Annotated in this window: 55 protein-coding genes and 1 riboswitch (2 of these 56 cut by a window edge); of the genes, 6 read left to right on the top strand and 49 right to left on the bottom strand. The window is 31.8% G+C overall.

Annotation, left to right across the window (positions count from 1 at the left end; all coding sequences use genetic code 11):
- The 17 genes from BSD9I1_RS02130 to BSD9I1_RS02050 all read right to left on the bottom strand — a co-directional run.
- Positions 1-1,090 carry the 5' portion of a peptide chain release factor 3 gene (locus tag BSD9I1_RS02130; protein WP_035307361.1) on the bottom strand. It extends 503 nt beyond the left edge of the window, so the window shows 1,090 of its 1,593 coding nt (coding positions 1-1,090); its start codon is at positions 1,088-1,090; its stop codon lies off the left edge, out of view.
- A gap of 259 nt (positions 1,091-1,349) precedes the next feature.
- On the bottom strand, positions 1,350-1,877 hold the full coding sequence (locus tag BSD9I1_RS02125) for a ferritin-like domain-containing protein (protein ID WP_186428921.1): 528 nt from the start codon (positions 1,875-1,877) through the stop codon (positions 1,350-1,352).
- Positions 1,878-1,968: 91 nt separating this feature from the next.
- Positions 1,969-2,208, bottom strand: a complete 240-nt coding sequence (locus BSD9I1_RS02120) for a thioredoxin family protein (protein WP_186428920.1) — start codon at positions 2,206-2,208, stop codon at positions 1,969-1,971.
- 85 nt (positions 2,209-2,293) lie between these two features.
- A complete protein-coding gene (locus tag BSD9I1_RS02115; protein WP_186428919.1) occupies positions 2,294-3,472 on the bottom strand; it encodes an MFS transporter in 1,179 nt (392 codons plus the stop codon).
- An 88-nt stretch (positions 3,473-3,560) separates the two neighbouring features.
- Positions 3,561-3,788 carry a thioredoxin family protein gene (locus BSD9I1_RS02110; RefSeq protein ID WP_186428918.1) on the bottom strand — a complete coding sequence of 76 codons (228 nt, stop codon included), beginning with the start codon at positions 3,786-3,788 and terminating at the stop codon, positions 3,561-3,563.
- Between the two features lie 140 nt (positions 3,789-3,928).
- Positions 3,929-4,141: an ATP-binding protein gene (locus tag BSD9I1_RS02105; RefSeq protein ID WP_186428917.1), complete on the bottom strand. Its 213-nt coding sequence runs from the start codon at positions 4,139-4,141 to the stop codon at positions 3,929-3,931.
- Between the two features lie 80 nt (positions 4,142-4,221).
- Entirely contained in the window at positions 4,222-5,238 is a 1,017-nt protein-coding gene (locus BSD9I1_RS02100) for a permease (protein WP_186428916.1), read from the bottom strand.
- Positions 5,239-5,295: 57 nt separating this feature from the next.
- Complete coding sequence (locus BSD9I1_RS02095; protein WP_186428915.1) at positions 5,296-5,637, bottom strand: metalloregulator ArsR/SmtB family transcription factor; 342 nt, start codon at positions 5,635-5,637, stop codon at positions 5,296-5,298.
- Positions 5,638-5,682: 45 nt separating this feature from the next.
- On the bottom strand, positions 5,683-6,219 hold the full coding sequence (locus BSD9I1_RS02090; protein WP_186428914.1) for a permease: 537 nt from the start codon (positions 6,217-6,219) through the stop codon (positions 5,683-5,685).
- The gene (locus BSD9I1_RS02085; protein ID WP_186428913.1) at positions 6,216-6,701 is read right to left on the bottom strand and encodes a permease; all 486 of its coding nucleotides are present in this window, start codon (positions 6,699-6,701) and stop codon (positions 6,216-6,218) included. The genes BSD9I1_RS02090 and BSD9I1_RS02085 overlap by 4 nt, the downstream gene beginning before the upstream one ends.
- Positions 6,702-7,291: 590 nt before the next feature.
- On the bottom strand, positions 7,292-7,588 hold the full coding sequence (hgcB, locus tag BSD9I1_RS02080) for a mercury methylation ferredoxin HgcB (RefSeq protein WP_186428912.1): 297 nt from the start codon (positions 7,586-7,588) through the stop codon (positions 7,292-7,294).
- A 20-nt stretch (positions 7,589-7,608) separates the two neighbouring features.
- Positions 7,609-8,646: a mercury methylation corrinoid protein HgcA gene (gene hgcA, locus BSD9I1_RS02075; RefSeq protein ID WP_186428911.1), complete on the bottom strand. Its 1,038-nt coding sequence runs from the start codon at positions 8,644-8,646 to the stop codon at positions 7,609-7,611.
- Positions 8,647-8,818: 172 nt separating this feature from the next.
- On the bottom strand, positions 8,819-9,889 hold the full coding sequence (gene arsB, locus BSD9I1_RS02070) for an ACR3 family arsenite efflux transporter (RefSeq protein WP_186428910.1): 1,071 nt from the start codon (positions 9,887-9,889) through the stop codon (positions 8,819-8,821).
- 44 nt (positions 9,890-9,933) lie between these two features.
- On the bottom strand, positions 9,934-10,344 hold the full coding sequence (locus BSD9I1_RS02065) for an arsenate reductase ArsC (RefSeq protein ID WP_186428909.1): 411 nt from the start codon (positions 10,342-10,344) through the stop codon (positions 9,934-9,936).
- Positions 10,345-10,382: 38 nt separating this feature from the next.
- Positions 10,383-10,754 carry a helix-turn-helix transcriptional regulator gene (locus BSD9I1_RS02060; protein ID WP_186428908.1) on the bottom strand — a complete coding sequence of 124 codons (372 nt, stop codon included), beginning with the start codon at positions 10,752-10,754 and terminating at the stop codon, positions 10,383-10,385.
- 155 nt (positions 10,755-10,909) lie between these two features.
- Positions 10,910-11,920: a tryptophan--tRNA ligase gene (gene trpS, locus BSD9I1_RS02055; protein ID WP_186428907.1), complete on the bottom strand. Its 1,011-nt coding sequence runs from the start codon at positions 11,918-11,920 to the stop codon at positions 10,910-10,912.
- 162 nt (positions 11,921-12,082) lie between these two features.
- Positions 12,083-12,457 carry a desulfoferrodoxin gene (locus BSD9I1_RS02050; RefSeq protein ID WP_186428906.1) on the bottom strand — a complete coding sequence of 125 codons (375 nt, stop codon included), beginning with the start codon at positions 12,455-12,457 and terminating at the stop codon, positions 12,083-12,085.
- A gap of 273 nt (positions 12,458-12,730) precedes the next feature.
- Here BSD9I1_RS02050 and BSD9I1_RS02045 point away from each other — a divergent pair, with 273 nt between their 5' ends.
- Positions 12,731-12,937, top strand: coding sequence for a hypothetical protein (locus tag BSD9I1_RS02045; protein WP_035307338.1), 207 nt, complete (start codon positions 12,731-12,733; stop codon positions 12,935-12,937).
- A gap of 59 nt (positions 12,938-12,996) precedes the next feature.
- Here the strand turns inward: BSD9I1_RS02045 and lysA are convergent, their stop codons facing one another.
- Positions 12,997-14,292: a diaminopimelate decarboxylase gene (gene lysA / locus BSD9I1_RS02040; RefSeq protein WP_186428905.1), complete on the bottom strand. Its 1,296-nt coding sequence runs from the start codon at positions 14,290-14,292 to the stop codon at positions 12,997-12,999.
- 118 nt (positions 14,293-14,410) lie between these two features.
- Positions 14,411-14,578: riboswitch (Lysine riboswitch) on the bottom strand.
- 120 nt (positions 14,579-14,698) lie between these two features.
- Positions 14,699-16,000 (bottom strand): M18 family aminopeptidase, encoded by a 1,302-nt coding sequence (locus tag BSD9I1_RS02035; RefSeq protein WP_186428904.1) that lies wholly within the window; start codon positions 15,998-16,000, stop codon positions 14,699-14,701.
- A 175-nt stretch (positions 16,001-16,175) separates the two neighbouring features.
- Here BSD9I1_RS02035 and BSD9I1_RS02030 point away from each other — a divergent pair, with 175 nt between their 5' ends.
- On the top strand, positions 16,176-17,360 hold the full coding sequence (locus tag BSD9I1_RS02030) for a cation diffusion facilitator family transporter (protein ID WP_186428903.1): 1,185 nt from the start codon (positions 16,176-16,178) through the stop codon (positions 17,358-17,360).
- A gap of 159 nt (positions 17,361-17,519) precedes the next feature.
- Positions 17,520-18,602 carry an ATPase gene (locus BSD9I1_RS02025; RefSeq protein WP_186428902.1) on the top strand — a complete coding sequence of 361 codons (1,083 nt, stop codon included), beginning with the start codon at positions 17,520-17,522 and terminating at the stop codon, positions 18,600-18,602.
- Between the two features lie 42 nt (positions 18,603-18,644).
- Here the strand turns inward: BSD9I1_RS02025 and BSD9I1_RS02020 are convergent, their stop codons facing one another.
- A complete protein-coding gene (locus BSD9I1_RS02020; protein WP_186428901.1) occupies positions 18,645-20,789 on the bottom strand; it encodes a UvrD-helicase domain-containing protein in 2,145 nt (714 codons plus the stop codon).
- 61 nt (positions 20,790-20,850) lie between these two features.
- Entirely contained in the window at positions 20,851-22,773 is a 1,923-nt protein-coding gene (gene ftsH / locus BSD9I1_RS02015; RefSeq protein ID WP_186428900.1) for an ATP-dependent zinc metalloprotease FtsH, read from the bottom strand.
- Positions 22,774-23,212: 439 nt separating this feature from the next.
- Here ftsH and BSD9I1_RS02010 point away from each other — a divergent pair, with 439 nt between their 5' ends.
- The gene (locus tag BSD9I1_RS02010) at positions 23,213-23,950 is read left to right on the top strand and encodes a YoaK family protein (RefSeq protein ID WP_186428899.1); all 738 of its coding nucleotides are present in this window, start codon (positions 23,213-23,215) and stop codon (positions 23,948-23,950) included.
- 107 nt (positions 23,951-24,057) lie between these two features.
- Here the strand turns inward: BSD9I1_RS02010 and BSD9I1_RS02005 are convergent, their stop codons facing one another.
- The 9 genes from BSD9I1_RS02005 to BSD9I1_RS01965 all read right to left on the bottom strand — a co-directional run bounded on the left by BSD9I1_RS02005 (position 24,058) and on the right by BSD9I1_RS01965 (position 34,047).
- Positions 24,058-24,951: a glycine betaine ABC transporter substrate-binding protein gene (locus BSD9I1_RS02005; protein ID WP_242966382.1), complete on the bottom strand. Its 894-nt coding sequence runs from the start codon at positions 24,949-24,951 to the stop codon at positions 24,058-24,060.
- A gap of 225 nt (positions 24,952-25,176) precedes the next feature.
- Positions 25,177-26,067, bottom strand: a complete 891-nt coding sequence (locus BSD9I1_RS02000) for a glycine betaine ABC transporter substrate-binding protein (protein ID WP_186428898.1) — start codon at positions 26,065-26,067, stop codon at positions 25,177-25,179.
- A 301-nt stretch (positions 26,068-26,368) separates the two neighbouring features.
- Entirely contained in the window at positions 26,369-27,187 is an 819-nt protein-coding gene (locus BSD9I1_RS01995) for an ABC transporter permease (protein WP_373419332.1), read from the bottom strand.
- On the bottom strand, positions 27,187-28,374 hold the full coding sequence (locus BSD9I1_RS01990) for a glycine betaine/L-proline ABC transporter ATP-binding protein (RefSeq protein ID WP_186428897.1): 1,188 nt from the start codon (positions 28,372-28,374) through the stop codon (positions 27,187-27,189). Before BSD9I1_RS01990 ends, BSD9I1_RS01995 begins: the two co-directional genes overlap by 1 nt.
- Before the next feature lie 221 nt (positions 28,375-28,595).
- Positions 28,596-29,228 (bottom strand): TrkA C-terminal domain-containing protein, encoded by a 633-nt coding sequence (locus tag BSD9I1_RS01985; protein ID WP_035307306.1) that lies wholly within the window; start codon positions 29,226-29,228, stop codon positions 28,596-28,598.
- Between the two features lie 52 nt (positions 29,229-29,280).
- A complete protein-coding gene (locus BSD9I1_RS01980; protein ID WP_186428896.1) occupies positions 29,281-30,381 on the bottom strand; it encodes a Ger(x)C family spore germination protein in 1,101 nt (366 codons plus the stop codon).
- A complete protein-coding gene (locus BSD9I1_RS01975; protein ID WP_186428895.1) occupies positions 30,378-31,472 on the bottom strand; it encodes an endospore germination permease in 1,095 nt (364 codons plus the stop codon). Before BSD9I1_RS01975 ends, BSD9I1_RS01980 begins: the two co-directional genes overlap by 4 nt.
- A gap of 10 nt (positions 31,473-31,482) precedes the next feature.
- On the bottom strand, positions 31,483-32,946 hold the full coding sequence (locus BSD9I1_RS01970; RefSeq protein ID WP_186428894.1) for a spore germination protein: 1,464 nt from the start codon (positions 32,944-32,946) through the stop codon (positions 31,483-31,485).
- A 3-nt stretch (positions 32,947-32,949) separates the two neighbouring features.
- Positions 32,950-34,047, bottom strand: coding sequence for an endospore germination permease (locus BSD9I1_RS01965; RefSeq protein WP_186428893.1), 1,098 nt, complete (start codon positions 34,045-34,047; stop codon positions 32,950-32,952).
- A 195-nt stretch (positions 34,048-34,242) separates the two neighbouring features.
- On the opposite strand from BSD9I1_RS01965, the gene BSD9I1_RS01960 reads away from it, so the two are divergent.
- A complete protein-coding gene (locus tag BSD9I1_RS01960) occupies positions 34,243-35,124 on the top strand; it encodes an SDR family oxidoreductase (protein ID WP_186428892.1) in 882 nt (293 codons plus the stop codon).
- 78 nt (positions 35,125-35,202) lie between these two features.
- On the opposite strand, the gene BSD9I1_RS01955 is transcribed toward BSD9I1_RS01960, so the two are convergent.
- From BSD9I1_RS01955 to BSD9I1_RS01875, 17 genes are all read right to left on the bottom strand, one after another.
- Positions 35,203-36,504, bottom strand: a complete 1,302-nt coding sequence (locus tag BSD9I1_RS01955; RefSeq protein ID WP_186428891.1) for an acetyl-CoA hydrolase/transferase family protein — start codon at positions 36,502-36,504, stop codon at positions 35,203-35,205.
- 252 nt (positions 36,505-36,756) lie between these two features.
- The gene (locus tag BSD9I1_RS01950; protein WP_186428890.1) at positions 36,757-38,118 is read right to left on the bottom strand and encodes a hypothetical protein; all 1,362 of its coding nucleotides are present in this window, start codon (positions 38,116-38,118) and stop codon (positions 36,757-36,759) included.
- A 25-nt stretch (positions 38,119-38,143) separates the two neighbouring features.
- Positions 38,144-39,445, bottom strand: a complete 1,302-nt coding sequence (locus BSD9I1_RS01945) for an acetyl-CoA hydrolase/transferase family protein (RefSeq protein ID WP_186428889.1) — start codon at positions 39,443-39,445, stop codon at positions 38,144-38,146.
- The gene (locus BSD9I1_RS01940; protein WP_186428888.1) at positions 39,423-39,734 is read right to left on the bottom strand and encodes a hypothetical protein; all 312 of its coding nucleotides are present in this window, start codon (positions 39,732-39,734) and stop codon (positions 39,423-39,425) included. The genes BSD9I1_RS01945 and BSD9I1_RS01940 overlap by 23 nt, the downstream gene beginning before the upstream one ends.
- Positions 39,735-39,739: 5 nt before the next feature.
- Positions 39,740-40,012, bottom strand: coding sequence for a NifU family protein (locus BSD9I1_RS01935; protein ID WP_186428887.1), 273 nt, complete (start codon positions 40,010-40,012; stop codon positions 39,740-39,742).
- 27 nt (positions 40,013-40,039) lie between these two features.
- A complete protein-coding gene (locus BSD9I1_RS01930; protein ID WP_186428886.1) occupies positions 40,040-41,494 on the bottom strand; it encodes a 4-hydroxyphenylacetate 3-hydroxylase family protein in 1,455 nt (484 codons plus the stop codon).
- A 316-nt stretch (positions 41,495-41,810) separates the two neighbouring features.
- Positions 41,811-43,187, bottom strand: a complete 1,377-nt coding sequence (locus BSD9I1_RS01925) for a sigma-54-dependent Fis family transcriptional regulator (protein ID WP_242966381.1) — start codon at positions 43,185-43,187, stop codon at positions 41,811-41,813.
- Positions 43,188-43,484: 297 nt separating this feature from the next.
- Complete coding sequence (locus tag BSD9I1_RS01920; RefSeq protein ID WP_186428885.1) at positions 43,485-44,789, bottom strand: acyl-CoA reductase; 1,305 nt, start codon at positions 44,787-44,789, stop codon at positions 43,485-43,487.
- Positions 44,782-45,897: an acyl-protein synthetase gene (locus BSD9I1_RS01915; protein WP_186428884.1), complete on the bottom strand. Its 1,116-nt coding sequence runs from the start codon at positions 45,895-45,897 to the stop codon at positions 44,782-44,784. Before BSD9I1_RS01915 ends, BSD9I1_RS01920 begins: the two co-directional genes overlap by 8 nt.
- 76 nt (positions 45,898-45,973) lie before the next feature.
- Positions 45,974-47,443, bottom strand: a complete 1,470-nt coding sequence (locus BSD9I1_RS01910; protein WP_186428883.1) for an AMP-binding protein — start codon at positions 47,441-47,443, stop codon at positions 45,974-45,976.
- Positions 47,440-47,682: an acyl carrier protein gene (locus BSD9I1_RS01905; RefSeq protein ID WP_186428882.1), complete on the bottom strand. Its 243-nt coding sequence runs from the start codon at positions 47,680-47,682 to the stop codon at positions 47,440-47,442. The genes BSD9I1_RS01910 and BSD9I1_RS01905 overlap by 4 nt, the downstream gene beginning before the upstream one ends.
- A gap of 688 nt (positions 47,683-48,370) precedes the next feature.
- Positions 48,371-49,342, bottom strand: coding sequence for an acyl-CoA dehydratase activase (locus tag BSD9I1_RS01900; protein WP_186428881.1), 972 nt, complete (start codon positions 49,340-49,342; stop codon positions 48,371-48,373).
- A complete protein-coding gene (locus tag BSD9I1_RS01895; RefSeq protein WP_186428880.1) occupies positions 49,323-50,423 on the bottom strand; it encodes an acyl-CoA dehydratase activase-related protein in 1,101 nt (366 codons plus the stop codon). The genes BSD9I1_RS01900 and BSD9I1_RS01895 overlap by 20 nt, the downstream gene beginning before the upstream one ends.
- A complete protein-coding gene (locus BSD9I1_RS01890) occupies positions 50,420-51,322 on the bottom strand; it encodes an acyl-CoA dehydratase activase-related protein (protein ID WP_186428879.1) in 903 nt (300 codons plus the stop codon). The genes BSD9I1_RS01895 and BSD9I1_RS01890 overlap by 4 nt, the downstream gene beginning before the upstream one ends.
- Before the next feature lie 128 nt (positions 51,323-51,450).
- Positions 51,451-52,776: an NCS2 family permease gene (locus tag BSD9I1_RS01885; protein WP_186428878.1), complete on the bottom strand. Its 1,326-nt coding sequence runs from the start codon at positions 52,774-52,776 to the stop codon at positions 51,451-51,453.
- A gap of 236 nt (positions 52,777-53,012) precedes the next feature.
- A complete protein-coding gene (locus BSD9I1_RS01880; RefSeq protein ID WP_186428877.1) occupies positions 53,013-54,203 on the bottom strand; it encodes a serine/threonine-protein kinase in 1,191 nt (396 codons plus the stop codon).
- Between the two features lie 92 nt (positions 54,204-54,295).
- Complete coding sequence (locus tag BSD9I1_RS01875) at positions 54,296-55,366, bottom strand: FIST signal transduction protein (RefSeq protein WP_242966380.1); 1,071 nt, start codon at positions 55,364-55,366, stop codon at positions 54,296-54,298.
- Between the two features lie 203 nt (positions 55,367-55,569).
- On the opposite strand from BSD9I1_RS01875, the gene BSD9I1_RS01870 reads away from it, so the two are divergent.
- A complete protein-coding gene (locus tag BSD9I1_RS01870) occupies positions 55,570-56,298 on the top strand; it encodes an MBL fold metallo-hydrolase (protein ID WP_186428876.1) in 729 nt (242 codons plus the stop codon).
- 65 nt (positions 56,299-56,363) lie between these two features.
- On the opposite strand, the gene BSD9I1_RS01865 is transcribed toward BSD9I1_RS01870, so the two are convergent.
- Positions 56,364-57,416 carry a DNA polymerase IV gene (locus tag BSD9I1_RS01865; RefSeq protein WP_186428875.1) on the bottom strand — a complete coding sequence of 351 codons (1,053 nt, stop codon included), beginning with the start codon at positions 57,414-57,416 and terminating at the stop codon, positions 56,364-56,366.
- Between the two features lie 8 nt (positions 57,417-57,424).
- A protein-coding gene (locus BSD9I1_RS01860; protein ID WP_242966379.1) for a mechanosensitive ion channel family protein crosses the window boundary here: on the bottom strand, positions 57,425-57,671 show its 3' portion. Its footprint extends 620 nt past the window's final position; only the last 247 of its 867 coding nucleotides appear in the window; the start codon falls outside the window, past its right edge — the gene reads right to left on this strand; its stop codon occupies positions 57,425-57,427.

Genomic DNA, 57,671 nt, shown 5'->3' with positions numbered 1-57,671 from the left:
CTATGATATCTCCTGCATAAGCCTCTTCTACTATTTCTCTATCCTGTGCTAAGAATTGTTGTGGCTGTGCTAGCTTAATTTTATTTTTGCCTTGAATATGGAATACTTCCATTCCCTTTTTAAACTTACCGGAACATATTCTCATAAACGCAATTCTATCCCTGTGCGCAGGATTCATATTAGCCTGAATTTTAAATATGAAAGCTGAAAACTCCTCTTCGAAGGTATCAACTTCTCCTTGATCTGATTCTCTTGGAAGCGGTGATGTGGATAGATTCAAAAAGTCCTTCAAAAATGGCTCTACACCAAAGTTTGTAAGGGCACTTCCAAAAAATACAGGAGTAAGATCACCTTTTCTTACCTGCTCTATATCAAAATCGTCTCCAGCTATATCTAATAGTTCTATATCTTCTATAAGTTTATCATGAAGTGCACTTCCTAAAAGCTCTTTAAATACTGGGTCGTTTACTTCACCTTCTAAAGCTTCTACTTGAGTCTGTCCGTGATTACCACCATTAAATACTTCAATTACATTTCTGTTTCTATCATATACTCCTCTAAAATCTGCCCCAGATCCTATAGGCCAATTCATAGGATAGGAACGAATTCCAAGTACGCTCTCTATTTCTTCCATTAATTCAAAAGGATCTCTGCTTTCTCTATCCATTTTATTTACAAATGTAAATACAGGTATTCCTCTTAAACTACATACATGGAAAAGTTTTTTAGTTTGTTCCTCAACACCCTTTGCAGCATCTATAACCATTACAGCACTATCTGCCGCCATAAGTGTTCTATATGTATCCTCACTGAAATCTTGGTGACCTGGGGTATCCAAGATGTTTATGCAGTATCCATCATAGTTAAACTGCATAACAGAAGAAGTTACAGATATACCTCTCTGTTTTTCTATTTCCATCCAGTCAGATACTGCATGCTTATTAGCTTTTCTAGCTTTAACGGAACCTGCAAGTCTTATGGCACCTCCGTATAAAAGCAGTTTTTCAGTTATGGTAGTTTTACCAGCATCCGGGTGGGATATGATGGCAAAAGTTCTTCTTCTCTCTATTTCTTTAACTAAATCTTCCACGCAAAACTCTCCTCTTCTTAAACTTGTGAGTATTTCCTACAATATTATAACATTTATTATTTATTTTTAAACCTTAAATATATATTTTCTCATAGTTATATTGTTTCCTATATAATCAATTAGTATCACTCACTTTGAGTTAACTTCATAATCATATATTAAATTAAAGATTAAACACACTAAAAATCACTTCAATATTTGAATAAAAATATAGGATACATAGTAATACTTCACCATGTATCCCTCAAATTATAAATTATCATATATTACTATATTTTTTATACAACTGCTTGAAATATTTTAAGTGTAACTCTTCATCCACAAGTATTCTTTTTAAAAGTTCTCTTATATACTTATCTTTTATTATTGAAATATGATATTTATAATTTTTTATAGCCTCTGTTTCTGCTTTAATATCTTCTAAAAGCATTTCTTTTATATAAACTGTAAAATTAACATAGGTAGGGGTCCATAGTCTTCCTGGAGGGCACGCAGAGTCCATATAAATTGGCTTTATCCCTAATAACTTAATAGTTTCTCCTAAAAGCTCTAGGTGCTTCATTTCCGCCATGGATACTCCACCTATAAGTTCTGCATAGTCATGAAAATCTCCTTCACTTACAATGTGTTGATACACATAAAGGTTTATTGCAGTAAATTCACTTACAGCTCCTGCATAATCTTGAAGAAGAACATTTGCATACTCCACACTTTTTCTTTCCACCCTTGACTCTGGATAAGGTAAATCCACAATATACTTTGTATGCTTTGATATATCTCCTGGCATTATACTCCCCCATAAAATAATAATAACACTACTATTTTATTCAAGCTTTTGAGATTTATTTGCAGTTATTGTTGAATTAAAAGAAATTTTATTAGCAGTAATTTTTAATAACGTCTATAATCTCACCTACAGTTAAGACTCTACCGTAAGCTACAACCCTTTCATTTATCACTAAGGCAGGTGTTCTCATAACGCCATAGGACATTATATCTTTATACTCTTTTACTTTAATTATTTTTGCATCGACTCTTAATTCTTTTAGTGCTTTTTTAGCATTTTCCTCAAGTCTTTTACAATTTGAGCATCCACTACCAAGTATCTTTATAATCAATGTCTAGTACCTCCATAATAGCCTTTTATAATACTAATGTATTATAAAAATTTTATATTGGTTACAAAACTTCATTAATATATAACTACATTGTCAGTTGATTTGCACGAGAATTTATCCTTTTTACAACTGTTGACGAAATAAATGCTACTAATAGCATTGCTACTGATGCCATTAAGAAGATTACTCCTATACTTGAAGCCTCTATAATTCTACCATTTATACCAGTGCCAATCGCTCCCCCTACAAACATATTAAATGATGCAAGAGACATTGCTGTTCCTCTTAACTTTGGCATAGTCTCTTGAGCCGTTGAAACTAGTGTAGATTGAAGTGATACAAATGCTAATCCGAAACCAAATAGTGATATTCCTATTAAAACAGGACTACTTACATAAGATATCTCAAGTAATGAAATGCTTCCTAATAGTCCTGCAAATAATAAAAACTTATTTTTTAACTTTAATCTTAACTTTGGAGCAATTCTCCCACCTACCACTGTTGCTACCCCAAATAACGTTAATATAAGTCCAACATAAAAAACATTATATCCTGTTCTACCTTCTACTAACTTTCCTGAATAAGTAAAACTTCCAAATACACTATATCCCACCAACATTATAGTTCCCACTACGCTTACTAAATTTTTATTAGAAAGAGCTTCTTTATACACTCTGGTAAATTCCAATTTTTCTATAACTCCTGGACTTTTAGGCAATATCTTTATCATAACAATGGCAAGTATTAATTCTGCTAAACCATAAATGAAGTAAACCATTCTCCACGAACCAAAGTATGCTAATGCTCCTCCTATTGCAGTAGCAGATGCTCCGCCCAAGAACATCATGCCCATAACCTTACCTATAGCCTTTTGTCTATTATCTGCTTCAAAACTTTCCCCAACTAATGCCATCGTAACTGGAAATATACCTGCTCCAAAAGCACCGTTCATAGCTCTAAAAAATATTAATGAAGGTAAGTTAAAAGCAAATGCCCCAAGCATACTAAATATAGCAGTACCAAAAGCTGCAATATTAATTATCTTAGTTTTACCATATCTATCTCCTAATGGACCAAATATAATTGTAAATAGTCCAAAAGTTAACATATACGCTGTTACTGATGCTGCTGCATTACTTATTCCTATATTTAAATCCTTTGTAATGTTTATCAGCAATGGAGCGACTGCATAGTTATCTCCATTTGCAAAGAATGCCATTATACTTAACGTCATTATCATAGTATTCCTACTTTTATTATTCATTTTACTATTCCATCCCCATATCGTTATATTAAGATATTATGATATTATTCTTATATAATAGGCCCCATATTAAGGGGCTCTTTAGTAATTATAGGTATTTTTTTATTTCATCAGATGTTGCAACTCTTCCCATAATTTTCACCTTTTCATCTACTACAAGTGCAGGAGTTTTCATTACTCCATATTTCATAATATCTTTAATTTCAGTTACCTTTTCAATAGTAGCATCTAATCTCAATTCTTCTACTGCCTTTCTTGCATTCTCCTCTAACTTCTTACAATTAGTACATCCTGTTCCTAAAATTTTAATATTCATAATAAATTCCTCCCTTAATTTTAGTTTATCCTTATTTATATAATTTAAATTTATTATCCCTATTTTATACTAATAAAACAAGTTTAACTCGCTAATCACTAAAACTTTAACTAAGAACAGCTACAACCACAATTACATCCTTATGAATTAGCTCCAGTGTCTCCTACATATTCAATTGCTCCTGATGGGCAAAGAGTTTGACATCCTCTACATCCTTCAAGACAACCTTCTGTGTAAATTACCACAGGTTTTTCTTCACTTTTGTCATAAACTCCATGAGTACATTTATTAATGCAAGCTTTGCACTCTATGCAGGTTTCATAATTAATTACTGGATACCAGTTTTTTGACATATCCAATCTCTCCCAATATTTTGAATTTAAAGTTATACTTAATATATTATAATTATTCAATAATGATAATATAATTTTACTTACATAAACATATATGAAAATGCATTAAATGAATATCCTATAATAATGATACCTATAGAAACTATAGCTATAAATATTCCTAAAAGCTTAGGTTTTACAACTTTGCTAAGCATTATCATTGATGGTAATGAAAGTGCAGTTACAGCCATCATAAAGGATAATACTGTACCAATTCCTACACCTTTCCCAAATAGTGCTTCTGCTATTGGTAGCGTACCAAAAATATCAGCATACATTGGTATTCCTATACCTGTAGCAAGTAATACTGAAAACGGATTTTTATTTCCTATTACCCTTTCCACAACGGATTGTGGTACCCAGTTATGAATTGCCGCTCCTATACCAACTCCAATTAGTACATACAACCATACCTTCCTAAATATATCTTTAACTTGCTCCTTTGAATAAGATATTCTTTCTTCACGAGTCATTTCAATTATTTCACCATCCACACTTTCTATCTCGCGAACATATCCCTGTATTTCATCTTCAAGACCTAACTTATCAATAATTGTTCCACCTATAACAGCTAGTATTAGCCCTACCACAACATAAGCTATTGCAACTTTAGCACCAAAGAATGACATTAATATCAGTAAAGAACCTATATCTACAAGTGGAGATGATATTAAAAATGAAAATGTTATTCCAAGTGGAAGTCCTGCTGAGGTAAATCCTATAAATATAGGAATACTAGAACAACTGCAAAATGGAGTAATAGTTCCAAGCAATGCTCCTAATATATTTCCCTTTACCCCTTTAATATTTCCAAGTATTTTCTTTGTCCTCTCAGGTGGAAAGTAACTTTGAATATAAGAAATTATAAATATCAATAGTGATAATAATATAAAAATCTTTATAGTGTCATATATGAAGAAGTGTATACTTCCTCCTAATCTTTCCTTAATTGATAATCCAAATACATCTTCAACAAGTAACCTTATAAGTTCTGAAAGCCATGTCATCTTTAGTATTTGATCATTAAGAAAACCAAATAATCCAGTTATTAAATTCATTAAATTTATCCTCCAATTCCTTATTATTTTAAAATTACAATTATTATGTGCGCTTAATTATCTTTTGCATGCACTAAGAAACTCTTCAGCGGTATCAACCTTTTCAACATCCTTCTTTAACGTTTCATATTCTTGAATATTCTCAACAATATCCTTTATGACTCCTTCAAATAATTTATTATCAAAGTTCAAATAGTAATATATAAACTGCTCTTTTCTTTCATCCTTAACAAATCCCATATCTCTAAGTTTTGCTAGATGCTTTGATATTTTAGGCTGAGTCTCCTCCATTACCCCACATATCTCACAAACACAAAGTTTCTTATGATATAAAAGCACTAGTATTCTTACTCTTGTTTCATCTGAAAGCATTTTAAAAAAATCTGTTAATTTATCCATTGTATTTCAATTCCTTTCTAAATGATATAATTTGTTTTAAACTTATTAATCTAAAAGTTCTGCATTTTTACAAATCTTTATTTTCTCTTCTTTAGATACCATGAGTTCTAATATATAAGCAATTATAATAATTCCTGGTATATCAATTACAAGTCTGGTAACGGCAAATTTAGCTCCCAAAGCGGACATTTCAAATAAAAACATTGGGATTTTTGTAGTTGACCATGCTCCAATGAATATAAGAATATTACTAAACTTAACTCCTTTTTTCATAAATACTGCTGCGATAGGAAAAGCTCCATATAGCGGTCCTGCAGCAGCTGAGCCTAAAACTATAGCTAATATAACTCCTTTTACACCTGACTTCTCACCCATATATTTGATCATAGTTTCTCTAGGAACCCAAACATCTAATAGCCCAAGTAGTAGAAAAACAGGTGGAATAACCATAGCCATTTCTTTAAAGCTGTAGGCAGCAATATTTAAAGATTCTAATCCTGTATCTAAATTAATTATTGTTATAATTAAAGTTACAATGATAGTAAATAAAAAGAATTTATATCTCTTAATAAGTTTCTTCATATCCCACCTACCACCTTTCCAATTATAAATGCAACTATAAATGCAAATAAAAATGCAAAAATATTTCTCCTTATAGTAAGCTTCTTACCAAAGTATTTCATTTCAACTGGCATTGTAACTACACCAACCATCATTAATGTTGATACAAAAGCTCCTATCTGCATATAACCAGCACCATTTTGTAAAAGCATAGCTGCTGTAGGAAATGCAACAAATCCTGGAATTAATGTTATAGCCCCAACTATTGCAGCAAGAACTACTCCAAACACTCCTGATTCTTTTCCAATAATTCTAGATATAACCTGTGGATTCAATATTGCAAGAAGAATACCTACAATCATAATTACACCTAAAAATTCCGGAAGTATATTTTCAAAGGCTTTCCAAGCCTTTTTTAAAGCCATCTTAGTCTTTTTCTTATCTTTAAAATAAGAAGAAAGTAGCAATACTATTGTTATCCCATATAAAATATAGTTACTCATCCAAACATCTCCTTTCTATCTCTTAAAGAAAACTAAATATATGTAATCTTCTGTTCCTTTTCGTGTTCATATAAGTAATTTTATTGAAATCCTTATATACGCATATGAGTATATATTCATAATATGCTTATCTCTCATATTTGTCAATATTATTTTTATAAGTGAAAAAAATTAAAGGGTCAGTATTAACTAACCTCTTTAAAATATATATTATTATCTTATATTTTCTTCTATTTTTTTGTTTTTTCACTCTCATTAGAGCTAAAATATTCATGTTATATAAATTATAAAACTACTTAATCTTTATATAATTTATTATTTCAAAAATAATGTGAAATAACTGCACAAATAAGAATAGAAAGATTTAGAAAACGTGTCTCCTACCAGATGTCCTTATGGGGAACTAGTTATCCTTATGAAGCTAAACTTATGCCTGAAGATCTTCTTATATAAAGGAATTACTTATTACCAGAAAAGATATAGGATGAAGAAGATACTTCAAAAACTTGAAGAAGCCGTGGATTATTCAGCTGCTTCTTTAATGACCTTCTTTCTATACCATTACCTCATTTTGTATAATTCACCATATTTCAACAACATCCTTGGTTTTCACCTGAACATCCACAATTAGGTTCAGTTCCAGTGAGCTTGCCAACAATTATTGCATAAGCACAACCTACTCCACTATCTACTTCAATAGCTGAAAATCCACAATTCTTTGCACAAGCACCACATTCCATGCAAGAATCCTTATCTATTATGTGAGACTTTCTCTCTCTTATTTCAAATACATCATGGGGACATACATTTAAGCACATACCACAACCAGTACACTTTTCTTCATAAAGTTTTAGAGTTGCAACATTCCTTAAATACTTATTCTTCATAATTTTTTCTCCCTCTACCATTAGATGATTATAAAGTTACCAACTAGTAATGTAATGATTCCCATAACTACCGTAATTAATATAAATGGAACAGCTATCCTCATTTCTTTTAAAACTCCAGAAAATGAAGTATAGGTTGAAGCCCCCGTAAAATTCATTGAATAATATGCAGATACTGATGGTAAAATTAATAAATATGCTGTGGATTTCAACAAATTAGAATTTAAATTATTTTGAGAATCACTGAAAAAAATTACTGCAACAGCCCATAATGCCCCTATAAGCCATCCCTTTAATGAAAATGCTTTACCAGGAATCCAAGGCAGAAACATTGGTACAACTACGCATCCAACTAAAACTGCTCCAATGTAAGAAACTGCATCTATACCACTAAAACTACCTAACCCCAATAAATTTAGCAAAAACATTACTCCAAATATATATAAAGAAATTTTCATTGAACCAACCATTTCCACAGGAGTTAATACGATTCTATCTATAAAATTAAATCTTACTTCACGCATTTTTTTTGTTGATTTAAGCCCATTATTTAAGAATTCTGGTATATCTTCTGCCCTAACCGGGCCATAAATAACTTTAAATCCACTTTTCTTCTGCACCTCATGAGCTGATACTCCTGTTGCCCCTAATTGTGGTAATATAAGAGTTTTATGAGATATGATTTGTGATAAATTCACCTTATTTATACGACTAACTAGCTCATTTGTGCTAAATGTGCCCTTTGATGCTGCACACCATACGTTGATTCCCTTTGTATCAAGTACAAGTATATAAGCATTTATATACTTTAATTCTTTTCTTAAACAATCAAAACTCATTTTATAATTAGCCGTTACAAATACAGGGGAGTTATTATCTGGAATTCCTATACTATATAATCCTGGACTTACCTTAAAATTCATTCTTTTAATTCCCCATCTAGCCTTCCATGCACCAATAATGTCACTAGAAGTTAGCTCAGATGATACTTTAGTAATCTTAATTTCATTTTTACAGCTGCAAGTTCTTATGCCTTTTATTGACTTTGCTTTTAACATGTTATTTCACCTTATTACACAAATTATTTATTGTTACTTTCATTTATATATATTTAATATATACCTTTATATATTCCTAGCCTTATTAACGTGAAATTATCATTACTAATAAAACTCCTGATAGCAAACAGAAAGTTTTATTAGTAATTTATAATGAAATAATAATTATATTTTATTGTATTGTACTTTCGCCATCAAACCAGCCCCTAGTATTATTGGCTATTTTAACAAGAGTAAGCATTACAGGTACTTCTGTCAAAACACCTACAACCGTAGCAAGTGCAGCACCAGATTTTAATCCAAATAATGATATTGCAACAGCAACCGCTAGTTCAAAAAAGTTACTTGCTCCAATCATTCCTGCAGGTGCAGCAATTGAATGAGGTAGTTTCCATGCTTTAGCCCATCCATAAGCAACTGCAAATATTAAGAAAGTTTGAATTGTTAAAGGTATTGCTATTAAAAGAATGTGTAATGGATTATTTATGATTATTTCTCCTTGGAAAGAGAATATAATAACTAAAGTTAATAACAATCCTATAATTATAGTATTATCAAACTTTTTCAAGAATACATCATTAAAGTATTCTAAACCCTTGTTTGTTATTATAGACTTTCTAGTAAAGTATCCTGCTACTAATGGTATTACAACAAATAATATAGTTGATAGTATTAATGTTCCATAAGGAACTGTTACATCACTTATTCCAAGTAAAAATGCTACAATTGGAGTAAATGCTATTAATATAATTAAGTCATTCACCGCTACTTGGACTAAAGTATAAGCAGGATCTCCTTTAGTTAAGTAACTCCACACAAACACCATTGCGGTACATGGTGCTGCTCCTAAAAGCACTGCCCCTGCCAAATACTCTGTTGCTAAGTTTTCAGGTATAAATGCCTTAAATACAACCTTTAAGAAAAATGCTGCTATTAAATACATTGTAAAAGGCTTAATAAGCCAGTTAGTAACGCAAGTTACTATTAATCCCTTGGGTTTCTTTGTTGCATTTACAATGCTGGAAAAATCAATTTTAAGCATCATAGGATATATCATAAGCCATATTAATATAGCCGTTGGTATAGATACATTATAATATTCAAATTTATTAAGGGTATTTGGTATCGCTGGCATGAATTTACCAATAAGTATTCCTACAACAATGCATAGCGCTACCCAAATAGTAAGATATCTTTCAAATACTCCAAGGCCCTTACCGCCTTCTTTATTTTCAGTAGTCATTTAAAATCCTCCTTTTACCACTCCAATGGTGCGATTTTTACCAATTATAACTTAATCTCATTGTTTTTAATCCTTCTTGCTAAATCTTTTATTTTCTCTTCAATAGTTTTTGCAGTTTTTATAAATTCTTCATCACTCTTACCTGATGGGTCATCTAGTCCCCAATCCTCTACGTGTTTTGCTGGTAAATACGGGCAAACCACATTACATCCCATCTTTATAACAATATCTACCGCTGGTATATCATCTAATAGCTTAGATTTTTGCGTTTCATTCATATCTACATTATATAAATCTTTTATAATTCTTACTGCATCCTGATTTATCTTTGGTCTAAGTTCTGTCCCTGCTGAGTAGGAGTCAAATATATCACTTGCAAATAACTTTCCTAGCGCCTCTGCCATTTGTGATCTACAAGAATTGTGTACACATATAAATGCTACCTTTGCTTTCATAAAATCATCCTCCGTATTGTAATATTATTTATTTCAAGTTAATTATTAAAGCAAACCTTACCTTCTTTTAAGTCATCGCAACTTAAGTTACTTTCTCTATATTTCATTAACCTTTCATAATCTATTCTGCACTGATTTAACTTGATAGCATGCTTTTCAATTATTTCCTTCAAAAAAGGAAATTCTTCAATTGTATCTTCATTTATTTTGTAATAAACATACTTAGCTATCTTATAATAATCTAGAATCTTTGCATTTGTTAATTTGTTTAGATGTCTTGATGCATTAGACTGGTTTATATCAAGTAAAACCTCTATTTCACAAACACATAAATCTCCTTCTTTAAGTATATTAAGTATTCTCATACGTGTTTCATCCGATAATGCTTTCATCACCTGTATTAAATCCAACTTTCTCACTCCTTATATTATCATATTCGTTTATAATCATATGATATACAAAAACTATGTATTTTGCAACCCTTTTAAATAAATAAAGTGCATGCTTAATAAAAACAAGCATACACTTTTATACATTATATAATTTTCTATTACTAATATTTTCATTATCTTGATACTGGTATAAATCCTATCTTCTTTTGCATTTTTCTAAGGGTTTTATTTGCTACATAGCTTGCCTTTTCGGCTCCCTTTTTATAAATGCTTTCCAAGTATTCCTTATTTGCTACCAAATCTTTTACCTTTTTCTGTATTGGCTCAAGTTCTCCAACTATTGCTTCTGCTACGTCCTTTTTAAACTGAGCATAACCCTGGCCTTCATATTCCTTTTCTATTTCTTCCATAGTTTTTCCCTTAATTACACTTAAAATAGTCATTAAGTTCTTAACTCCTGGCTGCTCATCGTTATATTTAACTACACCTAAGCTGTCAGTTACTGCTCTAGATACTTTTTTTCTTATTACTTCTGGTGGGTCCATTATAAGTATATATGAATTCGGATTATCAGAGGACTTAGACATCTTTTTAGTTGGCTCTTGAAGATCCATAATCTTAGCTCCTGCCTCAGGTATATATGGTTCTGGTATTTTAAAAGTTTCGCTGTATGTATTATTAAATCTTTCTGCAACATCACGAGTTAACTCTAAGTGCTGCTTTTGGTCCACTCCCACCGGCACTAAATCTGCTTGATATAAAAGTATATCTGCTACCATAAGCACTGGATAATTAAAAAGACCTGCAGAAATATTATTTCCATATCTTTGAGATTTATCTTTAAATTGTGTCATTCTTGATAATTCACCCATATAGGTATTACAGTTTAAAAGCCATGCTGCTTCTGCATGAGCTGGTACATGGGATTGTATGAATAAAGTATTCTTTTCTGGATCTATCCCCGCTGCAATGTATATAGATAAAACTTCTAAAGTTCTTCTTCTTAAATCCTTTGGTTCTTGTTTTACTGTTATAGCATGCATATCAACTATGCAATAGTAACAATCATATTGTTCTTGAAGCTTTACCCAGTTTTTTAACGCTCCTAGGTAATTTCCTAAAGTTAATTCACCAGAAGGCTGTATTCCACTAAATATAACTTTCTTTTGTTCTGTCTGCTCCATTGTAAATTCCTCCATTTTATAATCTTCTCATTTACGATAATATGTTACATTTATATGTTATTCCTTAATATACTATTATAAAACTAAAATCCCTATATAACAATTATTTTGTTATATAGGGATTATTATATACCTTAATTATTTTTATTAATCATCAATAAACTATTTTTTCCATAAACCATGTAAATTACAATATTCCCTAGCTGCAATTACTTCTTCATCAACTTTAAAGATAGCTTCTGGCTTTTCGCCTACTTTTAAATACTTTCTATAAACTTTATCAACTGTTAGAACTTCTATCCATTCTATATGATGTTCTTCTAGCATAGGATGCTCAACTTCTCCTATCTTTACTAAAACGCCACCTTCGATCTTTTCTATTACAGGAACATGTTTTTCCTTTGCAGCATCTACTGTATTTTCCTTAAGATGTATCATTTCTTTACCGCAGCATACTAAAGTACCTACTGATTCATGTACTACTTCAACTATATTCCCACAAATTCCACATTTATAAATTTCATTTAACTTAGTCATTTTATAATCCTCCCTATTAATAATAATTATTACCCTATTATTATTATTCTATAAGGCATCATTTTATCCTTCTTAATTAAAATATTTATTTATTTAACTTTTTTTATACTTTATGAACATATTATGAATATACCAATTTAATATGCCTCCAAAATTAAAACATATACTTAAAATAAAAGTAATTTTTTTTAATAGCTGTGGAATACTAATCTTGAGGATAATATATTTTCCTCTATTTAAATTCTCCAAACTAATTTATAAGGAGGGATTTCCATGACAGAAAAGAATAGTGGATATCTCGCAATGGACAGGGACTATTTAGAAGCTCCACAAAAGATAGTTAAATCATATTCTAAAACTGATTATACAAAATTGCCGGACAATGTACGAGACCCAATTGTGGCAAATAATATAGCCACCTGGGAGTTTGACAACACCTCTCAAGAATTAGCTGCCGACAGCGACTTATTCTTACAGTAAAAAAGTGTAAGGAGAAATTTCTCCTTACACTTCAATTTTTTAAATACTAAAACTAATATTTAAAACATTTCATTTCCAATTAAGTCCTCATAGCTTTGTCTTTTACACACAAGTCTTGCTTCTCCATCTTTTACAAATACAACAGCTGCTTTAGGTATCTTATTATAGTTACTGCTCATGGAATATCCATATGCACCAGTTGTAAACATTGCTAAAACATCTCCACTTTCAGAGTCCGCTATATTTGTATCATTTATAAGTATATCTCCAGACTCACAACACTTACCCGCTATAGTTACAAAGTCATTTTTTTCATTTTCCATTCTATTTGCAACAACGCACTTATATTTAGCATTATATAACGCAGGTCTTATGTTATCGCCCATTCCTCCATCTACTGATATATATTTCCTTACTCCTTGAATATTTTTTGTAGATCCTATAGTGTAAAGAGTTATCCCTGCATTTCCCACTATAGATCTTCCAGGTTCTATAGTAAGCATTGGAAGCTTTATCCCTAATCTCTTATGAGCTTCATCTGCTTTATTTATTATAGTTTCACAGTATTCCTTAGTACTTCTTGGTTCATCTTCTTCTGTATAATAAATTCCAAACCCACCACCTAGGTCTAGCTCTTCAATTTCATAGTTAAATTCATCTTTTATAGTTTTTATAAATCCCATCATTATTTCTACTTCATCTTCATATGGTGATAAGTCAAAAATCTGAGAACCAATGTGGCAGTGTAACCCTGCAAGTTCAATACCAGGGAGATCTAACGCCATGTTAACTCCTTTTAAGGCATCTTCATTTGATAAAGTAAATCCAAATTTAGAGTCTATCTGACCAGTTTTTATATAATCGTGAGTATGCGCTTCTATCCCTGGAGTTATTCTTAATAGTACCTTTTGAACTTTATTTTTTCTTGTTGCAATTTTATTTATTTGTTCTAGTTCATAAAAATTATCTACTACAAATCTTGAAACTCCATAATCTATTCCCATTTCTACTTCTTCTAGAGTCTTATTGTTTCCATGAAAATAAATTTTATCTGCTGGAAAGTTTGCCTTCATAGCAGTGTATAGCTCTCCGCCAGATACTACATCTAAACAAAGACCTTCTTCTTCAATTAACTTACACATAGCTAAAGTCAAAAATGCCTTTCCCGCATATGCAACCCTATTGTTTGACTCATTTACTTTAAAATACTTGTAATAATCTTTGCATGTGTTTCTCATAAGCCCCTCATCAAAAACATACAAAGGAGTTCCGTATTTTTCGGCAAGCTCAACAGTGCTTATTCCACCTATATAAAGTGTATTTTCTCTTATTTCCATGCTTCCAAATAAATTCATAATGTTGCCCCCTAAACTTTTATTGTGTTTGAGTTATTTCTTAAAATCAAATAAATCTTACAAAAAAACAAGCAGCTAAGGTTATACCTATAGCTGCTTGTTAGCTTCTATTGTATGTAACCTCTGTAGCTCTCCACCATTATAGTGACAACTTTGCATATATTTTATACAAAGCCAGAAGATAACTTCCTACATTATTCTTCTTCGGCTATAATTCCTTTCTTTATTCCTCATCGCGCGGCCGCTAAGAATAAATACTATTAATTATAGCACCTCTACCCCAGGTATATTTATTTTTTTCTTTTTAGTTTATCACATTAGAATTTTAAAATCAACATAAACTTCATAAATATCTCAAATAAATTGAGCCATTCTGCTTTATAATCTAATCCATAATTTCTATACGTTATATAGAATAAAATCCTTCAAAGCTTTTAGCTATGTAGTAATGGTCATCTACTCCACCAAGTTCTCTTATAGAGTGCATTGCAAGTATTGGAGTCCCTATATCTACAGATGGAATATTCACATGAGACCAAGATATAGGTCCTATAGTTGAACCTCCTCTTGAGTCAGATCTATTTACAAATTTTTGAACAGGAACACTTCGTTCTTTACATATCCCTTCATAAACAGCTGAACTATAAGCATCTGTAGTATAACTGAAGTTAGCATTTATTTTAATTACAGGTCCCTTATTTATTATAGGTCTATTAGTAGGGTCTGTTTTTTCTTCCCAGTTAGGGTGTACTGCATGAGCTAAATCTGAAGATATTATGAAGGAGTTTGCCAAAGTTCTAAAATATGCTTCCTTCCCACTTTGCTCCTTTTCTACTATTCTTTCTAAAATACTTGATAAGAATATAGAATCTGCTCCTTGTTTTGTAGTACTTCCTATTTCCTCATTATCAAAGCACACTAAAACATTTGTTGCGGTCGATGGCTTTGAATTTATAAGGGCTTCTAGAGCTGCATGCACCATAGCCAAATCATCTAATCTTCCACTGGATATAAACTCATCATTTGCTCCCATTATACAGCCCTTTTCATATTCATATAAAAACAAATCAAAATCTAGTATCTCACTTTTATCTATATTCAATTCCTTTGCTATAATGTTTAGCAAGAAATCTTCCTTCGAAAGCTTATCATTAATCATTCCAACTAAAGGTAATGTATGCTTTTGGGCATTTATTTCAAATCCCTTATTTACCTCTCTGTTCATATGTATAGCTATGTTGGGAATTATAAGTATTGGCTTTTTTATATTTACCAATTTACAATTTGGTTTCAAAGGATTATTGGATTTTAAAATAACTCTTCCTGCTATAGACAATGGTCTATCCATCCAAGTATTTAAGATTGGTCCTCCATAAACCTCCGTATTTAACTTTAAATAATTCCCCTCTGATGTCATTTCAGCATGAGGTTTAACTCTGAAGGTTGGAGAATCTGTATGTGCTCCTACTATTCTAAATCCATTTTCTACAATACTTTCTCTTCCTACAACAAATGCTGTTATTGCTGAATTATTTTTTATTACATAATACTTTTCTTCAGCTTTTAAATTCCACTGCTCTGTTTCTTTAAGTTCATTAAATCCATTTTCATCTAGAATGCTCTTCACAGTTTCTACAGCATGAAATGCCGTTGGGCTTTTATATATAAAGTCTATCAAATCCTTAGCTAATGTAACTTTATTCTTCATCCACAATCAACCTTTCCTTCACTTTAATTGAAAATTTAATAAATTTAGCATAACATAATTATGTTCTTCTTTCAAATAATAGATAATAGTTAATAGTTAATTAATAATTGTTAATTGGTAATTGTTAGTGGTATAATTTATAATTGTATTTAATTAAAGTTACGAGGTGTTTAGAATGGTCTCTCAATTATTAGTTAAGCGTTTTATAAAAAACCCTGAAAATGTTGAAAATGAAAAAGTTAGAAACTCCTATGGATTTTTAGGAAGTATTATTGGAATAGTAGTTAATGCTATACTCTTTGGAGTAAAACTTGTAGTTGGAATTGTATCTGGAAGTATATCAGTTACTGCAGATGCATTTAATAATCTTTCAGATGCCACTTCTTCTGTAATAACTATGCTTGGATTTAAACTAGCTTCTAAGCCTGCAGATGAAGAGCATCCTTTTGGTCATGGAAGAATAGAATACTTATCTGGACTTATAGTATCCTTTATGGTTCTTTTAGTCGGATTTGAATTTGTAAAGTCTTCTTATGCAAGAATTATTAATCCTACTCATGTAAAGTTTGAAGTTATTCCTTTTATACTTCTTGTTTTATCCATATTTACAAAGGTATGGCTTAGTAGATTTAATAATTATATAGGTAAAACTATAAATTCTTCAGCTCTTCAAGCTTCCTCTATGGATGCACTAGGAGATGTTTTTTCTTCAAGTGGTGTAGCTTTATCCTTACTATTATCCAAGTGGATTACCTTTCCTATAGATGGATATATAGGAATGCTTGTATCCTTATTTATACTTTATTCAGGATATTCCCTGATAAAAGAAACTTTAGACCCTCTCTTAGGTACTGCACCAGATTCTAACTTAGTTGAGAAGATAACATGCAGTTTATTAAGTTATGAATATATAACAGGCACTCATGATTTAATAATTCATAACTATGGGCCTAATAAATTTATAGCTACAGTTCATGCGGAAGTGCCACAGGATATATCAATAGTTAAAATCCATGAGGTTATCGATAGAGCTGAAAAGGAAATTTCTGAAAAGCTAAATGTGGTACTTGTTGTGCATATGGATCCTATAAATACTAATGATGAAGAAGTAAATTATGCTAAAAGTGAAGTTGAAAGCATAATAACTAAATATTCTATGATTAAATCACTTCATGATTTTAGAATGGTTGGCGAAGGTGATACTAAGAATCTTATATTTGATATAGTTGTATGTTATACACAAAAACTCACTGGTCAATTTATAGAAGAAATTAAATCCAGTTTAAATAAGGATATAAAGAATATCCACCCTCACTATAATGCTATAATTACAATAGATAGGGATTTTGCTAATAACTAGCCATTAATCCATAATCGTTAACTTATAATACATATTATATTTTAGCGATTATGGATTTTTTATTTTTATTAATACCTTTTTAAATATTATGCTCCACAATCACATAGAACTAAATTTTGCATATTATATTGTATAATTTTTTTTATGGAGTGTGAAATTATGACCGGAAGAGAAAGACACTTATTTCCTGGAAGCAATACACCTTTAGGCCCATATTTCTTCTTTAATTATATAATTCCTACTAAGGAAGCTAGAAGAGTAATATATTTTAAAGGTGGCCCCGGAACTGGCAAGTCATCTGCAATGAAAAAAATAGGTAATATATTTCAAAATAGAGGATATGATGTAGACTACTTTCACTGTTCTTCTGACAACGAATCCTTAGACGCAATACTTATTAAGGGCCTAAATGTAGCCTTGATTGATGGTACTGCTCCTCATATGCAAGATCCTGTATATCCTGGTGCTGTAGATGAAACATTTAATCTAGGAGTATGCTTAGATGAAAAGGGATTGTCATCTATAAAAGAAGAATTATATCCAATTTATGCTGATAATAGTCGCTCCTATAAAAGGGGCTTTAACTATTTTAAAGCTGCTGCTGCAGTTCATGAAGACTGGAGAGACTATAATCTTGAAGCACTAGATAAAGTAAAATTGAATGATTTAAAGAAAACACTAAGGGATAAGATTTTCAAGGATAATGTTCTTGCTATAGGAAAAGAACGACATCTATTCTGTACAGCACTTACTCCTAATGGAATAATAACCTTTATTGATGAACTTGTAGCTCCTTTTAAAAATGTCTATGTGCTTAATGGCGACCCCGGCACTGGCAAAACAGAGGTTTTAAACTTCTTAAAAGATGAAGCTTTAAACCGCGGATTTTTTGTAGAAATATTCCATGATGTAATAAATCCAAATAGAATAGAACACATTTTTATTCCAGATTTAAATGTAGCTATTGTAACTTCTAATGAAGTAAATAGAAAATCTTTTGAAGGCGAGCATATTCAGATGGCAGATCTTTTAAACAAAAATTATTTAGATAAATATAAAGCTGAAATTCAAAAGGATGAAGCTAAGTTCTATGATCTCTTACACGAAGGCTTACAATGTATAACTAAATGCAAGAAAATTCATGACGTACTAGAAGCCTACTATGTTTCAAATATCAATTTTGAAACAATTAATGTAATGGTAGATGAACTTGTACAAAGACTAATTTCCTATGAAAAATAACTCACTTAGCTTAAATGGTAAAAAATTGCTAGGAGTAAATTCCTAGCAATTTTTTTCATACACATATAGTTCATGTAATGCTCTTGTACTCATTACATAAAGCATTTTATCTTTATTTTCTATTTCATTATTAGTATCTATAACAATTACTGCGTCAAACTCCAGCCCTTTAGCAAAGTATGAAGGCATTATAACTTCCCCCGAAGTATATAATATCTCCTCATTATCTATTACCTTTATATACATCTTATCTTTTAATAATTCCCCAATCTTATTGGTTTCCTTTAGGTCTCTGCATATAATCGCTATGCTTTCATGGCCCTTTTCCTTTAATTTACTTATATTCATTAAAAGCTTTTCTTTTATATCTTCATATTGCTTAAACTCAGTTACTTCTACTCTTTCACCACTTCTCACCAAAGGTACTATATTATCACTCTGAATATACTTATTTGCAAATTCCATTATTTCTTTAGTAGAACGATAGCTCTTATCAAGCTTAAAATGTTGTACATTTTTATTTGATAAATACTTTTCTATATAACACATAGGTACTTCTCCACTTATAGGAAGTAACCTTTGGTTGCTATCTCCTACTATAGTTAAAGATTGGCACTTAGTTAACTCATTTATAACCATAAATTCAAGTTTGCTATAATCCTGTGCTTCATCTATAACAACATGTTTTACCTCTTCTGGTGCTGTAAATCCTTCTAATTTTATCTTTAAATAAAGCACCGCTGCTAAATCGTCATATGTTAAAGTTTTTTCTTCATTAAATCTCATATATATATTAATTATTTCTTCACTATTTATCCATCTTAACCCTTGTTTAGCCTTTATAGATTCTTCAATGGCTTCTCTTATTTCTAATCTTTTTTTAAATTCCAATTCGCTTCCTTCTAAATTTAAGGATTCTTCAGAAAGAGCATTCATTTTTTCCTTATATTTCTTCTCTATAGCCTTTACTGCATCATTTCTTAATTCATTTATTCTAGTATAAATTATTCTCTTAGTTCTTTTATTTCTTTTGAACAGTGGCATAGCCTTAAAATGATTTTGAAATAAATCCCGAAGTTCTTGTTTACTTATAATCATTTTATTATATATAGTGATATCTCTTAGTTCAAAATAATTATCTTCAAGGTCACTTATTAATAAATCAAGCTTTTCAATGTATTCATCGGAATTCTTATAAAGCATCTCATTTATAAATTCTTTATTTCCACTTAATACATTTTCCATATACTCCTTAAATGACATTATACTATCTATCTCAGATAGTTCCATAGCTAAATCTCTAAAGGTAGTTTGCCTAACTCCTACCTCTCCTAAACTTGGAAGTACCGTAGATATATATTCCATAAAGACTTTGTTAGGTCCTAATATTAACACCTTGTCTTGCAAGGTTTTTCTATTGTTATACAGCAAATAAGCTACTCTGTGAAGTGCTATTGTAGTTTTGCCACTTCCTGCTACACCATCAACTACTATGGTTTTATCCTTTGGCTGTCTTATTAGATTATCCTGTTCAGCTTGTATTGTCATTACTATATCTTTTAGCTTTGATGTAGCATTCTTACTTAGCACCATTTGAAGTATGTCATCTTTAATGTCTATAGCTGAATCAAACATTCCTAGAAGCTGTGCTTTTTTTATAACAAATTGCCTCTTATTTAAAACTTCAGTTCTAATCTCTCCATTTGGAGAAGTATAATAAACTTCCCCCGTTTTCCCAGCATAAAACAGTGAAGATATTGGCGCACGCCAATCTACAACTATTGGTTCAAATTCATCCTTAGGAATAACACCAAATCTTCCAATATACATGCTTTCTTCTAGTCCTATTTCTTCCTCAATAAAATTCACCTTTCCAAAATAAGGACTAGGTTTCAGTATGACAAGCTCCTTTAATCTTCTATCTATAACCTTAAACTGTTCTTCTGCTACGAACCTTTCATGGTCAAAATACTCAATTATTTTATCTTCATCATCTTTATATTCTTCTAATACTTCTTTTCTATACCCAAGTATATATTCTGATATCTCATGTCTCTTTTCTATATAATTGTTTATTTCCTGATTGATTATATTTATAGTCTCTTTAAGTCTTTCTTTTTCGATACCAAGGTCTAATTCTTTTTGAAGTTCTTCTTTTAATTCCCTCTCTAATTCTTCTCTTTCCATATTTGTATCACCCCGTTTAAATTTAGTAACCGATAGCAAGTACTTTTAATTTGTCATAATGCTACACTAACTTATGTGTAGCTTCATCGCTATCTTCTGCACTTGTTACATTTTCTACATTGTCTTTGCTCTCTATATTTTCATGTATTTCTTTTCCTTCTACCATAGCCATAAACTCATCACCCATGATTGTTTCTTTTTCTAATAGTCTTTCTGAAACTCTTCTCAACAGTTCATGATTTTCCTTAAGTATATTTATTGACTTACTATGAGCATCTTTTATTATCTTTAAAGTTTCCTCATCAACTATAGCCGCCGTTGTTTCACTACAATTCTTAACGGCTCTGCCATCTAAATATCTATTTGATATAGACTCTAGTCCCATCATATCAAATCTTTCACTCATTCCATATATAGTTACCATATTTCTAGCTGTTTCTGTTGCTCTTTCTATATCATTTAATGCTCCTGTAGAAATCGTATTAAATTCAACCTCTTCTGCCGCCCTTCCTCCAAGCATAACTGATATTTGATCAAGCATTTCTTCTTTAGTACTCAAATACTTTTCCTTAGCAGGAACTTGAAGAGTATATCCAAGGGACCCCATAGTTCTTGGTACAATAGTTATTTTATGCACTGGATCTGTATGGGTTAAAAGAGCCGCTACTAATGCATGCCCTACCTCATGAAATGCCACAGCTCTCTTTTCCTGTGGAGATAATATTCTATCCTTCTTTTCTTTTCCAGCAATTATTATTTCAACAGCTTCTTCCAAATCCTCTTGTATTACTTCTTTTCTATTATTCTTTACTGCCCTTAATGCTGCTTCGTTTATAATATTAGCAAGATCTGCTCCTACAGCTCCAGGAGTTGATTTTGCCAGTGCCTTTAAGTCTACATCCTTATCCATTTTAACCCCAACTGAATGAACCTTTAGTATGTCTTCTCTTCCCTTAAGGTCAGGTCTATCTACAATTACTCGTCTATCAAATCTACCTGGTCTCAAAAGTGCCTTATCAAGTACCTCTGGCCTATTAGTTGCAGCAAGGATTACTACTCCCTTAGAGGAATCAAACCCATCCATTTCTGCAAGAAGCTGATTTAGCGTTTGCTCTCTTTCGTCATTTCCACTAATATTCCCTTCACGGCTTTTGCCTATAGCATCTATTTCATCTATAAATATTATACATGGTGCCTTTTCTTGAGCCTGTTCAAACAAGTCCCTGACTCTTGAAGCTCCCATACCAACAAACATTTCTACAAAGCCCGAGCCTGATATAGAAAAGAAAGGCACTTTGGCTTCTCCTGCAACTGCTTTAGCAAGAAGGGTTTTTCCTGTTCCCGGAGGACCTACCAGCAATGCTCCTTTGGGAAGCTTTGCTCCTATTTCAGTATATCTTTTAGGATTATGTAAAAAATCAACTATTTCTACTAGTGATTCCTTTGCTTCTTCCTGTCCTGCTACATCTTTAAATGTTACACCAGTTTCATTTTCTGCATAAATCTTAGCTGTATTTTTACCAAAAGACATAACGCCACTGCCCATTTTCTTATCAAGCATTCCAAATAAATATCTTCCTATAAACATAAATATTACAAAAGGAAGTATCCAATTAAGTATAAAGCTCCTTACCGGATTATCTTGCTTTGGAATTATGGTATCATAAGAAATACCTGCTTTATTTAATTTTTCTAAAAGCTCTGTATCATTTTCAACCTTTCCTGTATATAAAAGTTTTTCTTCATATCCTGATTTTTCATTAGGATATATTATAACCTTATCTTTTGAAAACTCTACTTCCTTAACTTGCTTTTGCTCTATCATGTTTAAAAAAGTTGTGTATTTAATATGTTTTGTCTGAGTATTCATTATATAGTCATTAATAAAAAACACTACAATTGCTGCGGCAATGACATAGTAAATTATATACTTCATCTTATTGTCATCAAATTTCTTGTCCTTATTCTTTTTATCTGTAGGCATTTAAAAATCTTCCTCCATTTTATTATGACTTATTTATATTTTGTAATTTATAACCAACCATTCACTGAAGTTAAAGCTTTTATCAAGTGATTCTTAGGTTTAGGTGGAGTTTGCTTATAAGGAATACCTTTTCTCCATCTGAACCTTAGAAGAACTTATCCAGGCGCGTATCAGTGCTTATCCCCCACTTTGAAGAAGATGGGGTGTTAGCAATGGTAGCGATCGGATAAATCATGCTAGCCTAGCTATATTATAATACAAGAATATCCTTTTTAAAACAAATAAAGCTTCAATTATATGTTTTAAATATAAACATTTCTCTCAAAATTAATTTTTCTCCAATGGTTAAAGAAAAAATGTCTGAATCGGCTAAATAATACGCTATTTTGCTAATAATATGTTAATATAGTATTAGCAAAAATACTAAGGGTGATGAAATTTGAAGAAGAAAGTAATAGTAGAAGATAACTCAACGGTCCAAATATTAACTCCAGTTAACATTGTAGGATTCATACTAGTTATGATGGCAGGATGGATTGATACAGCCAGTTTAAAACTTTTTCTAAATGAAAGAGTTTCATTTATGACAGGTCGTGCTGCTGAACTTGGTGAGCTAATAGCTAAAGGAAATATAAAGTCCTTTTACTTTATAATAACTATAGTAGTGATATTTATTATTGGCGCAGCTATATCCTCTAAAATTACTAAAAAGTGCGGACTTCTAGGAGGACTAACTTTTTCAGGAATGGTTTTACTAATTGCAGCATTTTTTATATATAAAGGGGATACTAGATTTGTAGCCATAGCAATACCAATGGCAATGGGAGGACAAAATGCAGCTACAAGCTTAACACCAATTAACCGTACTACTCACTTAACTGGACCAGCTACTGATATTGGAGTACACTTATCTTCTGGTAACTGGAACGGTATTATATTCTGGTTACTAAGGTGGATAGCATTTCCATTGGGCGCTTTTCTTGGGTTTCAGTTCATAGAAAAATTTACAACACAAAACTATATAGATAATTCAATGGTAATTATAATTCCCGCTATTATAATTATTTTAACTGCTATTGTCCAGAAAATGACCGTAGATATACCTTTGTTAGAAGATGAAATAACCTATGATGAGGACAGGTTTATACACTTAGAAGAAAGAAATTCCGCCATTTAAATTTCATTAAAGTTAGAAGGAGTTAGGAGATGTAGAAACCTTGTTATACAAAGCTTCTGCATCTCCTAACTCCTTCTGCCTAATTCCTAAAAAATTGTTTTGCAATTTTATTTCTCTGGTATCCATGAATTTACTAGTTCTTCATTTTCGCGAACCCATTCCCTAGAATACTCTAATGCCCCTTTATCACCTTCATATATGGTTCTCATCAACCCTTCAAGCTGTACATCTGTCATTTTAAAATTTCTTAAAAACTGTGCAACCTCTGGCATATCTTTTTCAAAGTTTGGCCTTGTTACCGTATGGATATCTTCTCCTTTTCCAAATACATCTTTTTCATCTTCTAAAAACTTTAAATCCCATTTTGAAAACTTCCAATGAGGTCTCCATCCTGTTACTACTATAGGCTCTTTTTTATCTATAGCCTCCTTTAGCATAGCAGTCATTGTAGCCTCACTACCTTCCATAAGCTCCATATTGAGTCCATATTCCGAAATAGCTTTTTTAGCTTTCCCCATTATTCCTGCACCAGCATCTATTCCTATTATTTTATTTTCAAATTTGCTCTCATTATTTTTTAAATCTTTAATAGTATTTATGTCTACATAAGATGGTACTGCAAATCCTATTCTAGAGTTTTCATAATTAGAACCTAAATCCTCTAATTTATCCTTGTACCTATCTATATAACTTTTGTGAGCATTTGGAAGCCATGCATTTAGAAACGCATCATAATCTCCTTCTGCAACAGATGTAAATACTATCCCAGCATTAGCTTCTGTAAGCTTTACATCATATCCCATCTTTTCTTCGAGAACAACCTTTGCAACATTAGTTAAAGCAATTCCATCAGACCAGTTAACATACCCAAACTTAACCTCTTTAGAACTATCATTTGTTGATTGCTTTTTACCTTCTGTACATCCTGATATCGATAAAGTAGTAATTATACCTATAGATACTGCCGTGATCATTCTTTTCATTCTTTTACTTAATCTCATTAAAAAAACTCCCATCTTTATATAATATATAGATAATCAATTTATTTAATTAATAAATATTATCCACCAAATAACAAACAACTTTTTATTTAATATAAGTTGTTTGTTATACAACTTATATATTAGCATTAAGTTGTTACATTGTCAAGGTTGAACCTCCTTGAATTTTTTCTAAAAAAAGGAAGAAATTTAGCTAGCTAAATTTCTTCCTTAGTTATTAATTATCTATTTTTTTGGTATCCATGAATTTACTACATCTCCATTATTGTTCATCCATTCCTTTGCAGCTTCCAATGGCTTTTGACCATCTGCTATAGCTGCCATTAAATCTCCAAGCTGCTTTTCGTTCATTGTAAAGTTCTTTAGGAATTCTGCCACTTCTGGCATATCCTTATCTAATTCAAGTCTTGCTAGTTTATGAATGTCTTCTGCATCACCATAAACCTTCTTTGAATCTTCTAAGAACTTTAAATCCCATTTAGCAAACTTCCAATGTGGAGCCCATCCTGTTATAACTATAGGTTCTTTTTTATCTATGGCATCTTTTAACATTGTAAGCATAGCTGGCTCACTGCCTTCCATAAGCTCCATATCAAGTCCATATTCTGAAACAGCTTTTTTACTAGTTTCCATTATACCTGCTCCAGCATCTATTCCTATTATCTTACCATCAAATTTATCCTTATTAGCCTTAAGTTCCTCAATGCTATTTATATTTACATATTTAGGTACTACAAGACCTATCTTAGCTCCTTTAAAACTAGTTCCTAAATCCAATAACTTATCCTTATATTTATCCATGTAACTTTTATGAGTAACAGGAAGCCATCCATCTAAAAATGCATCTGTATCCCCTTCTGCAAGGGATGTAAATATTACCCCTGGATCTGCCTCTGTCATTTCCACTGTATATCCCATTTTTTCTTCTAGTACAACCTTTGCAAGGTTTGTCATAGCTACACCTTCTGCCCAGTTTACGTAGCCAAGTTCTACCTTCTTAGATGAATCTCCGCCTTTACCTTTATTTGACGCCCCACAGGCAGCTAATGACACCGCAGTTATCACTCCAATAGACATCAATGCAATTGATTTTAGTATACCTTTTCTTAATTTCATCAAATCACTCCTTTTATTATGGAAATTCAGTTCGCTGAATTTCTTCCTTACGTAGTCTCTAGTAATATTTTTAATGTTGAACATATAGTATAGAATTTGTATCGTAGAAAGCATTGAATGAGCTTTAGAACGGCTTTATTTATAAGTTTAAAATACCGTATAGAGCCTTATACTGTTTGAGCGACAGCTAGTTTATAAGGCTTAGGTATTTTTAACTTATAGATATTAGCCGTTTTTAGCGAAATGAATCGCTTTCCTAGGTACAAATCCTATACTTGAGGTTCAACATTATCATAAAATATTACGCAGTTTTTCCAAGAGATTGAGTTATCCTATCCAGTATCATTGCAAGAATTACCACTGCAAGTCCACTTTCAAAACCTGTACCTATTTTCAACTGAGTTATCCCTGTTAAAACTTCTCTTCCAAGACCACCTGCTCCTATCATGGCTGATATAACTACCATAGATAAGGATAACATTATAGTTTGATTCACTCCTGCAAGTATTGTAGGAAGCGCTATAGGAAGCTGAACTTTATACAGCATTTGGCTTCTAGTTGATCCAAAGGACTTAGATGCTTCTATAACTTCCTTTGGTACTTGTCTTATTCCTAAGTTTGTAAGTCTTACAGCTGGCGGCATAGAAAAGATTACAGTAGCTATTGCCCCAGGGACCTTTCCCATACCAAAGAAAAGTACTGCCGGTATTAAATATACAAAGGCTGGCATGGTCTGCATAAAATCTAAAACTGGTCTCATAATCCTATTCATTCGATCATATCTTGCTGAAAGTATCCCAAGTGGAACACCTATAATAAGCGCTAGTAGTGTAGATACTAAAACTAGAGATAATGTGCTCATAGTCTGACTCCAAAGCTCCATGCTATTTATAAAGAAAAGCCCTAAAAACGTAAATACTGCTGTTTTTCTACTAGCCATATAATATGCTAGCGCAGTTATTAAAAGTATAACAACTAAAGCTGGCAGCGCAGTTAGTATTCCTTCTAATCCATCTATTAAAAACTCACTTATCATCTTTATTCCATCAAAAAAAACTTCCAAATTTGATTTTAACCACTCAATGATTACCTCAAAATAAGGTCCTATATGAAATGTCATTATCTACCTTCCTCCTCTCCTATGATTCCTGCGATAATTGTAGATCTTTTAATTATTCCCAGCATCTTATTTTCTTTATCTACCACAGCTATTGGATATGATATATCCTTTGCTATAGGAAGAAGCTCTGCTATTGAAGTCTCTGGAGAAGTTATAGCTACTTCTTTTATTATTATATCTGATATATCTCTTTCTCCTTTTTTATAGCTTTCAATAGCATCATCAATTTTTACTATACCTTGAAGAATCCTATCTTTATCTATTACATATATACTTGAAATTCCTTGCTCTTCCATAGCCCTTGCTGCTGCCTTAGGGCCATCTTTTGTTGATATAATTACATTTGTTCTTTGCATTATAGCACCTGCGGTCATAACCTTAGTTCTATCAACATCTTGAGTAAACTTCCTTACATATTCACTTGCAGGATTGGCCAGGATATCCTCAGGAGTTCCTATTTGTTCTATTACTCCATCCTTCATTATTGCAATTCTATCACCTAGCCTTAACGCCTCATCTAAATCATGGGTGATAAATATTATAGTTTTTCTCATTTTAGATTGAATCTCTATCATTTCTTGTTGCATATCCTTTCTTATTAAAGGATCTAGTGCACTAAAGGCTTCATCCATCAAAAGTATCTCCGGCTCTGTAGCAAGTCCCCTTGCAAGTCCTACCCTTTGCTGCATACCACCACTAAGCTCATGAGGCATTTTTTCTTCATATCCCTTAAGCCCTACGAGTTCTAATGCTTTATAAGCCTTTTCTGTTCGTATTTTTTCGTCTATACCTTGTATTTCTAATCCAAATTCAACATTTTTACATACAGTTCTATGAGGTAATAACCCAAAGTTTTGGAATACCATAGCCATTTTCTTTCTTCTAATTTCCCTAAGCTCTTCTTCTTTGCATTTTAAAACATCTTGTCCGTCAATTAATATTTCTCCAGAGGTTGGCTCTATAAGCCTATTTAAGCATCTTAAGAGAGTGGATTTACCGCTTCCTGACAACCCCATAATTACAAAAAATTCACCTTCATTAACCTGAAAATTTGCATTATTGACTCCTACAGAGTTACCTGTCTTTTTTAATATTTCTTCTTTATTCATACCTTCTTCTAGAAGGGGAACAACCTTTTTGGGATTTTTACCAAATATCTTATATAAATTTTTAATTTCTATCTTCATAAATATTTTTCTCCTTCCATTATTATGAAACAACTTTACATCGTCACTAAGTTGTCTTATGCAACAACTTTATATTATCACTAAGTTGTCAGTATGTCAATAAAAAAAGATAGCTTTCTAAGTAAAATATGGTTAATTTTTACTTAGAAGGCTATCTTTTTTATGCATATATGATAAAACTATTAATTACATAAACTTAGTTTCAGTATCTAGAACCCTACTTAATAATTATCATAGTTTTCTAGAAACTTTCTTATTCTTTCGCTTACCCATTCATCTCCAACTGCCAGTATTATATCTCCTTGAGTAAATACTAGATATGGTCCCGGAGAAATAAGTATTGTATTTTCCCTTTTAACTCCAACTATAGTTGCTGCAGTGTTGTACCAAAATTGTACTTCTCCAACGGTTTTTCCTATTATTTTTGATTCTATTGGAACTTCAATTTCCAGTATTTCTACTAAATTTGTGCTCTTATATCTATAAGAATATTCAAGTATTTTTGAATTTACTTCTTGTATCTCCCTTTCTATTTCATCCCTTTTATCTGTTAAATTTTTTAGTGAACTTCTTAGGTCACCTATATGTTCCTTTTCTTTAAAGCTATCTATAAATTGCAAAGCATTTTTAGACGACTTTACTATAACCCCTATACCCTTGCTTACCTCCACAACCCCTTTATCCTCTAAAAGCTTCATGGATCTTCTTATAGTTTCAGGAGATACATTATACTCACTTGCCAGTATAGATCTTCCCTTTAAAGTACTTGCTTCCTTTAAGGAACCTTTATATATTCTTGAAGCTACATCAACTGCAATTTTTATGTATCTAGGCAGTTCTATTCTATCCGCCATTTTAAAAACCTCCAAATGTATATATGTTTAAGCAAATAGATTATAGCACAAATTACTCAGTTTTTCCTCCTATAGAATCTATTTTAACTTTTACATTTACATCTATTTGGGCGTTTTTAAAGTTTTCATTGCTTCCATAGTCACTTAATCTTCCATATTTAGCTACTGCATATTTACTTAAATCCAGCCAATCAACTCCATGTGATTGTTGTATTTTTTTTATTTCTCCTTCTAAATCCTTCTTTAGCACCTTCTCGAAATCCTTCTCTATTTCCTTAACTTCTTTTTTTGTTATAGCTTTATTAATTACAGTATTAACTTTTAAGTTTCCTCTAAGTGTTACGTCTATGGAATACTTTAAATTCTCTTCTTCCTTAGAAACTTTAACCTTTCGATTACTTGTAAAATATCCTTCATAATAATTATTCCTTTCTGGGAAATTTACACTCAAATGCCCCTTTGTTTTATTATTTCTTAAAAGGTTTATAAGTTTTGCTTCTGCTAAGCCTACAGTAGTTATCATCTTGTCCCCATCAAATAGTGCAAGCCCTATTACTTTAACTCTATTTTTATCTATCCCAAGATAGGGAATCACCATTTCCCTTCCTTCTTGATGATACATCTGCAAAACGTTACTGATTTTAATATCTTTGCTAAAAAAACTTTCCTGCCATGCAAATTCTAAAGTGCCATGAATGTCTTCTGCCATAGTTGAGTATGCCTTAGGTTGTAACTGAAACATTTGTTCTGCCGTCTGCCTAGAAACAGCTACGGATGCCCCTCTTCTTCTATCAGCATCCCTCATCATTGCATCAATTAAATCCTTAATTCCATACTCTGCTCTTTCTTCCCCTATCAAATATACCAATTCACTTCCTATAATCCACTTTCTACTAGACTTGGATTGAAGCTCATCTTGGGTGCTATATATAGACTTGCCTGGTCCTGTTGCTACTTCATGATCAATTTGCTGTTGTCCTCTAAAAACAAATGTTTCTGACGTGTCTTTATATGTAGCCATTACTCCATCGTCTTCCAAATCATAACCTAGGCCTACAATTATTCCTAGCTTCTCTTGTGGGTATCTATCATAGCATCCAGAAAGTATCAAAGTAAGTGACATAATTAAGCATAAACTTATACTCCTTTTCATCGCTTTATTTCCTCCTTATAATTCTTTTTCTTAATTAAAATAATTATGGAGGTTATGACTCCCCAAGCTAATCCTACTATCACTAGATAAGGAGTAGCTTTACTTACAATCTTTATCCTATTACGCTCAGGTAATAGAAAAAAACTTAGAGGTATTAATATAGCTGTTATAATAACACAACTTTTCTTATAACTTATGCTTGTCGCTTTAGATAAACAAAATGATGATGCAAATAGCTCACATGCAAGAATTCTAAATATAACAAGGCTCCATATAATCATTATTATAGTCCTAGCATTTTCAATTAAAGGTATTTCTACACTAGACGCTACAAATAAAGTCGGATCTGAATACTTAGCTGTCATTTCCCATCCTATGCACCATATAGTCGCAAATACATTTATGGTATATGAAACTATAACAGTTAACACACCATAAATCCCAGATTTTTTAGTGTTTCTTTTATTAGTTATAAATGATATAACTACATAGCTAAGCTCTATTCCAGCATATGAATATAAACTATCAGGTATAGCCGCTAATATGTTTTTAAATGAACTAAAAAAAGGCATTACATTTATAACATTTCCCTTAGAAATAAGGGCTAATGTTATGACTATAAAAATTATTAACAAGTAAAATACTATTTCACATAATCGAGATACTATATTAAGTCCACTTATAGCAGTATATAAAGTTAGCAGCATAATAGTAATTATACTAACGTACTTTGGTAAATAAGGAACTAGTATTACATTTATTACATTTACATAGCCAGATATTATACTTAGCTGAGAAAAAGAAAATACTGCAATAAATATTATAATTATGATATAAGATAAATACTTTCCATACAGCTCCTTATTTATTTGCCAGAAATTATGGTGATTCATTTTCTTATCAATAAATGATGCCATTATTACTATAATTATTGGGTATATCCCTCCAATAATTACTGATACCCATGCATCTTGATAAGCATGTTTAGCTAAACCTCTAGCAAGTGTTAGTATTCCTATTGCAATCATAGAACTTTGGACAAGTGCCATGTATTGGTTTTCCGTTATTTTATTATTAGTTTCTTTGTTCACAATTACCCTCTTATTGTTTCTTTTTATTTTCGTTTAATTTAAATCCCTCTGCTCTTTTATTTAAATTTTCAACTTTGCTTCTAATTAGCGTATCTTTCAGTCCACCAAATCTTAATGGTGCTATAGGTGAAAGATAAGGAACCCCATAAGAATCCATCTTCATTAATCTTACTACTATTAATTGTGTACCTATTAAAAGTCCTAGTATTCCCAATAAAGCAGTTAACGTAAGCATGCCAAATCTTAAAAGTCTTATTGAAAGTGCCATATCATAATTAGGAATAACAAATGTACATATAACTGTAATAGCAATAACTACTAAGGTTGTAGGGCTTACAATTCCAGCCTCAGTAGCTGACTGACCAAGTATAATTCCTCCTATTATACTCAGCGTTTGACCTACAGGAGTCGGTAATCTTAATCCCCCTTCTCTAAGCACCTCAACTACTATCTCCATCATGAGTATTTCTACAAAAGGGGGCAGTGGGATATCAAGCCTTGATCTTACTATTATCTTTGATAAATTTAGCGGCGTAAGCTCACTATTGTATTTGAGAAGTATAAGATATATGGATGGCAAAGTTAAAATAATTGCTAAAGCTAAAAGTCTTATTATTCTATCAAAATTTGCTAAAAGCAGCCTATTACCATAGTCCTCAACCTCCTGAAAAAATTCCATAAAAACCACTGGCATTATCATTACATAAGGTGCACCTTCTACTATTAACACTGCCTTCCCCTGGAGTATATCAGAAACTGCCTTTGTAGGTTTTTCAGTAGTTTTTGATTGAGGAAAAATTGAATATGGAAATTTTTCTAACAGTTGCATTACAACACCCGGTCCTAAAACCTGGGGCATCTTTATAGAACTTAAATCATCTTTTATCTTCTGTAAAATTTCTTTATCAATAGCATTATCTAAATACATTAAAACCCCATCTGCTTTATTTTCTTTTCCAAATATATATTTATCAATTTTTAAGTGTTCATTTTTGATTCCTTGTTGTATTAAGGCTATATTTATACTTAAGCTTTCAATAAAGGCTTCTTTTCCACCCTTTATTACCTTTTCCACTTGAGATTCTGTAATAGCTCTATGCTTAGGACCTGCTGTATTACAAATTATAACCTTGTCTTCATCCCCAATCAGAATAGCACACTGGCCATGCATCAGTTCACTAGCTATAAAGTTTACATCCTTTGTTATTTCAATCCCACTTGAGACAATAAACTTTTTAGCAACAAACTCTACTTTATTTACAACATTATCTATTGGTGATTGTACTTGAAACAACAAAGGATATATTACGTTATTTTCCAAATACTCCTGATTTATAAGAGTACTTATATATAAAATAATACAAGGCACTCCGTTCTTAATAACTAATTCCCTTTTTACAAAATTATAATTTAAAGGAATGTTAGATGAAATTATATCTACGTTAGTATTTAAATTTGATTTAAGCTCAATCATTAATTAATCCCCCTTTTTATAGGAATTATTAGATACTTTTTTATTTTTAATTATAATAATTATGGAAGTTATTATTCCCCATAACATTCCAAAGCCCATGGTATATGGAGTAACCTTGTCTAAAATATTTGCCCTATTGTATTCAGGCATCATAAAAATGCTTCCAATTGCCCCTAGAATTAAAGTAATTATTACACTTGCTTTATATTTCATATTAAAAGCCTTTGATAAACTATATGCTGCAGCAAAAAAGTCACAAGCAAGAATTCTAAATATAATAAAACTCCATATTACCATTAATGTTGTTCTAAGATTCTCAATTATAGGTATTTCTATAGTAGAGGATAAAAATAAAATTGGATATGAATTTTTTGAAGTTATTTCCCATCCTAAGCAGTAGATAATTACAAATACATTTGATGCATATACAAAAATAATAAGCAAAACTGCCTGCAAACCTGCCTTCTTAGGGTTAGATTTATTAGTTATGAAGTGTATAGCTATATAACTTATTTCTACTCCCGTATATGAAAACAAACTGCTTGGTACAGCTGAGATTATGTTCTTAAAGGATGAAACGAATGGTTTGACATTTATCATATACCCTTCAATTAAAAATGAATTCATCATAATTACTAGTAATATCAATAAATAAGATACTACCTCGCATAATCTCCCAACTAGTGTAAGACCATTTATAGTTGCATATAAGGTTATGAAAAATAAAACAGCTAGTATTACATAAGGTGATATAAATGGAATAATTACTATTTTTGATACATTGACAAAACCTGCTAAAACACTAGCCCCATAAAGAGTAAATTTTATAAAAAAAGCTATTAATATTATTTTAGATAAAAACTTTCCATATATATTATCATTTATTTTTTCAAAACTACAACCATTCATTTTTTTATCTATAAAGGATGCTGATATCACCACAATTATAGGATATATTCCCCCAAGGATTACAGATATCCACCCCTCATGATAAGCACTTCTACTTACCCCCCTAGATAAAGTTAATATTCCTACGGCTACCATAGAACCTTCTACAATTGACCTATATTGGTTTTCTGTTATCTTGTTGCTAATATTCATATTTTCTGCTTTCCTTTTGGTTAAATTTATTAAAATCAACAAGCTATTCATTTTAATTTATTTTTCCCCTATAAACCAAACATATACAAAAATTCACACTACTTACTTAGGAATATTTCAAAGACGTATTTTAAATAATAAATAAGTAATATCTTAATAAAATAAACAATAAAAACCATAGGGAGGTATGCTAATATGGGCGATATGCAAAACTTCATACAAAACTTTCCTAAAGAAATTCCACCTCAGCACCAAAATGTGCATCCTGGAATTGAAAAAGATATGAATCCAAAACCTATTTATGATAACCCTAATTACAAAGGCTCAGGAAAGCTACGCAATAAAGTAACTCTTATAACCGGTGGAGATAGTGGGATAGGAAGAGCTGTAGCTATTTCCTACGCCAAGGAGGGCTCCGATATTGCAATAATTTATTTTAATGAACATCAAGATGCCGAAGAAACTAAAGAAGCTGTTATAAAATGTGGACGGCGCTGCATACTTATTCCCGGTGACATTAAAGATTCCGCATTTTGTAAGTCTGCAGTAATACAAACTGTAACAGAACTTGGAGGATTAGATATTTTAATAAATAATGCTGCAGTTCAATATGTTCAAAATACTATAGAAAATATTACAGATGCTCAACTTGAAGAAACCTTTAAAACTAATATATTTTCTATGTTTTATTTAACTCGTGAGGCTCTTTCTCACATGAAAAGAGGATCATCTATAATAAATACAGCTTCTATTACAGCCTATAAGGGCCACGAACTCCTTATAGACTATTCATCAAGCAAGGGTGCCATAGTTACTTTTACCCGATCTATGGCAATCTCACTAGCATCTAAAGGAATAAGAGTAAATGCTGTAGCTCCGGGTCCTATTTGGACTCCACTTATACCTTCTTCTTTCGACACCAATAAAGTAAAACAATTTGGTTCAAATACTTCCTTTGGAAGGCCAGGCCAACCTGTGGAGCTTGCCTCAGCTTACGTATTTTTAGGTTCTGATGATGCCTCCTTTATAACCGGAGAAATTATCCATGTAAATGGGGGAGAAATAGTTAACGGATAAAGGATAGCATTTTAGGCTGTATCTATAAAATAACCCTAGAGATCATTCTACTTCATAGATTGATCTCTAGGGGATTATTTAAAATTTCATCTTAAATCTATTCTCAAACTCTTCCATTAAACTTAACCTAAATTTAGGGTGGGCAATGTTTATAAGTTCCCTTGCTCTATCCCTTAAAGTTTTTCCTTTAAGTCTTGCTATACCGTATTCAGTCACTATATAATCCACATCATTTCTTGATGTGGTTATAGCTGCTCCCTCGTCAAGTAGTGGTACTATTTTTGATATGGTTCCACCTGCTGCCGTTGAAGGTAGCGCCATGATAGATTTTCCATTCTTACTCATGTTAGCCCCCCTTACAAAGTCAACTTGTCCTCCAACTCCACTTATTTGTGTAAGCCCTACACTTTCTGATGCAACTTGTCCAGTTAGATCCACTTGTACACAAGAATTTATAGATATCATGTTATCATTTTGCATAATGATATATGGATCATTTACATAATCTACAGGATGTAACTCAACCATTGGATTATCATCTATAAAATCATAAAGTCTCCTTGTTCCCATAAGGAAAGTTACAATCATTTTTCCTGGATTGATAGTTTTTTTCTTGTTTGTTATAACCCCAGCTTCCACAAGCTCTACTACTCCGTCAGATATCATCTCTGAGTGTATTCCTAAATCATTTTTGTCCTTTAAAAATAAAAGCACTGCATCTGGAATAGCCCCAATGCCTAGCTGAAGAGTTGCTCCATCTTCTACAAGTGATGCACAATTTTCTCCTATAGCTTTTTCAACATCAGTTATCTTAGGAGGCTTTAATTCTATTAAAGGGTGAGATGCTTCTACTATATAATCCATATCAGAAATATGAACAAAACAATTTCCTAGCGTTCTTGGAAGTTTATCATTTACTTCTGCAATTACAAGTTTTGCACATTCTGCAGCAGGCTTTATATAATCACTAGAAACACCAAGACTACAATATCCATGTTTATCTGGAGGAGTCACTTGAATTAAGGCTACATCTACAGGTATATAACTTCTTTTAAACAAATCGGGTATTTCATGAAAAAAACATGGGGTATAATCTGCTCTTCCAGAAGCCACTGCATCCCTGGTTCTAGCACCAACAAACAAAGCATTGTGTCTAAAATGTTTTTCCATGCCGATATTTACATATTCCATCTTCCCCATAGGCAGCATATGAATAATCTCAACATTTTGATAGCTTTCCTTATTTTCTACCATAGCCTCAACGATTGTGGATGGTTCTGATATAGCATGTCCAACAACTACCTTGTCTCCTGATTTGATTGCGCTTACAGCTTCTTTTGCAGAAACTAATTTAGCATTATAGAGTTCTCTCCAATCCATGTAAACATCACTCCCCCTATACTGACATTAATGTCATAAATTATATTTCTTTTTGAATCTTATGATAAGTTCACCTTACTTATTCTTTAATTTTAAAATAATTTTATATTTAAAATTAAAATTTAAGAGTATTCATTTATAATTCTGTATAAAAAAAGAAGTTGATATAAGATTACATCAACTTCTCTTTATTCTTTTTCATATTAAAAGCGGTTATACTTTTCATTCCTGCCTATAAACTAAGAAAGAACATTAGCTATTCAAAGTTTCTTCTACAGCTACTTTATTTTTCTTCATATCTGCTAAAATAAAGTGTAATAAGATACCTATTCCTAATCCCCAAGCTGCGCTTTTTGTTACGATAATTGCACCCATAACCCCAGCAATACCTCTGTCTAGATCAGATTGACACATACTCATGGCAAGTCTTGTACAAATAAAACCTTGAACAAGCAACGTAAGGGCCAATGCTACTGGCAATACTGGTTGCACTAATGAAACAATTGGTATACAAGCTACAGATATAAATGTCATCCATCGGAAGGTTCCCATTCCTCCAACTAAAGAGTCCATAGCACCTCTACCTTCCTTATATCTCTCCCCAACAGCTGCTGTTACTGCTGCCCACAATGGTCCACATAAAGCAACATATGGATTAAATAATGCTTGAATTATATTTCTAAGTGCACTTACTAAGTTAGATCGATTAGCACTAAAGTCAATTTTTTCATCCTGTCTTGCTTCATCTGCCTCCTTTATAAGAGACTCACTTGTTACAAAATCACCAAAGGCGATTATATAAACCATTACTGCCATTGGTATTGCTGCAACAAAAACACTAATAGTTGGAAATCCAATGCTAAAAGGACTCAAGGTTTTAAATATTCCTGCAACATTTGGAATTTTAAATACAGTTCCGATTTCTATATTAGGTACTGGTAGTTCCTTTGCTATTGGTCCAACAATGATACTCAAAGCAACAGCTGGGAGCATTCCATACTTCCCGAGGTTATCCATAAATTTGTTTCTTTTTCTTAAGCTTTTAAAACTCTCAGAAAATAACAAATAATACGCAACACATCCACCAATGACAATCGCAATTGGATATTTTCCAAATCTGCCGCCTACTTTAAATTCTCCAATAATAGCAGCAAGACCTGCTCCTAAAAGAATACCCGCTTTAATGGATGTAGGAACAAAGTGTATTACCTTGCCTGCTAGGCCTGTTATACCCATTATTAAAAATATAATTCCCACCAAAAGTTGTAGTGCTATCAACGCTTGAACTCTTTCTGGCCCCTGCATATACCCTGTTAAAAATGCGGTTGTAAGCGGTATGGCTGGTGTAATCCACCCCGGAACCACAGGGTCTCCTAGTAAAGTGTGTAATAAATAAAGGAAACCATTGATAATAACCATACTCCAAGCAATTTCATAAGGTACACCAAGCACCTCCTCTAGCACCGGAATTGCTCCGAGGCATGTTGCGCACATGAGTATTGCTTGTAGACATTCAGACATCTCCCACTTATAGTGTATAAATGGCAATCTTATTTTAAACGGTCCCGCTGGAATATAAGGTTGTTCTTTTCCATACTCTCTTTGTAGAGCCATGATTAATCCTCCCCGCTTTTAAATATTAAAACTTGGCTTTAAATCTTTTCTCAAATTCCTCAATTAAACTTGGTCTAAAGTTTGGATGTGCAATGTTTATAAGTGCCCTTGCCCTATCCTTTAAAGTCTTTCCTTTTAGCTGCGCTATGCCGTATTCAGTAACTACATAGTCTACATCATTTCTTGACGTAGTTACAGCAGCTCCTTCATCTAATAAAGGCACTATCTTAGAAACCTTTCCTTTAGCTGCAGTTGATGGCATAGCCATTATTGATTTACCATTTTTACACATGTTAGCCCCTCTTACAAAATCAACCTGACCTCCAACTCCACTTATTTGCGTAAGTCCTACACTTTCTGAAGCAACTTGGCCCATGAAATCTACCTGTACACATGAGTTTATGGATACCATCTTATTATTTTGCATAATGACACATGGATCGTTCACATAGTCTACAGAGTACATTTCAACCATTGGATTGTTGTTTACAAAGTCATATAGCCTCTTTGTTCCCATAAGAAAAGTTACAACAATTTTCCCCGGGTGAATGGTTTTTTGTTTGTTAGTTATAACCCCTGCCTCTACTAGTTCTACTACTCCATCGGATATCATTTCTGAATGTATTCCAAGATCCTTTTTATCCTTTAGAAATAGTAGTACTGCATCAGGAATAGCTCCAATGCCTAACTGAAGTGTTGATCCATCTTCTATAAGTGCCGCACAGTTTTCTCCTATTGCCTTTTCTACATCCCTTATCTTAGGAGGTTTTAGTTCAATTACAGGATGGGAAACTTCCACCATATAATCTATTTCTGAAACATGTATGAAGGAATCTCCCATAGTTCTTGGCATTTGATCATTTACTTCAGCAATTATAGTTTTGGCAGATTCTGCAGCAGGCTTTGTGTAATCATTGGAAACTCCAAAGCTGCAATATCCATGTTCATCTGGTGTACTGACTTGAATTAAAGCTACATCTACAGGCAAATACCCTTGTTTAAACATCTTAGGTACTTCTGAAAAGAAACAAGGTGTGAATTCTCCCCTTCCTGAGGCTACTGCATCCCTAGTGGTTCCTCCTATAAATATAGAGTTGTGTTTAAAATATTTTTCCATGCCAGGCTGAGCATATTCAGCCTTCCCCATGGCTACCATGTGTACAATTTCAACATTTTCATAGCTTTCTTTGTTTGCCACCATTTCATCTATAAGTATTGATGGCTCTCCTACTGCGTGTCCAGTTATTAATCTATCGCCTGATTTGATTTTACTTACTGCTTCCTTTGCAGAAACAAGCTTACTATTATAAACTTCCTTCCAACTCACACATACCACTCCCCTTAAAGAATGTTTCATAGATATCTTCTATATCATTTTCAATACCTATATAATCTTTCTCACTTTTCATAAATAGCTTTTTGTATTTAGCTTTTAAATTTTCATGATTCGCACAGCAACTTGTGCATCCACACAAAACTAACACTATATCATAAATAATATTTTCTTTCCCAAGCTCTATGTTGAATTTAGGATACCTATCTTTTAATTTTGAAACTATGCTTCCTCTATCATACCTTGGATTACAGCCCCCACAGTACTTTATTCCTATATTCAATCCACTCACCTATTCAAAATCTTTCTTGCCATTTGGATTAATTCTTCACTGACCCCTTGTTCAACAACCACCTGTTTTATTTCAGGTATTTCTTTTTTAAGACTTGATTCTATTACATCTTCTACAGTATATTTTGCAGAAGGGCATCCACTACATTCTCCAAGTAGCCTTATACTTACCACTCCATTTTCCACACTTAAAAGTTTTACATCCCCTGAGTGACCCTGCATATAAGGTCGTATCTTTTCTTCGATTAATTTTTCTACTCTTTCAAACATAATATCAACCCTTCCTTAATCTCAGTTTTAGTCTTTTATTCTAGCAATAGCCTTTGCTAAAGCCTTTTTATGAGCTAAGTTACTTTGTCTTGCTATCATTATTCTTTGAGCTTGTGGTGAACCTGCACCATGCATGGATTCAGTTCTATATCCTACAGCTGCAGTTCCAAGTGTTAAGTTTTCTATAAGTCTTAATATTCTCATTCTGTTTTCTAGTGGCACTGATGACACACCTTTTAAGTATTTTTCTATATAGTGTCCTACTTCTGGACTTCTATAATCCTTTTCCGAAGGCATAGTAACCATTAATCCACCAGCAATATCTTCTGCAAGTCTTGCTATTTCATACGGGAATCTAGTTACATTTTGCTTACATACATTAGCAAGTAATAAATCTATTATATAGTTTCCTGATTCGGTTTTAGTTCCTTCTGCAGAACAAGCTATTCCACAAGCATATAATGTTTCGTTTAAATGGGTCATTTCTATTAATTTATCTTTTACATGAGATGCCTTATGAGCTCCATTATAATCTGCAGCAAGAGCAGTTGCTCCTATAAGCACATCACCAACACCAACTTTACATCCTCCATAGCTTTGTCTGTGATATCCCGCAAATCTTTCAACAAGCATTCCTGCAAATTCAGTTTCTCCATTTAAGAATATTCTGTCGTTTGGCACAAATACGTTATCAAATATAGTTAAAGCTTCCACTCCACCATACACTTTATTTCCTACATCTATATCTGCTCCTTCTTCTGATTTTCTTGAGTCACAAGATTGTCTTCCTATTATCATTGTTATACCTTCTGCATCTGTAGGAACTGCAAATGCTATAGCATAATCCTTGTCCTCTGGTCTCATAGCTATAGTTGGCATAACTAAAACTTCGTGGGAATTACATATCCCTGTCTGGTGAGCCTTTGCTCCTCTAACTACTACTCCATCAGGTCTTCTTTCAACCACTCTTAAATAAAGATCTGGATCTGCTTGTTTACTTGGTGATAAGCCTCTATCCCCTTTAGGGTCTGTCATAGCTCCATCTACTGTCAAATCATTCTTTTGTGAATACTCAAGAAATTTTTTAAAGTTTTCATGATAATTCGTTCCATATTCTTTGTCTATTTCAAAAGTTGTACTATATGTTGCATTAAAGGCGTCCATACCAACACATCTTTGGAAACAAGCTGCTGTTTTTTGTCCACAAAGTCTCTGCATTTTAACTTTCTTAACTAAATCATCGGTACTGTGATGTATATGTGAAAATCTGTTTATCTTTTCTCCTGTCATATGTGATGTAGTTGTCATTAAATCCTCATATTCAGGTAACTGAGCTAATTCATATGTTGCTTTTACTGAGTTTAATGATGGACGAAGTACAGGATTATCTACTGGATTTTCCACCTTTTCTCCAAACATATAAACATTTAAATTAAGCTTTCTTAAACTTTCTACATACTGTTCTCCTGTCATTAGTGACATCTTTAACCATCCCCTTCATAAATAAAATAATTGAAGTTCTGCTTTTATGCATTAATAAATTAAAAAATTAAATCTTTACACCTTATATATTAAGCAAGTAACATGCCAAAGTTTAATTAATAAATTATATATAACAAATAATAATTAAAAATCATTTAAAATAGATAGTTTTACACTTATTTTATATAAAATATCAATTTCTAAAGGAAAAAGAATCGTTGCAGTTCTACAACAATTCTTCTTCCTTTTATTAATATTCACTAAAAACGGTTTCACAATGAGCTATTTATAGACTTTTGCAAAAATGCAACATGTTTTATTCTTGCAACACATACTTTTCTCCATACTTTTTACGCTTTCTTACTAAAGTTGATGCATCTATCCCTAAAGATCTTGCCGCATCTCTTACATTCCCATATCGTTCAAAAGCATTATTTATAAATTTAAGTTCTATCTTTTCTATCACTTCTTTAAGATTTACATCTTCCTCACAATCTTTTAACTTTCCATCTAAAATCCCAAGTTTATTCTGTATAGGAAGCTCACTTTCAAGTATTTTGTCAGAGCTACTCATTATTACTACTCTCTCCACTACATTTTTAAGCTCACGTACATTTCCCGGCCAGTTATATTCTGTAAAACAATTCATAGCACATTTGGTAAAGCTTTTATTAAGTTCATATTTTTTATTTAAACCTTTAAGAAAATGCTCAACAAGAGGAGCTATATCACCTTTCCTATCCCTTAATGACGGAATAACTATAGGCACTACATTCAATCTATAATATAAATCCTGTCTAAAGATCTTTTTTGCTACCATATCTTCAAGATTTCTATTTGTAGCTGCAATTACCCTAACATCTATTTTTATAGATTTTACTGAACCAATTCTCTCAACTTCTCTTTCTTGAAGAACTCTTAGAAGTTTTACTTGCATGTCTAAAGGAAGCTCACCTATCTCATCTAGAAATATGGTTCCTCCATCCGATATCTCAAAAAGACCCATCTTCCCTTCCTTATTTGCTCCTGTAAACGCACCCTTCTCATATCCAAAAAGTTCACTTTCGATTAAATTAGTAGGTATTGCCCCACAGTTTATCTTTATAAATTGTTTCTTGCTTCTTTTACTATTTTTATGTATGTATTTTGCTACTTCTTCCTTACCTGCTCCCGTTTCTCCTAAAAGTAGGACAGTAGTATCTACATTAGCCACTCTTTTCGCCATTCTCAGTGTATTTAACATATTCTTATCTTCTGCTATGATATCTGTCGAATTCAAAAGTTGACTTCTCATAGCTTCTATCTCCGAATGATACTTCTTAGATAGCTCTCTGTGTTTGGCCAACTGCTCATTAAGTTCATACAATTGAGTTACATCACGAACATTAGTAACTACCATAGTGATTCGCCCACTGTCGTTAAATATAGGACTTCCAGAAACTAAAGCCTTCTTACCAGTTTTAAAAGACTGATTAATAGTTATAGACTTCTTAGTTTTAAGCACCTCTAAAGTTGCAGAGTTAGATATAACTCCATCTCTGACGAGTTCCCTCATATTTTTACCCAGCATATCTTCTCTCTTTAGCCCCGTTATATTTTCATAAGCCCTATTTATCTTTATAGTATTTGCATCTGCATCAGTAATATATATACCATCATATGAAGATTCAATTACTGCATCAAAGTCTATCACAGGCCTACCCCCTAAATATATTTTTATATAAATTTATTACATTTTAATTGTTATCATTTATCACCTTTTGTTAATAAAATCAAATTCCATTTTAAGCAATATTATACATTTAATTTAAGTTTTCTTCAATGCAAAATAAAAATGCAAAGGACTTTTAAGAAGCCGATAGGTAGTATACAGTAAATATATATTTTCTAAAAAAATATTTATAACTAATTACTGTTTACTAGTATAGGTTTCTAAAATTCTTTGCACTTCTTATAAATTAAAAATTTTAAAAAAATCACTCATAAATTTTTATAAGCTCTCCTCAAGGCTTAGTGAACACCATCTTAAAAGTTCATGCATTACCATCATTCCATCCCATGGATAATCATATATATTCATACTCCCTAATGCTATAACCCTATCTACTCCCCTCTGAGTAACTTCCTCTGTAAAACTCAATGCTTTATTTTTATCATTAAAAGCAATGCCTATAGTTTGTATTTTAGAAGTTATCAAGTTTTTTATATCAAATACATTGGATACTTCTTTTAAAAATACAGTTCTATATCCTATAGGTTCTTCAAGGGCTGTATTGTCATTTACAAGTATTGTGTAGTTAAAGCTTTTAGAGTTATAAAGCATTTTATCTAAACTTAATCCGTATTCTCCTCTTTTATTTATTATTTTAGCTGCGGCTCCTTGTTCTATATACTTTACTGGATACTTTCTAGATATTTTGTTGAACATTTTTGCAAATCTATTACATACTTCATCTAAAGATATAATACCCTTTTCTATGAAAACAACATGTGGTGATGAACAGGCCTTTTGATTAAATGTAATTATATCTATTGCAAGCTTTTCAAGATATCTTTCAAGTTCAATACTTTCTACGGCTTCCCTGTCCATTACTGCAAAGGAATACTTAGGTCCAAATATTATATCCTTACAAGTGGTCTTTTGAGTAAGCTTTTTTACCGAGTTTAATGCTTCTTCTCCACCCCAAAAAACGCGTCCGTCAGCAATGGAGGACATTTTATTATTCAGACTAAAATTATCACTTTTAAAATATATAATCGAAATGGCCTTTAATAAATCTTCTCCTCTATAATAAATATCATTTAAGTTTACTTCAACTTCTTTTAACGGCTTTAAAAGCCTTAAAGTGATACCTATAAGTTCTTTAGGAATTCTAATCAAATTAGAATTCCTACAAAGCAAAGATTGTATTAAAGAGTATATACCTAGAGTTCCTACATTTCCTGCAATCCAATGGCATATAAGGCCCTTTCTTTGAGCTTTTATATATTTTCCATTCCCAACATCTACAAAACCATTTAAATAATTCTTATTTCCTGTACTTAAATCAACCATTTTATCTATACTATTTTTCTTTAAATAAAATGTTAAAAAAGCCGTTCCTTCTTCCCTTAACAGCTCTTTATCTCTAGAGATTTTTTTGCTGTACTCATCTATTAAACTTATTATTGCCTCTATAGGAAAATCCTTTATATTATCTTGCCCAAAATCAAGTTTGCTTTTAATATCATCAAAGTCTGTAAAACACCTAGGGCTTTCATAAAATTCTCCACTTAAAGAATAGCATTCAATCATTTCCTACCTTCCTTTCAGCAAAAGTATCTCCGCAACCTCTTACTTCGGACTTCTCTACTCTAGATAAAAACCTAAAATACTTCCCTTTCCTTCCACACTTGCAATCATCTACCCCCATAAATATTCCTATATCCTCTGTGAGTATTGCCTGAGAGGGATAACTTGTGGAGAGAGTACTCATTACTTCAATAAATCCTTTTTCCCCAATTTCAACCTCATATAGAGTATTTAAATCTCTTATTATTATCTCAGCAAAATCCGGTACATGCTTATTTCCACATTCACAGTCTATAAATATTACTCCAAGCTGTTCTACCATTCCATAAAAATCAAGTACACCTTTACATTGCATATTCAATATATAACTGCATGTTTTAGAAAACTCCTCCTTAGACACCTTTCCTTCGGTGAGCTTTTTCCATCCACCGCTATGCAAAAGCGTCGCCTTTGGGAAATTAAAAGTCATATTGTTTTCTTTTAATTTACTTATAAACTCACTCCAAACTATAAAAGTAAACCCATATATAATTACTTCTTCATCCCCATAAAGTCTTTCAAATTCTCTTATTCTATCTAAATTTACACTTAATTCATCTCCATTCTTATCCATTGCATATACTATCTTACTTGCAAAATTACTTATCCCTCTTACCGCTGCTCCTCTTGCTGTTAAATTGGAGCTATTTTTATTTATATCCTCACTATCTATTATAAGTACAGGCCTTCTCTTTTCTCCTAGAAAATTTCTTAAAGTAGATATAAGCGCCTGAGTTTGTCTTATGGAAGTTTGCCTATCTATATATATCTTACTTGGTATACCTGTGGTTGTAGCACTTGATTCTAGTACTCTTATTATTTTTTCTTCATCGCAACTAAATAACTTAAATTGTTTAAACATATTTACAGGTATAAAAGGTATATCTTCTAATCTATTAAAATAATTTGTATCAAATCCTGCCTTATCATACATGCATCTTAAGTTTCGATTCTTCGTATTATTTTCTAACTGTTCTTTAAATATATCTATCAAAACTTGCTCTTTCTCACATTGATTTTTATTGAATTGTTTATCAAATATAAGAGTTTCAATCAAGTTATCACTTTCCATTTTAGTCACCACCTCTGCAATAACCACCTGTGAGGTTACTCCATTTTATGAAAAGGCCTCTGGCGATTCCACTTTATTACAACTGATTAAAAAGAATTTTTCCAGAAGAATTCTTAGGAAGACTTGAAACAAACTTAATATATTTAGGTACTTTATATCTTGGCAGCTTATCCTTACAGTACGTCTGTATATCTGTAAATGTTATGCTACTTCTCTTGGAGACCACTACCGCTTTTACAGCCTCTCCTAAGGTATCATCTTCCACTCCTATAACAGCGCATTCTAATACGTCTTCAATTTCTAAAATTACATCTTCTATTTCCTTAGGACTGATTCTATTCCCCCCACTTTTTATTATATTTTTTTCTCTAGCTATAATATATATATACCCATCTTCATCTACAATTCCTAAATCTCCTGTATAAAGATAACCGTTCTTTAACACCTTATTAGTTTCTTCCTTATCATTGAAGTATCCCTTCATTATATTTTTTCCTCTAGCAACTATATGCCCTGTTTCTCCTGGCTTAACCTCCTGGCCATAGTGATTTATTACCTTAAGCTCTGTCCCAGGTATTCCTCTTCCTATAGAACCTAGCTTATGCTCTAAAAGATCTGGTGGAAGATATGAAAGCCTTGCTGTAGCTTCAGTTTGTCCATACATTATATAAATTTCTACTTCTTTTAGCATATCCATAAGCTCTTTTATAAATATATTAGGAAGCCTTCCCCCCGCTTGAGTAATATATCTTAAAGAAGGAAACTCGCTTTCTTTTATATTAGTCATTTTTAAAAGTATTTGAAAAGTACTTGGCACTCCTGCAAATCCTGTACATTTATACTTATTTATATCATCTATAACTGTTTGAGGAAACATGAATTTATTGTTTATAACTAAACTTCCACAAACTCTAAAGTGAGTATGGAGGAGAGATGTTCCATAGCAATAGTAAAATGGGAGTACAACCTCTACTCTATCCTTACTAGTAAGTTTTAAATATTGTATTATTGAATTAGTATTATAAATCAAGTTATTGTGAGACAGCATAACTCCTTTAGGCTTTGCAGTTGAACCTGATGTAAAAAGAATTACCGCAATATCTTCTTCATCTATATTAGGCTGATCTTCCTCACTTAAATCATCTTTTATATTTCTTTCATGAAAAATGTATTCAATATCTTTTTCTGTGTATATATTTATTAAATTTTTATTGATTTCCTTTATCTTATTTAAAAGCTTATGCTGTACAAAGATATCTTTTATAGAAAGTTCATTTATTATATATTCTATATCCTCCAAAGATATAGAAGGATTTATAGGTATGCATATTCGCCCACTTTTTATAATCGAAAAATAGCAGGTTATAAAAAATGTTGAGTTTTCCGATATCAAGAGTACAGGTTCATTATTCTTGTTGCATTTTAGCATACAAGCTATTTGTAAAACCTTTAAATATATACTTTTATAGCTTATTTCATCTTTATCAATTACTGCTACATCTTCGCTATCTTTGGAGTACTGGAACACATAGTCAGTAAAGGTCATATCTCAACACCGTACTTTTTAACTATTTTTTTTATATCTCTTATAGTGTACATTCTAGATGCATCTAAAACATCTATAGATAATCCAAACTTTTCTTCAAGCCCAGTTACAAGTTCAACTTGAGCTAATGAATCCCATGACTCAATTTCATCTGGACCTAAGTCATCGATTAACTCTGATTTATCCTTAATATTAAATACATCACATATTAAATTATTTAACTTATCTAAATTTGTCATAATAAATTCCCCCTAAAATAAATATTAATAATCTTACTAATTAAACAAGCAAATTTTATACCAATTAATATTATAACTTTATGAATTTTAATTAATTCATAAGATTAACTATGCTTTAAAACTATTATTATTAAAACTCTCAATTTCATGAATATAAATTAAAAAGAACTCGTTGCATTTTTGCAACGAGCTTTACTATATAAATCCCTTAATTGTATAATTAGTAGTATAAATAATACAAGCTTGATTGTTGCAATATTGCATCGAGATGTAATATTGCAACAATTCCATTTAAAAAAATATCATATCCAAGTCCTTTAATATAAGTTTCTTCAAAAAAAACAATTGTATTAAATCTATAGTTATATCGTTTACCTTTGTATTATATATTTTCTTGCTTAAAAGTACTTGTATATCTAAAAAATTTAACACTTCATATTTATCTAAATCTAAATTATTCTCAATTTCCTCATATACATGAGGTTGATAGTACCGCCTGGTACCTCCACAAGGTCCTCATCCGGGATTTATTTCGCTGGCCGTTAAGTCTATTATCAGCGACTTAATATTCCTTTTGTCTATATAATTTAATGCCTGCTGTGTTATATCTATATTCAAAGTAATCACCTCCCATAAATTATATGTGATTACTTCTTTACATAGCATTTATCATACCAAATTATAACTTTTAACTTGAAACAGTAACTTGAGAATCAACGCTGCTCCACTTTCCGCATCTATCTCCTAAATTGCCTATAATTACGCCATCACTTTTTATGCTTATTATTTCACATCCATTGGGGCATCCCGTGCATTCAAAGCTTTCTGAGTTAAATACACTTTCAGAAACATTAAATCCTTTAAAATTAGTATACCCCTGAGCCTTTACTGTTTCTTTACTTAAAATTGCAGCTCCTATAGCTCCCATAAGTCCATAATGCTTTGGCACATATACATTGGTACCTAATGTTTCTTCAAAAACTTTTTTCATGCCTTCATTTGCTGCAACTCCACCTTGAAAAAATATCTTATCCTTAATCTCTTTTCCCTTGCCCACGTTATTTAAATAATTTCTAACTAGCGCTTCACAAAGCCCTCTTATTATATCTTCCTGTTTATGCCCTACTTGCTGTTTATGTATCATATCAGATTCTGCAAACACTGCACATCTTCCAGCAATACGCACAGAGTTTTTAGATTCAAGGGCCATTTTACCAAAATTCTCTATAGGTACTCCAAGTCTCTCTGCCTGCCTATCTAAAAAGGAACCCGTACCTGCTGCACAAACCGTATTCATTGCAAAATCTGTTACTATTCCGTCTTTAAGTATTATTATCTTAGAATCCTGACCACCTATTTCAATTATAGTTTTTACCTGTGGGTCAATCTCCAACGCTGCTACAGCATGGGCTGTTATTTCATTTTTTACCGAATCCGCTCCTACTAAAAATCCAGAAATCTTTCTTCCACTTCCTGTAGTTCCTACGGATCTTATATCTTCACCTCTGTATTTTTCTCTAAGTTTTCTAAATCCATCTTGAATAACCTGTATAGGTCTTCCTTTAGTTCTTAAATATAATCCATCAACTACATTACTTTCTTCATCTATTAAAACTATATCAGTACTCACTGATCCTACATCAATACCCATATAATACATTATTACCTCTTCTCCTTTCTAACAAATCAGCAAAAGCTTCTATCCTTGTATCAAATCCTGCCTGCCCAGTCATTTCATCTACCACCAAAGTCATAATAGGAAAATTTTTATCACTAGCTATTGTTGGTAAAATTGACTTTGATACAATTTCCGGCATACACCCCATTGGCAGTATTTGAACAGCTCCATCGAATCCATTTTTATGTGCAAGTACTGCCTCTCCAACACACTCTCTACTATGCCCACCGATATACAAAGGAAGATATTTTTTAGAAGCCCTTCTTATGTTTATGGAATTTAATTTAAATGGAGATAGTACAGTATTTTTAACCCACCAACTTGGAGTTAAGCTCTTTTGAGTAGATATTCCCATATCCATAAGTTTATCTTCAATATACTGGTTTGAAAATGGCTCTAATATAGTATATATTTCTCCTATTATAGCTATTTTAATGGGCTTTCTATGTTTATCTAGCTTCACATTGTCTAGCTTTTCTTTATACTCCATAAGTACTTTAATCATCTCTTTAGATCCTAAAGCACTTAAGGCTTTTTTCTTACATTCTCTTAATAGCCTTTTACACTCTCCCCTATTTACCTCATACCCTGAAAGAAGCCTTGCTTTTCTCTCTATTCCATCTATTAGATTTATAATTTTATATCCCTTTAAAACTGCTACTATCTTTTGGTTTCTTAATTTTTTTGAATACTTTCCTATCTCTGCTATCCTGCTTAAAAGTTCATCTTTTCCTATACTTCCTGGCGCATCTATCACTATAAACTTAACGTTATACCCTAGCTTTCTTAATATATTCATTTGTAATTCACAGTACTCTCCATATCTACAGGGCCCACAGCTTCCAGGCAAAATTATAGTATCTGCTCCATTTTCAATACTTTGTATGTAAGCTCCCATCATTATTTTAAATGGGAAGCACATTTCTTCTGGGGAACTCTTCACACCCATTTCAAGGCAAGTTTTATTGCTTACAGGTGGCAAAACATATTCTATCCCTATGTCATCAAATATAGCTTTTACAGCAAAGTATGTATTCCCAAGTTGCGGAAAAGTTACCTTCATATCACCTCTGCCTCCTTTCTTTTCAGCATATCTGTAAATGCTTCTAGCCTTGTAACAAAACCTGCCTCCCCTGTCTGCTCATCTATCTTAAGCTCTAGAAAAGGAAATCCTTCTATTCTATGTTTTATAAGATCAACTACTACAGAGTCTATGCCACAAGCAAAAGATGAGGCATATATTATTCCATCGGCTAGCTTGTTTTCAGCCATATATGCTCCAAAACCATAAGAATTTCTTGCAAAAGTCCAAAATGGTTTTTTAAATAGCTTTTCTGACTCTTTATTTATATAAGAAGTCCCTATATGTTCTTCTGTGATAACTCCTATTCCTAACTTATTTAGCTTTACTACTAAATTCATATTAATATAGCTATCATACAAATTATAAGGATGCCCTATTAATGCCACCTTTATTTTAAATTCCTTATCATTTAATCCACCTATATATCCATTTTGTTTCTTCAATGCTGTATTAAAAGCCTTATTAATAACTACTATATTTTTAGTAAATTTAGCACCTACCTTAAAAGCCCATTTCTTTAAACTTTTTAAACTATCAGCATATATAGGCTCTGAAATTATCGTTGGCATATTAGGTATACTATTTTGAACCATTTCTACAAGTCCACAAAATTTAGGACATATATATTCATTTTCATAAAGCTTCATTATTCTAGGTATGAATATAAAATCACACTTATCTCTAAGATAAGCACAATGCCCATGGAATATCTTCATTGGTACACAAGCTTCATCTACACAATATCTAACCCCTTCATTTAATATATCTTTATTTGTATTAGGAGATAGTACTATTTCCAAGCCAAGCTCTTCAAAAAAAGTTATATAAAAATTATAATATCTATAAAATAAAAGTCCCTTAGGAATACCAACTTTCAAATTTAACACCACCTTGCTTAATAAACTCAGTTTTCTATTAAATTCTTGACAAGTTTTTATTTTTTATACAAAAAAAGAAAAGCCTCATAAGAGACTTTTCACTTTTCTAGCACCTAGTACCTATATTCCTAAATTAAGAACTTTAGTACAAATAATGCAGCAACTATATATGTTGTTATTGTTACATCCTTGTATTTTCCTGTGAGTACCTTTAATAATACATAAGATACTATTCCAAATACTATACCATCAGAAATACTGTAACTTAAAGGCATTATAATTATTGTTAAGAAAGCTGGAATAGCTTCACTAAAATCTTCTAACTCTATTTCCTTTATAGGTGATAGCATGAATAATCCAACTAATATTAAGGATGGCGCTGTAGCTGCTGCCGGTATCATTAAAAATAATGGTGATAAAAATAATGCTATTGCAAACATAATTGCTGTGGATACTGCTGTAAGTCCTGTTCTTCCACCCGCTGCAACTCCCGAAGCACTTTCAACAAATGTTGATACAGTACTTGTTCCAAAGCATGCTCCCATAGTAGTTCCTATAGCATCAGATAAAAGAGCCTCTTTTGCTCTTGGAACATTTCCTTCTTCATCTAACATTCCAGCTTTAGTGGATACTCCTACAAGTGTTCCTACAGTATCAAACATATCCATAAATATCAATGTAAATAATGCTATTGCCATATCAGAACTAAATATATTATTCCATTCAAATTTCATAAATATAGGTGCTATGCTTGGTGGCGCACTTATAATCTCGGTAGGAAACTTAGTAATTCCCATAGGTATTCCTATAAGTGTAGTAGCTATAATTCCTAAAAGCAATGCCCCATTTACATTTTTTGCAACCAAAGCTCCGGTTACTATAACTCCTACTATCCCAAGTAGTGCTGTACCAGAAGTTATATTGCCTAGTGCAAGTATTGTTCCTCCATCCTTTGGGTGAAGTACTATGCCTGCATTTTCAAGCCCTATAAACGCTATGAAAATTCCGATTCCAACCGAAATTGCTTTTTTTATATTAGTAGGTATTGAGTTTATTATAGCTTCTCTTACATTAAATACTGTAAGCAGTATAAATATAATTCCTTCTAAGAATACCGCTGTTAATGCAAATTGCCAAGTGTGACCCATTCCTATAACTATAGTATATGCAAAAAATGCATTAAGTCCCATTCCTGGTGCTTGTGCAAATGGAAGCTTTGCGTATATCCCCATAATAAGTGTTGATATTACAGATGCTAAAGCTGTTGCTGTAAATACAGCTCCAAAATTCATTCCAGCATCCTTTAATATATTTGGATTTACTATCAATATATATGCCATTGTCATAAAAGTCGTAATACCTGCAAGAATTTCAGTCTTTATATTAGTTTTATTTTCAGATAACCCAAAGTATGAATCTAAAAAGCTACCTTTTAATTCTTGTGAATTTCTCATCAAATTGCCCCTCTTTCATTATAATTTTATGTAGTAAATTGTATAATTCAATCGAAAACATGTAGTTTTTTGAAACCACAATTTTATATATTACTAGATACCGAACTATAAGTCAACATTTTTTTACGAACGTTTTCGTTCATTAACTTTATTATTATTTGCCATAAAATGATAAATGCAAAAGTAATTTTGTTTATACTTTTGCATTTAAACATATAAAATAATTATTAACTTTTTTACTTTTTGGATTTGCCCTTAGCCTTTCCCTTATTTTTATCCTTTTTACCATCATTGTCCTCATCTTCTTTATTATCGTCGTTATCTTCTTTATTGTTTTCTCCATTTGTGTTGATATTATCATTTTGTTCATCTGTATTATTTTCTATAGTAGGGATGTCGCTTTCCTCTAAGTCTACTATTTCTAGATTTTTATCAAGACCTTCATTTATATTATTAACATTGTCCAAATTTTCCCTTGTATTAGCCTTACTTTCCTGATAACTATATATCAAGCTATACGTTCCTATAATAATTAAGGTAGTAATTAAAAAGAATATTAGTAAGCTTTTACGTAAAGATTTCTTTTTAGTGGATTTTGAACTATCTTCCTCGCTTAAAAATAATCTAGTTCTTAAAATTGTAGCTTCTGTTTCTGAAACCTTATGGACTTCTTTACTCATTTCTTTAATAGAACTATATCTTTCTTCAACCTTAATTTTCATTGCCTTTTTTATTATTTCTCTTATATCTATATTTACATTTTCATCATAGTTCTCATCATATAATGGTTCTAATGCCGTAGATGGCCCTTTACCAGTAAGCATAAAATATATTACAGCACCTAAAGCATAAATATCTGTTTGTATAGATGATTGTCCAGTACCATAAAATTGTTCTGGGGCTGCATATCCCCTTGATCCAATATATACTGTATCACTTTCTTGACCTGGCTTATATACTCTTGAAATTCCAAAATCTATTAAAACTACCCCACCTTCTGGAGTTATCATTATATTAGAAGGCTTTAAATCTCTATGTATAATAGGAGGGTCAAAGCTATGCAAGTATTCTACTATTTCACCCATTTCTGATGCAATCCTACATATCTCCTCAGTAGTTAAATTACCTTTTCTTTTAACATATTCCTTTAAGTTCTCACCCTCTATATAATCTTCTACCATATACAAATTATCATTTTCATAAAATATATCTATAATCCTCGGAATACCTGGATGTTTTAGCTTCTTAAGTATATTAGGTTCCGCTAAAAAATTAACATTACTTTTTACTTCCTTTGGGACTTCCTTTATCGCCCATAAAGTATCCAAGTTTATATTCTTGCACAAATATACGCTTCCCATTCCACCTTGTCCAATAATCCCAATAACTTCGTATTTTCTATCAAGAACACTTCCTTGTTCAAGCAAAAAAACCCCCCTCTTTCATTCAAAAATACTCCCATAAATCTATACGGAATTTTTTTGCAATTTGAGGGGGTAATTTATTTTATTTTTTGATTTTAATTAACAAGACCTAACACTGTTGATTTATTATGTATAATAACTTCTCCAGTCTTTGTAGAGGATATTTCTCCAATTGATAATGCACCTATTACTTTATATTTTAATTTCTTTTGAATATTTTTAAGTTCTTCTTCAAAGTTACCTTCTAAGAACATTGCTCTTGATATACAATTGAAAAGCATAGGTTGATATTTTTCTGGAGCATTTAAGGAAATTTGCTCCGCTATTTCTAGTGAGGAGCTTAAAAGTGAATTTTTATCTCCCTTTAATATATACACATCACTGCCTTCAGGTATATTAGCTACACAAATGATCTCTTCATTATCTGTTATGCTAATAGGATCTCTTACTATTAATTCATACTTTCCCTTTTGCACTATTCCAAATGGATGGTCTTTAGCATATATAAAGAAATCTGATTTATATAATGTTATTCTTTCGACTTCTTCCATAACATCTCTGTATATATGAAATGCACTGTATCCATCTATTTTTGATATTATATTTCCATGAGACTCTGTAACAACATAAGGTCCATCCAATTTATTCCAACCATGTTTTACTGCTATGTTTGTTTTATTTTTTATAATACACACATAAGCTACATCCTGATAAACTCCCTTATTATCGAATATGCATGTTCTTTGCTTTAGATCGTAAAATCCTGCCCCTCCACCAATATAAGTTACCTTATTTCCAACCTTATCATATATAGTATCCATTAAATCCTGAACTTTAGGAGAAAGCCCATCTGCTAAAACTAAAACTGTATTATCTTCTATAAGTGACTTATCCATCTTAAACCTCATAAGATATGGTAATACTATAGATAAATAAACAGGCTCGTATTTTTCTATAATAAATCCCTCTTCTAAGCACTTATCTTCAACCAATAGCCTAGGATATATTCCACCAAAAAATCTTATATCTTTGTTATTTAAATATTCTCTTACTTCCCATAAATCATTACTGCTTTTTTCTCCCACAAGTATCATTAATGCATCATTTTGTTTTAAGCTTAAATTATCAATATAGCCTTTTACCTCTTCTAATGTTTTTAAAAACATCTACTCCACCCCTTAACTCCCTTTAATCATTACCAGCATTACTTCATGTTAATTTTTACCCATGCTTATATTATAATACATTTTAAACCATATCTCACCATAAAATTCATTATTATCCCAAAATTCAGCTTATTTTTCATCTTTTATAATTAGATAAATATTGTTAAAATGTATATGCATGCTTTTCACAGAGGGGTGTTCATATGAATAAAGCAAAAATACATTATTTATATCACGATGGATTTGCAGTAGAAACTCAAAACTTCTTTTTGATATTTGATTATTACTATAATTGCCCTCAAAATTTAGACCCAACATTGGAAAATGGGGTTATAGATATTCCTTCACTTAAGAGTAAAAAAAATATATACGTATTTGTATCTCATGCTCATCATGATCATTTTAATGATGTGATTTTTAGCTGGAGTGACATAAACCCAAACATTAACTATATTATGAGCTGTGATGTTCCTTTACGGGATTATAAAAAGAATTATCATTTTATATTTGCTAACAAAGAACTTATCTTTCAAGGAATTAAAATAAAAACTTTTGATTCCACAGATATCGGAGTATCCTTTTTTATAGAAGTTGATGGATTAACCATTTTTCATGCTGGAGATTTAAATTGGTGGCATTGGAAACATACCTGTATAGAAAATCAAGAGACTATGGAACTAAACTTTAAAAAGGAAATATGGAAAATAGCTGAAAAAAAAATAAATGTAGCCTTTTTCCCCACGGATCCAAGGCTAGAAGAATTTTTTCATATAGGAGGGGAGTATTTTATAAGTAAAGTACATCCAGATTTATTTATACCAATGCACTTTTGGGACGATTATTCTATGCCACAGAAGTTTTATCGTAAAGTTAAAAGTGGTAAAACAAACATAGCTAAGATTTCAAAAAGAGGAGAAATTATTGAGTTTTAGTAACCAGTAATCAGTTCCGAACGTTTTTAGTAGCAAAACTAAATTTACTAAAACTTGAATACTGGTTACTGGTTACTAAAAAAGGACATCTGCCTTATACTGTTATCACTAAGCGAAGACACCGTAAGACCAATGAGCCTAATACTATCTTCAAATACTATTGCATCTAATATCTCGCAAGATACTTTAAATATATCTTCATCACCATCAATATAATTTAGCAGTGTTTTGCTCCTTGTGTGATTTTCAAAGGATGAGGTCTTAATTTTTACTGTTATAGTTTTTCCTAACAATCCTTTGTTTTTCAGATAACAAGAGACCTCATTTGAAAACTCCCTTAAATATCTCTTCATTTCATCCTTATTTTTAATATCATTTTTAAGAGTAGTTTCACGTCCTACAGATTTCCTTTCTCTAGTGATTTCAACTTCTCTTTTATCTATTCCACGTATTCTTTCATAGATTTCTACGCCAAACTTACCGAAGTATTCAAAGAAAAAATCCTGGGGTAATTTATAAAGGTCTTCTACAGTATAAATTCCTATGTTATTTAATCTATCTCTGGACTTTTTACCTATTCCATGAATCTTAGAAATAGGTAACGGAAGTAAAATACCCGGAATCATATCCTTTGTAATTATCATTATTCCATTTGGCTTATTCCAATCCGAACCCAGTTTTGCCAAAAACTTGTTATAGGAAATCCCCATAGATATAGTTAGTCCTATTTCTTTTTTTACTCTAGATTTTATATAATCTACAGCATCCATGGTGTTTATGTTTAAATCTGATATGTCTAAATAGGCTTCATCGATAGATACCGGTTCCACTTTAGGGGTAAGCTCATAAAGTATATCAAATACCTTATTAGAAATTTCCTTATATCTTTCATGTCTAGTAGGAAGATATATGCCCATTGGGCATTTTTTTCTAGCCATAAATATTGGCATAGCAGAATGAACTCCATACTTTCTTGCTTCGTAAGAACAAGTTGCAACCACTCCTCTTTCTCCAATCCCCCCTACTATTACAGGTTTTCCCTTTAGCTTTGGATTATCTAATTCTTCAACTGATGCAAAAAACGCATCCATATCTACATGCATTATAACTTTATCCATATATTCACCTATATAAGTTTTATATCTTCGTGTTTTTTAAATTCAATAAGTATAGTCTCAACTATAGTATGTTCCAAAGTTCTGAAACTTCTGGAACCACAAATAAATCTTAATGTAAGAACTACTTTCCCCTCAGAAAGGGAAGTATATACCGTATGAGAGAGATTTTGATAATAAATTGGTTGGGTTTTAGCCGCCATGTCTAAAGCTTCTCTTACTTCCTCTTCCATATTCCCAAGAATATCTTCAGCCTTA

The organism is Clostridium sp. BSD9I1 (genome assembly GCF_900185645.1).
Classification (GTDB): domain Bacteria; phylum Bacillota; class Clostridia; order Clostridiales; family Clostridiaceae; genus Clostridium_AK.
This window is presented reverse-complemented; position numbering and strand designations above follow the sequence as displayed.

Coding starts and splice junctions, on each gene's coding strand:
- BSD9I1_RS01960 (WP_186428892.1), top strand. CDS start 34,243: ATGGGCGATATGCAAAACTTCATACAAAACTTTCCTAAAGAAATTCCA.
- BSD9I1_RS01905 (WP_186428882.1), bottom strand. CDS start 47,682: ATGACAAATTTAGATAAGTTAAATAATTTAATATGTGATGTATTTAAT.
- BSD9I1_RS01970 (WP_186428894.1), bottom strand. CDS start 32,946: ATGATTGAGCTTAAATCAAATTTAAATACTAACGTAGATATAATTTCA.
- hgcA (WP_186428911.1), bottom strand. CDS start 8,646: ATGTTAAAAGCAAAGTCAATAAAAGGCATAAGAACTTGCAGCTGTAAA.
- BSD9I1_RS02095 (WP_186428915.1), bottom strand. CDS start 5,637: ATGGATAAATTAACAGATTTTTTTAAAATGCTTTCAGATGAAACAAGA.
- BSD9I1_RS01870 (WP_186428876.1), top strand. CDS start 55,570: ATGAATAAAGCAAAAATACATTATTTATATCACGATGGATTTGCAGTA.
- BSD9I1_RS01990 (WP_186428897.1), bottom strand. CDS start 28,374: ATGAAGATAGAAATTAAAAATTTATATAAGATATTTGGTAAAAATCCC.
- BSD9I1_RS02105 (WP_186428917.1), bottom strand. CDS start 4,141: ATGTCAAAAAACTGGTATCCAGTAATTAATTATGAAACCTGCATAGAG.
- BSD9I1_RS01920 (WP_186428885.1), bottom strand. CDS start 44,789: ATGATTGAATGCTATTCTTTAAGTGGAGAATTTTATGAAAGCCCTAGG.
- BSD9I1_RS02045 (WP_035307338.1), top strand. CDS start 12,731: ATGACAGAAAAGAATAGTGGATATCTCGCAATGGACAGGGACTATTTA.
- lysA (WP_186428905.1), bottom strand. CDS start 14,292: ATGAATTTATTTGGAAGCATGGAAATAAGAGAAAATACACTTTATATA.
- BSD9I1_RS01935 (WP_186428887.1), bottom strand. CDS start 40,012: ATGTTTGAAAGAGTAGAAAAATTAATCGAAGAAAAGATACGACCTTAT.
- BSD9I1_RS02110 (WP_186428918.1), bottom strand. CDS start 3,788: ATGAATATTAAAATTTTAGGAACAGGATGTACTAATTGTAAGAAGTTA.
- BSD9I1_RS01895 (WP_186428880.1), bottom strand. CDS start 50,423: ATGAAGGTAACTTTTCCGCAACTTGGGAATACATACTTTGCTGTAAAA.
- BSD9I1_RS01865 (WP_186428875.1), bottom strand. CDS start 57,416: ATGGATAAAGTTATAATGCATGTAGATATGGATGCGTTTTTTGCATCA.
- BSD9I1_RS01985 (WP_035307306.1), bottom strand. CDS start 29,228: ATGGCGGATAGAATAGAACTGCCTAGATACATAAAAATTGCAGTTGAT.
- hgcB (WP_186428912.1), bottom strand. CDS start 7,588: ATGAAGAATAAGTATTTAAGGAATGTTGCAACTCTAAAACTTTATGAA.
- BSD9I1_RS02100 (WP_186428916.1), bottom strand. CDS start 5,238: ATGAATTTAATAACTGGATTATTTGGTTTTCTTAATGATCAAATACTA.
- BSD9I1_RS02030 (WP_186428903.1), top strand. CDS start 16,176: ATGGTCTCTCAATTATTAGTTAAGCGTTTTATAAAAAACCCTGAAAAT.
- BSD9I1_RS02000 (WP_186428898.1), bottom strand. CDS start 26,067: ATGAAATTAAGAAAAGGTATACTAAAATCAATTGCATTGATGTCTATT.
- BSD9I1_RS01965 (WP_186428893.1), bottom strand. CDS start 34,047: ATGAATATTAGCAACAAGATAACAGAAAACCAATATAGGTCAATTGTA.
- BSD9I1_RS01930 (WP_186428886.1), bottom strand. CDS start 41,494: ATGTCACTAATGACAGGAGAACAGTATGTAGAAAGTTTAAGAAAGCTT.
- BSD9I1_RS02035 (WP_186428904.1), bottom strand. CDS start 16,000: ATGAAGAATAAAGTTACATTAGCTAAGGATTTGATAGACTTTATATAT.
- BSD9I1_RS02020 (WP_186428901.1), bottom strand. CDS start 20,789: ATGGAAAGAGAAGAATTAGAGAGGGAATTAAAAGAAGAACTTCAAAAA.
- BSD9I1_RS02125 (WP_186428921.1), bottom strand. CDS start 1,877: ATGCCAGGAGATATATCAAAGCATACAAAGTATATTGTGGATTTACCT.
- ftsH (WP_186428900.1), bottom strand. CDS start 22,773: ATGCCTACAGATAAAAAGAATAAGGACAAGAAATTTGATGACAATAAG.
- BSD9I1_RS02025 (WP_186428902.1), top strand. CDS start 17,520: ATGACCGGAAGAGAAAGACACTTATTTCCTGGAAGCAATACACCTTTA.
- BSD9I1_RS01995 (WP_373419332.1), bottom strand. CDS start 27,187: ATGACATTTCATATAGGACCTTATTTTGAGGTAATCATTGAGTGGTTA.
- BSD9I1_RS02005 (WP_242966382.1), bottom strand. CDS start 24,951: ATGAGATTAAGTAAAAGAATGAAAAGAATGATCACGGCAGTATCTATA.
- arsB (WP_186428910.1), bottom strand. CDS start 9,889: ATGACTACTGAAAATAAAGAAGGCGGTAAGGGCCTTGGAGTATTTGAA.
- BSD9I1_RS02090 (WP_186428914.1), bottom strand. CDS start 6,219: ATGAAGAAACTTATTAAGAGATATAAATTCTTTTTATTTACTATCATT.
- BSD9I1_RS01950 (WP_186428890.1), bottom strand. CDS start 38,118: ATGGCTCTACAAAGAGAGTATGGAAAAGAACAACCTTATATTCCAGCG.
- BSD9I1_RS01900 (WP_186428881.1), bottom strand. CDS start 49,342: ATGTATTATATGGGTATTGATGTAGGATCAGTGAGTACTGATATAGTT.
- BSD9I1_RS01910 (WP_186428883.1), bottom strand. CDS start 47,443: ATGACCTTTACTGACTATGTGTTCCAGTACTCCAAAGATAGCGAAGAT.
- BSD9I1_RS01875 (WP_242966380.1), bottom strand. CDS start 55,366: ATGTTTTTAAAAACATTAGAAGAGGTAAAAGGCTATATTGATAATTTA.
- BSD9I1_RS01885 (WP_186428878.1), bottom strand. CDS start 52,776: ATGAGAAATTCACAAGAATTAAAAGGTAGCTTTTTAGATTCATACTTT.
- BSD9I1_RS02085 (WP_186428913.1), bottom strand. CDS start 6,701: ATGAGTAACTATATTTTATATGGGATAACAATAGTATTGCTACTTTCT.
- BSD9I1_RS02115 (WP_186428919.1), bottom strand. CDS start 3,472: ATGAATAATAAAAGTAGGAATACTATGATAATGACGTTAAGTATAATG.
- BSD9I1_RS02050 (WP_186428906.1), bottom strand. CDS start 12,457: ATGACTAAGTTAAATGAAATTTATAAATGTGGAATTTGTGGGAATATA.
- BSD9I1_RS02065 (WP_186428909.1), bottom strand. CDS start 10,344: ATGAAAGCAAAGGTAGCATTTATATGTGTACACAATTCTTGTAGATCA.
- BSD9I1_RS01915 (WP_186428884.1), bottom strand. CDS start 45,897: ATGGAAAGTGATAACTTGATTGAAACTCTTATATTTGATAAACAATTC.
- BSD9I1_RS01955 (WP_186428891.1), bottom strand. CDS start 36,504: ATGGATTGGAGAGAACTCTATAATGCTAAATTAGTTTCTGCAAAAGAA.
- trpS (WP_186428907.1), bottom strand. CDS start 11,920: ATGGAGCAGACAGAACAAAAGAAAGTTATATTTAGTGGAATACAGCCT.
- BSD9I1_RS01980 (WP_186428896.1), bottom strand. CDS start 30,381: ATGAAAAGGAGTATAAGTTTATGCTTAATTATGTCACTTACTTTGATA.